We start from the raw sequence: 57,671 nt of genomic DNA on the forward strand, positions 1-57,671 counted from the left end.
CAAAAGAATGCCAAGCCGAACTCGCATTTCGACCATATATATCAATAGATAAGAATCTTAAGGCTGGGGCCTCTTCTTGGTGTGTGTATCTCTGCGTTTGTGGTTGGGAGTGGAATGTTTGTGAGGTGACCTGATTACGGACGGGTTAGGAGCGTGAACGGGGTGAGGATTCGGTATATTGGAGTTGGGTGTGGGGTTGTCTTTGCAGAGTCTATAGTTCGGACAGGAGATGTGAATTATGAGACCAATTGAGAATACTTTGCCTAAGCTTCAGTATGTTAAAAATCTTCAATGTGAGAAAAGTTTAGATCAATCTAAAAGGCGATCCTCTAAAAATTTAGATGAACCTCGTAAAGACTTAAGGGTTTTAGAAATTGGGACGATCAAAATGACCTTCACTTTAGAGCGTGGTCATCTGTTGTATGGCTTTTCGTGATGTGTAGCGGGTAAGCGTTCGATTTGTGATCGCTTACAGCTAGGTGATGGGGTGGTCAGCAGAAGAGGGACTTTTGTTTTATCCCCTGTATACGAATCTTATTGAATGCTTCTTAAGCGTAGACGAAGGCTTTTGGGTGTGATCTCGATCAGTTCGTCTTGATCAATCCACTCTAGAGCGCTTTCTATGCTGAGAGGCTTTACGCGGGTCAATTTGATGTTTTCATCAGAACCTGAAGCACGAATGTTTGTGAGTTTCTTTTCGCGACACACATTCACACTCAGCTCAGAACCTTTGTTATAGTCACCAATGATCATGCCTTTATAAACATCAGTGCCTGGAGTGACAAACATACTCCCACGGTCTTCAAGGTTAAAAAGAGCATAACCTGTGGCTTTGCCTTGACGATCTGAAACCATACGGCCGTTGAAGCGTTTTTGAATTTCCCCGCGGTATTCGTCGTAACCATCATACTGGGTGTTTAAAAGTCCTGTACCTCTGGTGTCTGTTAAAAATTCGGAACGATAACCAATCAAACCACGAGAGGGGATTCTAAATACGGCGGTGGTTCTGCCTGTGCCTTTGGTGTTCATCTCAACTAGAATGCCTTTACGTTGTTGTAATTTTTGGGTCACACTTCCCATATAGAGGTCTTCGGCATCAATGTAAGCCAGATCAAAAGGTTCTAGCTGCACTCCGTTTTCGGATCTCATGATCACTTGTGGTTGACTGACTAGCACCTCATAGCCTTCACGACGCATCTGTTCTAGCAAAACCGCAATTTGCAGTTCACCACGTGCGATCAATTTAAAGGTCTCTGGTGACCCCGTGTCTTCAAGACGAAGAGAGACGTTTGTAAGAAGCTCTCTTTCTAAACGCTCTTTAATTTTTCGAGATGTGACATGATCACCTTCTTTACCCGCAAAAGGACCATTGTTCACAGAAATAAAAATACCTACAGTAGGCTCATCTACATTGATGCGCGGAAGTGGGGTTTCCACTTCAAGGGCGGCAATGGTGTCCCCAATTTGTAAGTCTTCAAAGCCCGCCACAATGGCAATGTCCCCTGCGGTGAGCTTTTGGGTTTCTACCTGTTGGTTGCGGTTGTAAGTGAACAGGGCTGTGATTTTAAACGCCTTCTTGCCATCAGCTTGATGGATGTTGACGCGCGCACCTGTTTCAATAGTGCCTGATTGGATTCGGCCAATGGCTAGACGACCCACATAGGAGTTATAACCAATATTGGTGACTAGCATTCTAAAGGGCTGGCCGTCTTCTACTTTTGGAGGAGGGACTTCAGATAAGATCAGGTCAAACAGGACAGAAAGATCGGTTTGCTCTGTCACATCTTCAAGTTGCAGGGAGGCTTTGCCTTCTCTGGCAATGGCGTACACGGTTTTAAAATCGGCCTGCTCTTCTGTGGCATCTAACTCAATAAATAAGTCAAAAGCTTCGTTTAACACTTCGTCAGCGCGAGCGTCTTTACGGTCAATTTTATTGATGCACAAAATGATCTTTTTATTTTGCTCTAAGGCTTTTTTTAAAACGAAACGAGTTTGAGGCAGGGGGCCCTCACTGGAGTCGACTAGCAGAATGGCACCATCCACCATATCCAAGATACGCTCCACTTCGCCACCAAAGTCACTGTGCCCTGGGGTGTCGACAATGTTCACCTTCACACCTTTATATTCAAAGGAGGCATTTTTGGCAGCAATAGTGATCCCACGTTCTCTTTCAAGATCCATAGAGTCCATCATTCGTTCTTCGACGTGTTCGTTGTCTCTGAACATTCCGCTTTGTTTGAGTAAATGATCCACGAGTGTTGTCTTCCCGTGATCCACGTGGGCAATAATCGCAATATTTCTAATTTCCATTACTTATTTCTGCAGAGATTTCTTAAGGAAATCAATGGGTTTGCAATTTGCGTGGCGCATTATTTAGGGTCTTAACACAAAAAATATTTTAACATTTAAACATTGGGGTAAGTTTTTTTCGTAAACATACACGCATCGTATGAATACAACGAATGATAAACACATGGAGGGGTTATGGAGATGCAAGAGTGGTTGGAGAACTTTCGCGTCTATGCACAAGATCACGCATTAGGCATTGTAGTGGCACTCGGTGTGCTGATGGTGGGTTGGGTTGTTTTAAGACTCGTTACTCATTGGTTTAAGGTGCATGTCTTAAGATTCTTTCGTCTGAATGAACTCTTCGAGCATATTATTTTCAAATTCGACCTTGAAAGGCTGATTGCTCGAGTCTTCTTTTTTGTCATGCTCATCGTGCTGTTTAAAATCGCCTCTCAATTTGCAAAGCTTACAGAAGTTGATAACTTTTTAGATAGTGTGCTGACCCTAATAGGCAATTTAGGTCTTATTGCTCTTAAGGCTCTGATCCCTTTGTTTGCTGCTGTGTTGTGTGCTTGGATCACCAAAAGAGGCATTTTATTTTTTGGCCACAAAGTAGGCTTAGACAGTCGCATCGGTTCACGCTTAGATGCGGGGGAAGCGCTTTCGTTTAGTTTCACAAAATCTTTGGCTGAGATGGGTTATGGAGTAGTGTTCTTGTTATTCTTGCCCGCCATTCTTGCAGGTTTAGGTTTACGGGATTTAAGCGATCCGATGCAGAAGATGGTGGAGAACACTCTAGCCTTCTTACCACAGCTTTTTGCAGCCGTGGTGATTTTAGCTGTGGGTTGGTTTATTGCTAAGATCATCAGAGATGTGATTACGGGACTCTTAGTTTCATTAGGTGTAGACTCTGTCATCCAAAAGATGAGTGTGGATCAGGCTACTGGGGGAGTGCAGTTTTCAAGACTGGGTGGAACTTTAGCTTACGGTTTAATTTTAATTTTGGTTTTTATTCAAGCCCTAAAAAAATTAAGTCTGGATGCTTTAACAGATCCTATGGTGAAGATTCTAGACACCTTTTTCCAAGCGGTTCCGAATATCTTGTTTGCTTTAGGTTTAGTTCTTGTGACCTATTTTATCGCTAAGATGGTAGCTCAACTGGTGGCTCAAGTCTTAGAGGGAATGGGATTTAATAATATCTTAGAAAAATTAGGTCTGACCCATCGTCAATTTGGCACTCAAGCAGGTGGAGTGATCTCGCCGTCACAGATTGTAGGTCATATTGCTTTTTATGCTCTGATGTTCTTTGCTACGATCGAAGCTTTAGATAAAGTGGGACTGGTCTTTGTGGCTGAGATTGTGAAAGAGGTCACTGTCTTTGCTGGACGCGTGTTATTGGGCTTAGTCGTCTTTGGTTTAGGACTTTTTGTCGCGAATATTGTGACCAAAACAATTCGAAATTCAAATGTGACCAATGCTCATATTTTGGCTCATCTTGCTCGTGTCGGGATTTTGATTTTAGTAGGTGCTATGGCGCTGACTCGCATGGGTCTTGCCGATGAGATCGTCAATATTGCTTTCGGGTTGATTTTGGGTGCCCTGGCTTTAGGAACGGGATTGGCATTTGGATTAGGGGGGCGTGAACATGCCTCTGAGGTCATCAAAGAAATACGTTCTAAGTTTAAATAAAATAAAAAAGGAACCTTCTTTAGGGTTCCTTTTTTGATATGGAATTTTAAGTTATAAATTATTTTGCTAAAGCCGCAGATGTACGAACTTTACTATTTTCTTGCATCAGCTGTTTGATCCACTCTTTTTGTCTAACAAGGTGAGAGGGGAGTTCCATATTAGGTTTGCTGAGTTGATTTAAAACCACAGTAGCCTCTTTAAGTTTGTTTTTAGAAACCAACAGACGCACTAATTCTTCAACCACTGTGCGTGGGTAAGTGTCTTTATTCATGCTTACAATCTGTCTATAAACATGTTCCGCCTTATCAGGGCTTTCTGTGCTTTCTAATAGTTGAGCATAGTGGAAAAGAGGTAGAGGTTCTTCTCCGCCACGGGCAATGTAGTTTTCAAAAGCTACGATGGCTGGAAATGGAAGATCCATCTGTTTACGTAAAAGCGCAAGTTCTTGCCAAGCTTCAGGTGTGTCTGTGCGTTCTGCCCATTTTGTGGCAAAGCGTTCAGCGTCTGGCAAAAAGTTTCGCTTTAAATTGATCTTGGCAAACTCATGATAATGCTCAGGTGAAGCTGTGCTTAGCAAATTGTGAACTTGCAGTGGAATCACTTTTAACGACTCCTGTCCCCATTTTGCGGTGTGCACAAAAGTAAGAATCATAAGCAACCCTGCCGCGAGTATGCGACCGATGGCTGTTTTTTGCTGTTGATAGTTTTGCTCTTGGGTATTTTTTGAACCCATCCAACCACATTCACAAAGCACCCAAGTGTCATCATGACGATGCTCTGGGATGTGTGTCCCACAATCAGGACAAATTCCATATCTTGTAATCATTTTAGACCTCCAAACGTCCAAGTCGGAGTTATATAGGCAAGGTCTGGGCCAGAATTTTTGGTTTCAGGAAGTGTTATAGGTTGATATAATGGGTTTCAAGTGACAAAAATGGGCGTTATAGCCTAAATTTGTAGGCAAAAAAGACACTTAAGTAAGGTGAAGCAGACTTATGAAACAGCAACGCGTGTTATCGGGCATCAAGGCCACAGGGGTTCATTTAGGGAATTGGATGGGAGCCATTCAGCCTGCTTTAGACTTGGCTTGTGAGCCTAACTTTGAGAGCTACTTTTTTATTGCCAATTACCATGCACTGAATGCCGTTCAAGATGCCCATAAACTTAAAACGATCACCTATGAGGTCGCGGCCACATGGCTGGCTTTGGGTTTAGACCCTAAAAAGACGGTATTGTATAGACAGTCCGATATTCCAGAGATTTTTGAGCTGTCAGTGGTTTTAAGTGCGATCACTCCCAAAGGCTTAATGAACAGAGCCCATGCTTACAAAGCTAAGGTGCAGGAAAATGAATCTAAAAATATAGAAGATGTAGATGATGGTGTGAATATGGGGCTTTACACCTACCCCATACTTATGACCGCTGACATTTTGGCTTTGAATGCTCATCGTATTCCTGTGGGTCCTGATCAAGTTCAACATCTTGAAATCGCTAGAGACATTGCACAGAAGTTTAACCATATTTATGGCAAACAAAAGCAAGGTGATTTTTTATTTAATCTTCCCGAATTTCATTTGAACACACGCACACAAAAAAATCTTTTACCTGGATTGGATGGAAGAAAAATGAGTGCGAGTTACAACAATCATATTCCCGTATTTTTGCCAGAAAAACAGCTGCGCAAAATGATCATGAAGATTGTCTCAGACTCAACCCCTCCCGAAGCTCCTAAGAGCATTGAGAACAATGTCTTGTTTGATTTCTATAAGTTCTTTGCAACAGATGAACAGATTAAAGAGATGACACAAAGGTATGCTCAGGGCATTGCGTGGGGAACGGTCAAACAAGAGATCTTTGAAATTTTAAACGCCAGACTGCAAGAGCCCCGCAAAGTGTATGATCATTATATGAGTCACTTAGACGAATTAGAAAGTGTCTTACAAGATGGAGCACAAAGAGCCCGCGAGCAGGCTCGTGAAGTGTTAAAGGGTGTACGTCAAGCTATCGGAGTATAAAAACTAAGGCGAGGTTTTAGATTCTGCCGCAGAGTCTTTTGTGGCAGGAGGTGCCTCTTTTGGCTTTGTTATGGTCGTAGTTTCAGCGGCTTCTTTATTAGAGCGAGCTCCTCTTTGGGAAAGAGTGCCTTCGACAGGAAGGACCGTGGTTTGTGAGGGTGTATGGGCTTCCGCCGCAGTAAGAGTTTCTACGTCAGATTCTGTTTTTGCAGGTGAAGGCACAATCGGAGCAATAGGTTGTGATACATCTTCTTCTTGTGCTTTGGAGGACTGAGGTGCTGGTGCACTCGCATTCACAGTGGCAGTTTGTGGTGTCGTAGCAGATTGGGCTTGCTCAAGGCGCTGTTTGATGGAGTCTTCTTGATTTTTTTGTGCTAATTCATCTAGATAGGTTTTTTGAATTGTAAATAGTTTTTTATGAAAGGCCGTAGTGGGTAACATTAAAGCACCAAAGGGACGTTCTACGCCGCGTTCTTTGATATAGACCAACGTGTCCCAAGCAAATGTTTCCGTGCTCTCTTGCACCCAACGTAAACAATTGGATTCATCATCTTTGGCATTACTTGCGGGGTTACTTGAGATGTGCATCCCAATAAAAAGCCCTTCTTCGTTAAAGTAAATGCCTCCAGAAGATCCTTGTGCTGTTGAAGCATTGGTGCTAATCACTGCTGGGGCCATAAATTTAATCTCAGCACTTTCAACTGTCTGAGGTAAACCTCGCATAGAGCTGACAAAGTACAAACGATCATTGAGTTTTAAAATTTCTGCATTGTCGTTTACTCTTGCAGGTTCTATTCCTTTAACAGGACGATCCAATTTAATAATGGCATAATCCATGTGACCATCCATTTTTGAAGCCCCGTACTCTTGGCCCTGTGGGCGAAACTCAGGATTGACGTCATAACGGATGTATTCTCGTTTCACACAACTGTAAACATCTTCGTGAGGTATGATGTCAGTATGGCCTGTATAGTTGATCACCAATTTTCTTTCTTTACAGTCTGTCGAGCGTTTATATAAATGAGCAGGGACCAAAACATGATCAGGTGTGATCAGAATACCTGACCCTTTTAAAGATTCTGCGCGATAGTCCCTAGAGTAGAGTTCGGTCTCACACACCATGCGAAGAGCGTCAGTTTTGGGGGAGTTAGGGACGGCGTTCATTTGGAATTTTTTAACTAGGTAGTCCCCATTAGGTTGTTGAACAAACCCTGATGGAGAAAACACACTTACTACAGCACGTGAAGCCCACCTGATAGGCTCAGGGGCTTCGTTTACATTTGCACGCCTAGAACCATTATCAAAAATTAATGCACTAGCAGTGTGTGCAAGTAAAAACGCCGTTATAAAAATAGAAACATTAAGCACCTTCATCGTGAGTAAAGTATATACTGAATTTTAAAATTTTTCATCCTTAAAGAGTTCATATAAAGGTCCTAAAACAGGTCTAAGGTATGAATAAAATGTGTTTTAAAGTCTTGAATGTGTAAAAAACTACACTGTCTAGAATTAGGATTTTGAGTGTCTAAAGTTTTGACACATGTAATTTTAACTCTCTGTAAGTACGCATAAAACGTCCCTTATTTGGCCCTAAATTTGCTTCTTTATAATATCCACAAGTGATGCTTATTGGGGGGAAGTAAGTGTTTAAAGTCGTTCTATGCTCTTTATTGATGATGTTACCTGTAGTCTCGCAAGCCTACTTGTATGCTTCATTAAAAGGACATGAGAATGATCTGCTTGTGGATGGACGGAACGTACATGTGATCGTTGCTGGTTATGGTAATGAACTAGGTATGAGCACTTATCAGATGGCTGTATCTAGAGCCAAACGTATTAAAGAAAATTTTCCTAACGATCGCGTTCTTATTTTGGGTTCCACGTCTTTTCATGAAGGGACAGTTCATCATAAAACAACTCCAGAAAGACTGGAGCAAGACTATGACATTAGTATTCATAGAGACTTCAAAGACGGTGGACCTCAAGCTCACATGATCACCACTCCACTGACAGCAGATAATTTCACTACGGCCACATTGTATGCCATCGCTAAACCTTCAAGCTTAAGAGAGTTTTATCGCTCTTCAGGTCCCGTGACTCTGACAGATGTGGCAAGTGCCATTAAAAGTGGGAGAATTGAAGGGGCAGGTAAAATTCGATCTTTAGATTTTATCACACATTCAAGTCCACTTGATGGAATTTTTCTTCATAATAGCACTGAGTATTACAAGCCTATTTCTGCACAAGAGGCCACACGAGCCAAAGCGATGGGACGAGAAGTGATTCTTGAAGATGGTAAATATTATGTGCGTGAGAACATTGCAGGGACAGACAAAGAATCCAAAGCGCAACGTTCACTGACGGCTGCGTCTTCGCAGATATCGGCTTTAAATGGACTTTTTACTGATGATGCCTATGTCAATATGGCAGGATGTTCGGGCGGGTTTGGAGTTGTAGAAGATATGTCAAGAGCCTTAGGGGTTCCTGTTTCAGGAAGTGCTAATGGAGCGGAAGTGTATGTGATGGATCAAAACGGCGACTATTACTACAACTACCCTGAGACGAATCCCAATGAAGGTGATAGCAAACCTTTATCCGACAGTATGAACGCCATGCTAGGCCATGAGTTAGGGGCCAATGATGATACCGCACCACCCATGGGTTTTAAACCTGCGATCAATATGTACAATGGATATTGGGGAAATTTAAGCAGTGGTACTAACTTTACAATTACAGCTTGTGTGGTGCGTGAAGATCAACGCGCAAGTGATTTAGCCCGATGTGAAATGGGTATGGCAAGACGAATTGAAGATGCTCTGACAGCCAGCAACTCTAAAGGTGAAAGCTTTGAAATCAAAGAAGGGATGTCTAGAGAAGAGATCGTTGCGGTCTCTACGGCAAAATATAAAAACTTTTTAAATTCTTTAAAAGAAAACATGTGTCCAGATGGCCGAGGTCTGAATGCCTACAAAGAACGATACGCCGAAGTTCGCAATCAGTGTTTTGCGGCGATCAATTCTCTGGGTGTATTAAGTATCAATTGTAATGTGAAATCACAAGAGCTTGCGCAGGCTAAATCTGCAAGTGAATTAGAACAAAAATTTCCAAGTAAATACAAAGAAGTCTGTACCAAGCATGCTGAGGAGTACATTCAAAAGTATAAGAGCTTTGTGCCCCTTTTAGACAGAGAGGGAAAAACTTTGGTGTGTGACTTAAATGGATGTCGAGTAAGACTGATGGGTTGTGAAGTCACAAATCAAGAAAGATATCAGTGCTTAAGTGATTTGAGTAAAGATTATCCACAACTTAGCAGTGCGACGTCAGATGCCTCTTGTTATGCTACTGACGGTGCCCCTGAACAGTGCTTAAAAAGAATTCTGGGTTCTTCGGGTGAGGTGTACTCAGGCGCAAACGCCAAGCTTAAAAGATGTTTTAACTCCAAACGTTGTGAGATAGATCAGGATTACACTCAAGCCTCAAATAAAGACAACTATACGTTTATGAATTACATTCAACACTATTTAAGTGGTTATGTGAAATTGGAACAATACAGACGAGGGGATTTAAAAATTGAGGGTGATCATCCTCCAGTTTTACCTTTCACCAACGCGAGCCCCTCAACTCAAGATCATTTAAATGCGACTGGGGTCCGATAAACAAGTATTGTGGTTTAAAACGAAACACAACTTAGGTCTGTAAATCTATGGCTTAAGTCTATGTCCATCCATGTGTAAAAAAATGCACTTTTAAATTGAAACTGAATAAGGCACACTGAAGGAGTGAACTTCTTTATTAGAGTTGTTGTTTTAGTTGTTGTCCTGCTGTCTGGCGTGTTCGCGTCTGCGGCTCCACTTGTGTTAGGGAAACGTTACCCTTTAAATACAAAAGCTGAGCGCGGCACGCTGGTTTGGCAGTTTGTAACTTTTAACCGCTCTATTTCTGGTGGGATCAACATTCAGCTTGAAGTTTACAATTCTAGAGCCAAAAGTCTAAAGTACTTTGACGAGTATCGCGAGATTGTAGATAGCTCTATTCAAAAAAATACGGTATCAAAATTTGCTCTTGAAAACTCAAGTGTGAATTTCAGCAGTGACCGCTACGCCCTTTTAACCTTTCAAGTCAGTAAGCTTTCAAATCTTTATTATATCCCATTAAGGGTCGATTATTATGATGGCTTTGAAGACTATTTGGTAAGATTGTATTTTGCTAAAGGTAAGTTTTCAATGGCCTCTAGGTTATTGCAACAAGGTAAGTTTGTAAACGCTGATGAGACAGCAGAGTCTCAAGAAGATAACAAGAAGAGCAAAAAGAAATCTAAAAAAGATAAAAAGAAAAAGTCAGAGGAACAAGAACCGTCTGATCAAGGCATGACATTTTCTCCACAAGAAGCCCCTGCAGAATCTGTAGACACTGGTGCTGCTGCTGATAGCACTTCACCAAGTGAGCCGTCTGTAGATGAGGAACACACTATTTTAGTGGAACCTATAGAGCTTACTCCTGAAGAGCAAAAAGAGCAGGATAGAGTCAATGAAGAGCTAAGATCTTTTATCGAAACAGCTCCTGACGAGACACTTTTACAAGAACTCCCAGAATTTAAGTCAGACCTTTCAGATCCTAACTTTAAAGATGCCTCTGACATTTTATTTGGCGAGAAACCTGATGCACCCAAATCAGATGAGGCAAGTTCAGACGCCAACTCGGAGACCACTCCTAGCCAAGATGAGACAGAGGAAGTAGCTCCTTAAAAAGCGTCACACATCGTACGCAGTCAGCGGTACAGTATTTTTGGTGAGACTGATGAGGGAGGAGGGGATGGTCCTTTGCTGAAAAGTGCGAAGCGGTTCTCCCTTAAATGCCTTCTATAGACAAAAAAAGTCTCTTTAAGCCAAAAATGCCAAATATTGTAGGGGTTTAGGTGGCAAAAGTCCCTTTAAATCCCAGTGATCTGGTATAGGGCTCGCATTTAAAGACTTGTATAGGAAAAGTACAAGTGATGAAGCAAGCCTTAGGTTTTTTAGCTCTATGTGTGTTTTACACCCTGTTTGCGAATGCACAGGATGGGGTAGGAGCGTCTAAGCCTTCTGCTAAGACCGCCTATGTGGATGGATTCACGTTATGTTCTGCGGCTCTGACTCGTCAAACAGGTGGGTGGGTTCAAACAGGAACCTTCAAAGAGGAAGCTGTTTTTGTTTACACTCATTTTATCAATTCCTTTCAAGCAGAGCGTCCTACAATTTTATATTTTACAGGTGGCCCAGGTGGGCACTCTCATAATCTAGATCTACAAGGGCGAATTGCTACGCAATTGGGATATAATCTCTTGGCCTTTGATCATCGTGGAGTGGGGTGTTCAAAGCCTAGAACTGAAGCCATATATTTGGATTCAGATTTTTACAGTTCTGTGAATGTGGTGACAGATGCTAAGGCGATCATTGATCATTTTAATCTTAAAAAGGTGAGTGTATGGGGAGCCTCTTACGGGACAGTACCTGCTACTATCTTTGCCAGCTATTATCCACAGTCTGTGCAAGCGGTTCTATTAGAAGGTGTGTTTTATCAGTTTGTGACAACAGACCACATGAAGAAGCTTGTAGATCAGTTTTGGGCGTCGTTATCTGAAGATGCAAAAAAGAAGATCGAATCCTATCATGCTTACCCTGAAACAAAAAATATACCTAATCCTGTTTTTCAGGTTTTAAGAGACATCAGCTTAAATCATGGTCAATATGCTCAGAAAAAATTTGCCGCACATTTAAATTCTATGGGTTCAGAGTTGATCGTCAATCGTGATGTGCTCTTAAACTGGGTGAAGCAAAATTTTCCTAAAAAGATATCCATGTCTACGGTCTTTCCGCAAGGGGTGGCCCCCACGGATGTGGATGTCCATGTTTACAATACACTTCTGGCAAAAGAACTGGGACGTTGTACAAGAGATTTTAATGCCGTCTTTTATAAAGTTATGAACGGTATGATTGTGGAATTAAAACAAATCGAAGATGAAGATGCTACAATGGCCTGTGATGAATTAGCTGCCAGAAATTACATTTCCACATTTAATCTACAAGAAATTGAGAAAGAATATATAGATACAGAGAACTTTTTAATTCATTATGAAGAGGATATCAGCCTTTTGTACTTTAAGAACAAATATTATAGTTTTGGTGATGTGCCGTCATTATATAAACCAGAACAGTTTTCTATTAAGGCTCCTGTGTACTACTTTAATGGGACATACGATCTGGCAACTCCATTAGATTTAGCGCAAAAGCATTATCGTGACGTCAACACCATTCCAGAGCAGAGTTATTTTCTAGCCTTTGATAGTTTGGGCCATCATCCCATTTTAGAGTCTTACGATATGGGTTCACAACAAGAAATACAATGTATGGATATACTTATTAAGAGCGCTTTGATGGGTTTAAATATAAAAAATAAAATGTGTACTGCTCAGAGTTTAAGTTCGTTTAAAATCAATGTTGAGCAGTAGAACGAAGAGGTAAAAATGATTTTTCAATTCTTATTAAGTCTTTTTGTTTTTTCTGCAGGAGCCCAGAACGTGGCTCCAGAGGGTCAGTCTGCGGCTCAAAGTGTAGTTAGCTGTGAGGTTCGCTTTGGCCCCTTAGAGCTTAAAAAAAACCAATACGGATATTTTGTGGAGCTTGAAGGTAAAAAGTATTCTGCCACAAAAGCCACCCATTCCATTACTGATAAATATGAGCGCTTGGATTTTGGTTATATGGGTCTTGATAGGCAAAGATTAAATCGTGCTGAAGGTCATATTACCTTAGTTAAATATTTGATGGGTGATGAAGAAGGGATTGTGCCTTTAAGTTTTGATCTTACAAAAGCTCGTAGCGCAGATGTTTTTTCTTTTAATACACCAACCTATTACACTTCCAACACCTATGACATTGTGCTTTTATTCGATTCTAATGGTCATAAGCTTGGTGGCTTAAGTGCTCCCTTTGATATCGGTGAATGTCGCTAATTTCTAATATGCGGATGTTCTGCCTTATACTTCTTTTGCACTTCCCATTTTTGTCACATGCAAACAAAGCTTGCGTGGGTTTTCTTATGGCTTCAAAAATCAGACTCAGCGAAGCTTTGGTTAATGGGGACTTAAAAACGTCTAAAAATACTGGTGACTTAAGGCCGCAGGAAATATCAGCTATTCAGATATTGGTAAACTCATCAGGGCTCGATGTTTTTATTACAGGCTCAGCGGCAAAAGGACAGCGTCGAGCTATAGACTCTGATTTGCCTCTGGCCGTTTTTGGCGGCTCAAAAAAGGATACAAAGAGTGACATCGACTATGTGGTCAAAATAGGCCTGGGTGATAAGGCGAATAGATTGCCTTTTCCCGATGTAGACTCTTCGTGGGGTGTCAGGGAGGTTGATTATATAAATCTTTCTAGTGGCCCTACAATACTTTTTCGTCCATACGCGGATCCTATTTTGATCGAAGGATCTGGTCGCTTATATTTGGATGATACTACGAATTGATTTCGCGAAGCGGGTAAAACTACGCTGGGTTGAAGGTTTACCCCGTGCAAACAAAGTTTACCTTCTGATCTGATCTCAGAATACTGACCAGTATTCTGAATACCGTTAACTGTATTCTGGGTATTGCATTTTAGATGGTGCCCGAGGCCAGACTTGAACTGGCACGTCCGGTGAGGGACCCAGGATTTTAAGTCCTGTGCGTCTACCAATTTCGCCACTCGGGCACGTAAGGAATAAACATAGCGATTTTTTGATAAAAAACAATCTTTAAGTGTGAAGTAAGGCAAAAAAACCTGTGGATCTTCACGAAGTTACTGAGAAATTTCCCTTAGATTTTAAAAATGCTTAATTCATCGTCAATATTCTATTTGTGATGGGGCTTGCGAGAAGGAACAGAGTGTGTAAAAAAATAGCATGTCTAGGTTGAAATCAGGTGCGATCTTATTTTTACTTCTGGTTCTGGGTTATCTACTTTTAACCTATAAGTGTGTGGCGCCTCCTCCTGAAAATGAGGAGAGAATCAGGCCTCAGTCTACAAATCTTAAATTGCCAGAAGAATCAAAATCAACAACGCAAATTCAAACAGCTGTGAGTGTGAATTTTGATAGATCAAAACCTTCTACGGCGCCTCAAACTCAATTAAGTCTCCCCACAGAAAAAAAGAATCCAGAGCCTAAATCTTTGCTTGAAGTAGACTCTCGTCAAATTCGATTTACAGTGCATGGCAAGTACGCCCTTGCTGGAGAGGACATTCTTTTGGGGGAGCTAAGCCCCAAAGACCAAGAAAAGTGGAGTGGAGCCGCCGTCTATGGACGCCTGCCCTGGTCTAGAGGGGTGGAGTTGTGGCCAAGAGGAATAGTTCCCTTTGCCATCAGTACCCAGATTCCAGAACAGCAAGTGAAGCAGATTCGAGACGCCATGGAGGTCTTTCATCAAAAGACCAGCATTCGTTTTGTAGACTACAATGGCGAAAAAGATGCCCTGCATTTTATTTCTGACCCCGAAAGGTGTGCCAGCTATGTGGGAAGAGTCGGTGGGCATCAGCCTGTACTGGTGGGGCCAGAGTGTGGCATGAAAGAGATGATTCACGAGATGATGCACGTTCTGGGTTTCATTCACGAGCATCAAAGAGAAAGCAGAGACCGTTTTGTGCGTGTTCACCTGGATCAAATTGAGCCCGATAAACTCATCAATTTCGATATCTTACCCCAAGACTATCAAGCAATTTATAAAAGACTTAGTGTCGAATTTGACCATCAGTCTCTGATGCTCTATCCCACTCATTTTTTTGCCAAAGACCGTGAAAGGGGAGTGACCTTATCTAGTCGTGATCCACAAACTCCACTTGCTCCCAGTGCCACATTGAGCGCAGGAGACATTTTGAAACTGCAAGAAGTTTACGAGAGAAACTTCTAAGACCAAATGTTTTTTAGAAAACTTCACTAAAGATAAGTGGTTATCTTTAAAAGCTCATCCCAACTTAGAGCCTTCTGCTGGCCAGAAGCTAGATGTTTAAGCTGCACCTGTTTGTGCGTGACTTCATCTGGACCAAAGATCACCACATGAGTGCTGCCATTTTTTTCGCACTTTTTCATCTGTTTGGAAAAGTTCCCTGTCAGCGAATAATTCACACTATGACCTTGATGGCGCAAGACTTCTGCCACTTGCAACAGATAGGTACGGTACTCGTGATTCATATCTACAATGCCAAGACTTGTGACTTGAGGGCGTTGAAATTGAGTCAGCAGTAACAGGCGTTCAAGACCTGCGGCCCAACCAAAACTGGGACAGTCAGGTCCTCCCATGCTTGAGATCAGATGATCGTATCTGCCTCCTGCAAGCAGTGTTCCTTGGGCGCCAAGTTCTGAATGTTGAATTTCAAAGACGGTGTCGTTGTAGTAGTCCAGTCCGCGCACCAACTTGGATTCGTAGGTGTAAGGAATTTCAAGAGCTTTTAAATGAGTCTCGACCTCAGCAATATAGGCTAAACTTTCAGAACTTAAATACTGTTTAAGCTCTGGTCCGCCGATTAAGAGTTTCTGATCGTTTTCATCCTTGCTGTCTAAAATGCGTAGAGGATTCGTGCTGAGTCTATTTTGACTGTCTTCAGAGAGCTGAGTTTTTTTGCTGGTCAAAAACTTCACAAGGTCGTCTTTAAATTTTTTTCTTTCAGGGGCTTGGCCCAATGAATTCAGTAAAATCTGGGCGTGTGTGTGTAGGTTTAAGTCTTTTACTATGCGCCAACCCAGAGCAATGATCTCTGCGTCTACAATGGGGTCCCTTTGTCCAAGACATTCTACACCTAGCTGGGTGAACTGCCGCAGGCGTCCTTTTTGAGGGCGCTCGTGTCGGAACATAGGGCCTTGATAAAACACTTTATAAGGGAGTTCGCGAAAAAGTTTGTGACTGACAAAAAGCCTAGCGATACTGGCTGTGGCTTCAGGGCGAAGAACCATAAGGTCCCCACCTTTATCAGTAAAGGTGTACATCTCTTTGGTGACCACATCGGTGTCATCGCCTAAGCTTTTTAAAAAGACTTCGGCGTGTTCAAAAATAGGAGTTTCGTGCTCTAAAAACCCATACTGTTGCACGCATTTTCTGACCACAGCTAAAACCTGTTGTCTGTGGTAAATCTCATCAGGGAAAATATCAGGGCAGCCTTTGGGGGCTTGAAGACGACTCATAAACACTCCTAGGTTTCTAAATTACTGTATCTGTCTTGCGGATGGCAAGAGTTCTGGTATCTTTAGGGCTAAAGATTTTGAATTCCAGTATTAGGGGGCAAATATGGCAACTCAGAAAAAGAAAGCAGCTAAGAAAAACAAAAAAACCAGCAAAAAAGCACAGAAAAAAGCGAGCCGAAAGACAACTAAAAAGGCCCCTAAGAAAATCGCCAAAACAGCGAGCAAGAAAGCAAAAAAGACAAAGGCAAGTCAAACAGTCAGCAAGAAGGCCAGCGCAAAGTCCAAAGCCAGTAAGAAAAAAACGAATAAAGCTGCAAAGGCAAAAAAGACTTCATCTAAAAAAGCAGTAAAAACTGTGTCTGGGAGCAAAAAGAAAATAACATCTGCAAAAAAAACAAAATCGGCAGGAGCTAAATCTGCACCTAAGACTAAAACCAAGTCTGTGACTCAAAAATCTAAAACCACCACACCTGCTTCTGTGGTGTCGAAAACTTCTTTAAAGGTGGGGGACAGAGTTCCTCATTTTGTCGCTCAAGCCACAAAGGGGACTGTGAGTCTGGACGGTCTTAAAGGTAAAAAAGTAGTGATTTATTTTTACCCCAAGGATCACACACCAGGGTGCACCATTGAAGGGCATGACTTCTCCAAAGCCCTTCCTGAATTTACGTCTCACAACACACTTGTGTATGGAGTTTCAAGAGACTCTTTATCTTCCCATGCAAGCTTTATTGATAAACAGTGTTACACCATTGATCTGATCAGTGATCCCGAAGAAAAGTTGTGCCAGATTTTTGGAGTGATGGCCGAAAAAAGTCTTTATGGTCGTCAGTATATAGGTGTAGATCGCAGTACATTTTTGATTGATGAATCAGGTGTGGTGACCCACGTCTGGCGTAACGTCAAAGTTGATGGGCATGTGGACGAGGTATTAAAAGCCGCAAAGGGTGAGTCGTGAGTGATGTGCGTTTAGATTTTGCTCAAGAGATTTATGACATCTCACCTGTGATCAACTCTGAGCTTGCGGTGTTTCCAGGGGATGTGCCCTTTAGACAAGAGACCTCTTTAGATCAAAACAAAGGGGATCATTTGTATCTCTCAGCCATGACGACCACCTTACACATTGGGGCTCATGCTGATGCCCCCTTGCACTACGGAAAAAACGCACCCTCTATAGATGTGCGTTCACTTCGTCCCTATATGGGAGAGTGTCAGGTGGTGCGTGTTAAAACTCCAATGGGTCAGAGAATATCTTTAGCAGACTTTGATGTAGAAGTGATCAAAGCTCCGCGTGTACTTTTTAAAACAGAATCTTTTTACCCTTATCGTTGGACAGACACTTTTAATTCTCTTTCTTCTGAGGTGATTGAAGCTTTGGTAAAAATAAAATCTGTCACCTTGGTAGGAATCGACACACCTTCTGTGGACCCCCACGATTCAAAAGATTTAGAAAGCCACAGCAGTTTACTGCAAAATGATGTCTCTGTACTTGAGGGCCTAGACCTTGAGAAGGTGCCTGAGGGGATGTATCAGCTCATCGCCTTGCCTTTAAAGATTCAAGGTGCAGACGCTTCGCCCGTGCGGGCCATCCTGTTGCGCTAAGTTTAATCCTATCGGATTTTGTTTCCGTTATGAGCAGGGTTTCTGACCAAGTCCAAATTGCCTTCGCTCACCTTAGGAAAGGCTTGGGCTTTTCTGTAAGCCGCAGCCAGTTCGGGAGAGAGTTTGTAAAGTGTGACGGCCTCAGGAAGTTTTTCATCCTGATAGTCTAAGCACTGTCCCTTAAAAATTCTTTTGCATGTTCCTGCAAAGAAATCCAAGATGGGTTCGTTGCTGTATTCGATGAACTGGGACACGATGGCACATCCATCATGCTTTTGAGCGCCACATCTTTTGCCCTTAAGTTCTGGAACAAAAATCACATCGCCAATGTTTAAAGCTCGGCGGTCGCCAAATCGTTGTTCATCACGAAAGGTCTTTCCTACAGAAATGCTATGACAGGGGTCAAGACACACTTTTTGATCATTGTATTTTTGATGCCCAAAAAATCCTTTACTGACTTGTGGGGCATAACCAAAGGGACATAGTGCGCTAGATAAGGATTCCGTGCGGTCAGTGTGTCCAAAAAAAAGTTGGTTGTTGTCGGTGTCAATGCAGTTTGTAAAAACATTCAGAGTGTCACTGTCGCAGTCTTCTTTAACAGGAGTGAAATACTTTGAAGGACTTCCTACTTTACCCAAGAGCCATTCTTTGTCCATACTTGCAGGGCATGTGGCTGACGCACTCAAAGCGATGAGGGTGGTAGGGATCAAACTGATTAGAATTTTAGAGATACAATTTTTCATAAAGATCATCATAGCGCACTTCCCGAGGCTTTGAAACAGCCTTTGGGGAAGTCTTTAAAGAGATTGGAGCTTAAAAACACAATATCGACCATGGTCCTGTTAGGAGTTAAAAATATCTTGGGGTAAGTGGGGCAAGTTGGAGCTTGAGATGAAAAAAGTAGAAAGCTTAAAGAAGTCGTTAAACACCTTGTGCTTTTCTGTAGCACTTTTTAAATACTCCGCTCCCGAAGACCCACCTGTTCCTACCTTTTGACCCAACATACGAAGCACCATTTGTGCATGACGATAACGCCAAACGGTCCACTTTTCATCTAAAGTGAGAAGGTGAGTGATGAGTTGAAATGCAGGCTGTAAAGAAGGTTGTTCTCGGTAAAGCTGAATGAACAAGGCCGCCATTAAGGCTTTGTGAGACAGACGCCAGAATTTTTCTTTGCGGAACTCTTCATACTTGATGGGGTCGGTGATGATTTCAAAGTTGTCTCTTTCTTGTCCTAATTTTTTTAAAGCACTTTGCAGGTCCTCACCTTGTAAGAACTTTTGTAGCTGCAAGGCCTCATCTTCAAACATTCTATGAACGGCGTTCTTGTACTCTTGCCAGAAGTTGTAGTTGTCCACTTGCAGATAAGGGGTTCTTTCTAGCCATTTTTCAACAGCAGTAAAAAGGCTGGGCCCTTGTTCTGACTTTAGAACACTGTCTTTGGCTTCGGCGTTTAAATATTGATGGTAAGGACATCCTCCCATCATGGCGCGATCTGAGGCTCTTAAGCCCATACGGTTTTCAATGAGTCTAAATTGTGAACTTTGAAAACCTGAAGCTGAAAAAAGTAAGTTTCTAAACTCTAAAAATTCAAGAGGCGTCATAGTTTCTAGAACGTCTATCTGGTCGATCAAAATTTTTTGAATCTCAAGAATGCGCAGCATGCGGTGGTTGGCGGTGTAAAGATCCGAGTCAGGAACAAAGTCTTTAGATAAGATTTTAATGATAGAATCTAGTTCCCATATAATCTGTTTGAACCACAGTTCATAGGTTTGATGAATAATAATAAACAGCATCTCTTCGTGAGCGGGTTCACCCTTTTTCGCGCTCTCTAGGAATTGTAAACTTGTAATGTTCTCTACTTGTAGATAAGAATTGTAACTGAAGTTTTCATTTTTAATGCTCATAAGTCCCTCTTTTGCAAGCGCGCTATTTCCGTACATAGATCTATAAGATCTTGCTCTGTGGTGTCAAAGCTTGTCATCAGTCTGACTACACATTCTTCGGGACTAGAAGGGGACTCCTCTTCCCAGACGTAGAAAAAGACTTTTTCCCGCAAGGGCTTAATCCATTTTTTTTGCAGGGCGCAAAAGACGGCGTTAGACTCTACGGGGTAAAGAGGTTTAATGCCCAAGGAAGTGAGCCTCAAGCTTAGGTCTTGTGCCCTCTCGGTGCTGTGCTTTGCAATTTCAGTCCATAAATGATTTTCAAAATAAGTTAGAAATTGTTGGGATAAAAAGCGAGCCTTTGAGGGCAACTGCAAACTCTGTTTTCTTTCAAACTTAAAGGCGTGAGCCTCTTGGGGAGAGGTTTTACTGTTAATTAAAACCATCTCACATCCTAAAAGCCCATTTTTAGTGCCCCCTAAGCTGATGGCGTCAGCGTGTGAGGCGATGTCTTTAAATGTGCAGTTCAAATGAACTACGGCGTTGGCCAGACGTGCTCCATCAATGTGTAAGAAAAGTCCTAGCTCTTTACAAACAGCAGAGATGTCTTGAATCTCTTTAAGGCTGTACACGGTCCCAAGTTCAGTGGGCTGAGTGAGGCTGACGGCTTGCAGTTGGCTGTAATGCTGGTCTCCGCGACGAATAAAAAACTGACGGATGTCTTGGGCTGAAATCTTGCCTTGATGGGTGGGAGCTAAAAGCAACTTACAACCTATGTGCTTCTGTGGGGCCCCACATTCATCTAAATGCAAATGCGCCTGATCCGAGCAGAGGACCGTGTGCCAAGGTTTTACGAAGTGATTCAGAGCTAAAACATTAGCAGCACTGCCATTAAAAACCAAATAGGAGTGAAACTGGGGTCCAAATATTTTTTTGATGGTGTCTCTTAGACTCAGACTCCAAGGATCACCCTCATAACTGTGACAATGGTCTTTGTTTATAGATAGTAAAGACTCTAGAATTTGTGGATGTACACCTGAGTGATTGTCACTGGCTAAACTACGTGGGGGATGTTTGGGGGATGTGGTCACAATGTGTTCTCCTTATGGGACGAGATACGTAATTGATATTACATATCTGATTATAGGGCGAGATTTGTAATTGATATTATATATCTGAATTCAATGAAATAGCTATGTTGAAGATTGGGCTGCGTGATGAAGGTATCTGTAAGCAATCTGTGCGGCCAGTTTGGCGGTGCGATGATCCTGATCTAGTGGGGGTGAGACTTCATAAATTCCCAAAACCTGCACGTCAAAATGATCCAGTAAAAAGCAAAACATCTGCAAGAACCCAAGGGGCTCAAGGCCTGTAGCAAAGGATTGACTGCACCCCATGGCATAGGCGTTAGAAAAAGCATCAATGTCGACACTCACATAACAGGGGCGATGGGGATTGGTCTCTGATTCTAATATTTTTTTAAATCGCGTGAAGTTTAAAAAAGACTGAGGATAACGCTCACTGCTCGTATAGAGATCAGAAAATGAAATCACTTGTCCTCCTTGGGACTTAAGCCACTGCAAATGCTCTTTGGAGTTGCAGTGCTCTTGGATGCCGATCTCGTAAAAATCAAAACCTCCGTGCTCTAACAGTCGATAAAAGGGGGTGCCACTTGTAATGCCATTGCTCATGGGTCTAACATCTAAGTGGGCATCAAAGTTAAAAATAAGAGGACGCAGACTAGATCCTGCATTTCTTTTTAAGAAATATTTTCCATCCACATAGCCGTAGTCATGTCCTCCGCCAAAGCTGATCAGTTTTTGTTTACTGCCAAGATTTTTCTCTAAAGCAGCCACAGCGACCTCGTGTCGAGAGGCGAGATCGGGCTGAGTGCTGAGATTTCCCAAGTCGGAAATCAAAGGCAAGTCGGTGTCTTCACCTCTAAAAGCAGGAGGGGTCATCTTAAATAAGAACTCACGAATGGCATTGGGAGCAAGGCGGGCTCCTGGGCGACCCGAATTATTTTTGATCCCTTCGTCATCAGGATAACCTACAAGCACAAAATCACTGCTGGCGATGTTGGGAGATAAATAAGAAACAACACGTAAATCAGATTTGGTGGTTTGCAGGTGGAGGTCTTCGGGGTGAACGGGCTCAAACATACTTTATTCCTTTATGATCTCTCTTAGGATCAGTCATAAAGGAATATTAGCAGGGTCAATGTGAAGATAAAAGGGGCTCTGCTTACTTGATGCCCAGTAGAAGTCCCCAATGGTAATTGGAAAACTGACCTTGTTGGTTTTGTGGTGGAGAGACGGTGCGGTACTTTTCTGTTGTTAAAGCTAAAGGGATTTTAACCTGAGTGTTTAAGAGTTCACCCGTGGCATTGGTCTCTTGAATGGTTAAGGCCAAATGGTCTACAGTTTCCATCTTATCCTGAGCGCGCGGTTTAGCGTGCACCAGAGACACCCCAAGTAACGTGCCTTTCACTACAGAGGAACTTTGAATTTCTGCCCCACGCCCTTCCCAAAATACAAACTGTACTGTTTGCCCCTGACGGGTTGAAGGGAATGAAAGGCTTTTTAAATATCCTATAAGGCTTGGGGTGTTAATGCTGTAAAAAGAGCCTTCAAGCTTTAGAGCTTCAAAAATTGGATCTAAACTTTTCTCCCCATTCTGGTTCCATTTCGCGCGCGTTGATTCTGTACTTTTGAGAGGAATGGTATTGGTGGAAAGAGGCGTATCTATCTTATTGTTCCGAGAGATATAAAACCTCACACTGGGGTCTAAAAAGTCAGTAGTAGAACTTGGGTTAGGGACTGTAATCTCTTTTAAATACCCTAAACAAGCGGCATTAGCCCAAGACAGCGTAGGGGTGATAAGTGTCAATAAGATACACATGGAAAACACACTTTTTGTCATCTTTACCTCAGTAATTTCAATAAGTTAGAACTTATACCCTTTTCCTTACCAATAATCCAGCAATAAAAGTGCCATTCTATTGGGGGGGCTTGGGTTCGGGTTGGATTTGGAGATTATTTTATGTGCACTCAAAATGCTCAGACAGTGACGTTTGGCATGCTTTTGCGTTCGCAAAAGAATGCCAAGCCGAACTCGCATTTTGACCACACATAAAATAATCTCCAAATCCAACCCGAACGCCAGGCCGAGTGAGGGACTTTATCTGGGCTTACAGATGCTTGGGGTATGTGGTGAGGATTGGTTTTATGAGAAACAGACATGAGTGCCGTCTATTCTTACTGAGAGTTATCTTTTTTTAGTTCAGAGATAATAGTGGCTTTGAAAGGGTTTAATTTTTCTCCTAGGTCTAAAGTTTCTAGGGTGGGGATCAGTTCTGTGGCTTTTAAGTTAAGGGCCATGATAAGCGCATTGCGTTTTAGGCCGAAGCCTCGAGGGCGAGTCAGTGGGGTGCTTGCAAACTGTTTTTCTAGGCTTTTATGAGAGGAGTTTAAAATTTCAAGAATAGTTTTTAAACTGTGCGCTCGACTCCACTGTGCTGAGGGAGGCGAGGTGGGTTGATGTTTGTATTCAAAGACTTTTTGATTCCAGGGGCAAACATCTTGGCAGATGTCACAACCAAAAAACCAAGTACCAAATTTTTTAGCCAGTGCAAGCGGTGGGGTGGTTTTGGCTTCAATGGTCCAATAGGAAATGCACTTGCTGGCATCAAGTTTAGTTTTAGTGGGGGAGTCAGAATCTACACTTAGAGCTTCAGTGGGACAGGCTTCAATGCACTTGGTGCACTTTCCACAACGATCAGGGTGAACAGTGATGTCAGGCAAGGCGGAACTTAAGGGCAGACTGGTGATGATTTCGCCAATTAAAAAAAAGCTGCCTTTGTGAGAGTGAATGACACAGGTGTTTTTACCAAACCAACCAAGGCCCGCCTGGTAAGCAAAATCTCTTTCCATAATGGGTTGAGAGTCCGTGGCAGGCAAAAAATGGTGATGCGGGAAGGTTGATTTTAATTTCTCACAGGCCTGTTGCAGTTTATGTTTAAACCAATAATGGTAGTCTATCCCTTGAGCGTACTTGGCGATATGAAACGCTTGGTTCACATCATTAAGACTTTCATGGGGTTCAGGGTGATGAAAGTAAGACTCGGTGACAACAATGGTGCTCTGGGCATCAGGCAGAATGTGTTTAAGGTCTTTTTTGGTTTCAAGATGATCTCGGAGGTAGTGCATCTGTGCGTTTAGACCTTCATCGAGCCAATTTTGGTAAAAGGACATCGAAACAGGGGTGGTCAGAGGCAGGGCGCTCACCTGATCAAAAGAAAATTCAGTAAGTAAACTCTGGATTTGTTCTCTCACCAGATGACACTTATAATGAGAAGCATGGACGGTCAAAACATCTTACGTATTCTGCAAAAAGATCCAAGGTATAAAGACCTTCAAGGGATATTTTCTACTCTGCAAAGCGCAGGTCATGAAATTTATTTGGTCGGTGGATGTGTTCGTGACGCCTTATTAGGACGAGAGATTCACGATTATGATTTTGCAACTTCTGCAAAGCCTGATGAAACTAGGTCTCTATTTGCTAAAACTTTAAATCATGGCAAGGCTTTTGGGACGATCACTGTGGTCACTTCCAGTGCTCACTATGAAGTGACGACCTTTCGATTAGATATGAATTACAATGACCATCGTCGTCCAGAAAGCATCAATTACTCTGACTCTTATGTTGAAGATTCCAAACGTCGCGATTTCACCATCAATGCTTTGTACGCCAACTCAAAAGGTGAGGTGCTGGATCCCCAAGAGGGCCTTAGGGATTTAAAGGCCAAGATTTTAAAATGTGTGGGAGGGGATGACCTGCGTGGTGCTGAGGAGCGATTTCGCGAAGACGCCTTAAGAATGTACCGTGCTCTTCGATTTGCCTCACAGCTTGATTTTCAGATTGAAGCTCTGACTTTAGAGGCTTTGACCTCTTTATGGCCTTTGACTGCACATATTTCTAAAGAGCGTCGTTATCAGGAATTTAAAAAGATGGTCGACGCTCCTTATTTTGCACATCATTTACCGATGATCTTTGAAAAGAGGTTTTTGCCTTGGCCCACAGACCCAATAAATTCATCCTATTTATGCTTAAGGATGAAGCAAGCGTGGGGTTTTAATGTTCGATTTAAAATCTTCTTGCTGGAATGGATGCGTTTGCAATCAAAGACCAAGGATATGGCAGAAGAGATGTTTGCTGGATTAAAGCAGACTTTAAGTTTAACTAAGGAAGAGGGCAAGTGGTTGAGTGTGGCACTGGGGCTTCTCTATTCTGAAAAACTACGAACGGATGGGGAAGGACTTCTGCGCTCTGATCAAAAAAAACCAGCTCCCGCAACTCCCCACCTGCTCAGAACAGCTGTGAAAGAAATTTTACATTCTGATACATCTATAGCGGCAGTAGAACTATTTTTATCTTGGGGTTCTCTTTTAGATGTCAAAGAGATGAAACTATTTTTTATTTTAAATGTAAATTTACAAGAATACATCCAAGAGGACGTACTTGTGCAGCTCCGCGGACTTTTAGCAAAGCACACTGAAATGCCTAAGCCTTTGGTGAAAGCTCAAGACATTCTCAGTGACACATTAAAGGGACAAAAATTAGGAGAGGCCCTTTCTGAAATCTACAAACAGCAAATTCTTCTGGGCATTACAAAAAAAGAACCCCTCTTGCAGTGGTTCTTTAATCAGAAAGATTAGAATTTAACTTTTAGGGTCGTGGTGTAAAGATGGTCCAGTCTTTCGCGTGCAGGAGTCGCATCAGGTGGCACGTTGTCATAGCTTAGTCTGTAAGCTAGTCCTAAAGAAAAGTTACCAGAAAGAATGACATCTAAAGAAGGTTCAAAACGAATCTCGATGTCTTCAGTGTTTTCAACGTTAAGTTTGCTTTCTAACCACACTTTAGCAGAAAGAGTGTCTGAAAATTTATTAGAAAGTTCAAAATAAGATCTCCAAAAGCTAGTGTCAGATACGGGACCACTTGCAGGACCAGAAACATAAGCCGTCTCTTGTCTGAACGAGTAACCTTGTTCCGTAAAGAACTTAAGAGTGTCAGATTTGATGAAGTGGTAGCTTAAACCCAAACCGCCTTCAATTCGTTTCTCAAATCCTCTGAAGTTGTCTTTAGCCCATGATCCTAAAGCAAAGGCACCGAGCTTTTCGTTGAAAAGTCGCTCGCCTTTCAACTCCGCTAAAGAGTTTTCTGAAGTCAGTTCGGAAACGCCACCCACTTCCCCTTTAGTTTGAAAGTATTCACCGCGTAGAGAAAGGTTGTAGTTTTCTAGTAGTGTATATTTGTTTAAGGTTTTAAAAGTGACAGACTGAGACTCTGTGTTTCCTTGGTTTACAATCACACCTGCTTCGGATTCACTAGAAAAGCTATTGTCCTGAGCAAGTACGGCGGTTGAAAGTGCCATCACCACGCCAAAGATCAAAGACTTAAGAGCTAAGAACGTGAGACCCAGTGGGGTACGTGCTATACTGTGTTTAGAGCTATACATAAAGACCTCATTTGGTGTATATGGTTAATCAAATTTGTAATTTTACAATAGGTTGTATTTTGTAACCCACATTAAGTAGTATTTTCAAAGTAGAGTGGCAAGGGCAAAAGGTGAAATGATGAATCAAGATTCAAAAAAAAACCAAAATTTAGGTTCAATGATGTCTCAGACTTCCCCCCTAGAGGACACTCAAAGTGAATATGAAGGAGCGGTAAGAAGCATTCGCTTGGAGCGGCCAAGACGCTTAAGAAAGAACGCTCGAGTGCGGGCCTCTGTGGCAGAAACGGTGCTTTCGCCTGCACACCTGATTCAGCCTATTTTTATAGCAGAAAAAACTGAGGACATCGCCTCAATGCCTGGCCAAAGACGTTTAAGTCTTAAAGACTTAGAGTCCCAAGCCTTAGAACTTCAAGAGCTAGGACTTTTTGGAGTCGCCTTATTTTCCAAAGTGGATGAAAAGCATAAAAACCCACTAGGCAGTTATGCTCTAGAAGACCGTTTGTATTTTGAAGCAATACAGATGCTCAAAGAAAGAGTGCCTGCGCTACAAGTGGTGACCGACTTGGCTTTAGATCCCTATAGCAGCACGGGCCATGATGGGGTCTTAAATGAAGAAGGTCGGATTTTAAATGATGAGACATGTGAGATTCTTTCTCAAATGGCTTTAAAGCATGCTGAAATGGGGGCCGACTTTGTTGCGCCCTCGGATATGATGGATGGACGAGTGTATGACATCCGCTGTGCTTTAGAATTAGGGGGCTATGATGATGTGGGCATTATTAGTTATAGTGCTAAATATGCTTCGTGCATGTATGGCCCATTTCGAGACGCGCTAGATTCTGCTCCTAAATCTGGAGATAAGAAGACTTATCAAATGGACCCCGCTAATTCCAAAGAGGCTATTAAAGAGGCGTTGCTTGATGTCTCAGAAGGAGCCGATTATGTGATGGTCAAGCCCGCGGGATTTTATTTGGATATCATAAGCAAAATTGAACAAAAGGTAAGCATCCCTGTGGCAGCTTATCAAGTCAGTGGCGAATACAGCGCGTTGTGCGCTGCATTTGAAAGAGGATGGCTCAATAGAGAGCAGGCCATTGATGAAAGTCTGCTTGCTATTCGACGAGCAGGGGCTTCGCTAGTGTTCACTTACTTTGCTAAAGAGTGGGCGCAAAAAAAATCTTAATGACAAAATGATGACAATTCCAAATCAAAATTAGTCTAAGTTATAAGTATGACTGAAGCTATTAACGTTGTGCATATTCCTAAAAACACTCTAGGAATGCCTTTGGACCTTAAGGACCAAAGACAAAATGCTGACGAGCTTTTGGGTCTACACCGCGCAGCCCTATCTTATGCCCAGCTAGAAGACCAGTTGGATGCCGCACAAGCTAGAAATGAAGCCCTGCTTTTTGAAACCTGCTTAAGAAAAATTTGGATCGTAAAATCTACCGATCAACTTGTAGCCACCGATCTTATGGATCAAGGTGTGAGTAGCTTTAAATCTCAAGAGGCTTATAAGTTTTTATTAGAAGTGATCTGTGGACTTCATTCACCTGTGGTGGGTGAAACAGAAGTTTTTGGTCAATTTAAAGAACAAGTGGTTAAAAAGACTAACCCCAAACATTCTTTGTTTAAAGTGGTCAGTCAGCTTGTCACAGATGCTAAAGACATTCGTCGTCAGTACCTTACACACTTAGGCAGCCAGACTTACGGCAGCTTTTGTCGCCGCGTCGTTTTAGATCAAAACGCCGTGGACATGATTGGGTTTGGAAGTTTTGCACAAAGCATTTTGCCTTGGGTTTCTAAAGAGCACATTGAAGGTCGTATTTTTGTGCGTGATCTTCAAAAGCATTTAGGTCTTCAAAACGAAGAGCGTGATCCTTCTAAATCCAAAGCGGGTTCTTTTTCTAAGTTTAAACTTCAAGATATAAAAACTTGGGCGCAGTCAGAACCTATGCACCAATCAGTGCTCATTCTTTGTGCCCCGATAGCGGCACAAGAGGTAAAAGCCCAAGGCTATGAGGTGGTGATTGATCTTCGAGAAACCGCCAAGACCGATCCTATAGCTCACTCTCAAGTGATCACCTTACAAGATGTGTTTGCAGAAATCCAAAAGGGCTCTGAGCATGCGCTAAACCAAAAGACTTTAGCTCTTGCTGAAGCCAGGGCGCGTGCGAGTCGATTTAACAACAGTATGATGCTTCGTCCTTTTGGTTGGGACGATATATGTGCGTAAGCTTAGGTTATGATTATTGGTTCAAGGAAAAGTGATTTAGCTGTCATCCAAGCTCAAAGCATTGCTGAAGTTTTACAGTTGCAAAACCCCCATTTACAGATTCAATTTTTTCAACGCCCTTCCATGGGTGATCTTAATTTAGATATCGACTTAAATAAAACAGGGTCTAAAGGGGTCTTCACCGCTGATTTTGTAGAGCATCTGCAAAAAGGGGACTGTGATGTGGTGGTCCACTCTTGGAAGGATTTGCCTATAGACAGTCATCCAGAGTTTAAAGTTCTTTCAGGCCCTTATCGTGAAGATCAAAGAGACATTTTATTTTTAAAACGTGCGTCTGATAAAAAATCTCATCTTAAAATTTTAACTTCAAGTCCTCGCAGAGAATTTCAACTGCAAGAGAACTTAAAAGATCTCTTGCCCTTTCAGGCAGAGATTTCCTTTCAAAGCATTCGTGGCAATATTCCTACACGGTTTAAAAAGTATCTGGATTCAGATGCTGACGGGTTTGTGGTGGCTAAAGCTGCTGTGGATCGGCTGATGGGGGCAAGTTCAGAATCTTATGCCGAGATTCAAAAGCAAATTCAAAATGTATTTTCACAGTGTTTATGGATGGTCTTACCACTTTCAGAATTTCCAACAGCTGCAGCCCAAGGGGCATTGGCTTTAGAAGTGCCAGTGCAAAGTTCGATACTTCCCACTTTGAAAAAGATTTCTAATTTGCAAGTGGCCGAGTGTGTGGAGTTAGAAAGACAAACTCATAAGTCTTATGGGGGAGGATGCCATCAGGCCATGGGATTTTCGGCCTTGGCTTTAAGTGAGGGGATTTTGTTTTTCACTTCAGGGCAAGATGAGGGTCTAAATTTTAAAACTCAAGAGTGGCGACCGAAAAGAAATTTGCCTGCAAGATTTCAGCTGCAAGAGATATTTTTATCTTCAACTGTTAAAGTTCAAAGAACGACAACGCCACCTGTCTCCTTTAAGGCGGATCATTACTCTGAATGTGTTATTTCTCGTTTTGAAGCCTTCCCTAAAGATTTAGGGGCGAACCCAAATGCTGTGATCTGGGCTGCGGGGACAAAAACATGGAAGAAGTTAGCCGCTCAAGGCACCTGGGTGCATGGAAGTTTAGATGGGTTAGGTTTAGATCATAAACCTGAATTTTGGTTTTTAAAATCTTATTCCAAGTATTGGTTCACTCACGCAGAGGCCTCTTCAGAGCATCTGGGTGATTTTACAAAAGTTCCTATGTATAAAGTGAATTACACTTTAGAAGCGGGGGACCTTGAGAATAAAAAGATCTTTTTTTGGAGCAGCGCTGAGCTGTTTCATAAGGCTTGGAAGCTCAACTCTGCGGCTTTAAAGCCCGCCTTGCATGTGTGTGGACTGGGGCGAACATCTTGGGCGATCAAATCCCTAATTCCTGACGCACAAATGTACTATGCCCTAGATGAACAGGAGTTTTTGCAAAGAGCCCTGCTGTAGTGATAAGGCATGATGAGACAGAGATATAAAAGTGAAGACACAAAATAAAGAAACCCACAGAGACATAAAGCGAATGTGAGAATCTAAGTAAACTAAATAAAGAGGTCGCCGATGAAATCAGAAGAATTATTTAACCGTGCTTTAAAGATCGCCCCTGGTGGTGTGCACTCTCCAGTGCGTGGGTTTCAAAATGTGGGAGGTCATCCCGTGTTTTTTAAATCAGCCAAAGGAGCCACTCTGGTTTCTGTGGAAGGCGATGAGTATTTAGATTTTTGCCAAAGCTTTGGGCCTTTGATTTTGGGTCATCAAGATGAAGACGTAAAGCAAGCCGTACACGAAATGATTGATACGATTTGGACTTCGGGAACTTGTGAACCTTACTCTTTGGAGCTAGCCGAAACCATCAAGGAACTGGCCTCACCTGTGGTGGAAAAATTAAGATTTGTCAGCAGTGGGACAGAAGCTGTAATGAGTGCGTTGCGTGTAGCGCGTGGAGCGACCAAAAAAGATAAAGTGATTAAATTTGAAGGCTGTTATCATGGACATGTGGATTCGCTTTTAGTCAAAGCTGGCAGTGGACTGGCGGATGGGGCAGCGGCTTCAGATTCCGCAGGAGTGTCATTGCAAACAGCAGCCCAAACCTTAGTTTTACCCTTAGACGATGAAAAGGCCTTTAGAGATTGTGTGGATGCCCACAAAGATGAAGTAGCGGCTGTGATTTTAGAACCCTTGCCTGCTAACTTTGGCCTTTTAATACAACGCCAAGAATTTGTGGAGTATGTGGCGTCTTACGCTAAAAAAAATGGCATTCTTGTGATCTTTGATGAGGTGATCTCTGGCTTTAGAATGGGATTTGGGGGAATGGCAAGGATCTTAGGCATTCAGCCTGATCTTGTGACTTATGGTAAAGTCCTTGGCGGTGGATTTCCTGTGGGATGTTACGGGGGACGCGCAGAGCTGATGGACTTAGTGGCTCCTTCAGGGCCTGTGTATCAAGCAGGAACTTTAAGTGCGTCGCCTGTGGGTATGGCCGCAGGTCTTGCACAACTTAAAAAAATGCAAAGATTAAATATTCACGACACCTTAGAGGCACGTGGGGCCCAACTTGAAAGAGGTTTTAACTCTATAGCACAATCTAAAGGGTGGAACATGCGTATGTTACGCCAAGGCTCTTTATTTTGGTTTGCCGACACCTCTAAAGGGGCTTTACGTCGTGTGGATCAAATTCCAACGGATCATAAATCCTTTTATAAGTATTTTTTTAAAGGCTTAATGTCTAGAAGACTTTATATGGCCCCCAGTGGTTTTGAAGTGGGATTTATTGGTTATGCTCACACTCAAGATGTGATAGAACGTGCCATTGGTATTTTTGTCGACGCCATGGATGAAGCTTTAGGGAAGGCATGAGTAAGAAGTTTATCTTAAGTTTTTTATGGTTAGGGTTCACCACAGCTTTAGGAAGTTGGTGGGTGTACTTTAGCTATTTACAATATAACTCCCTTAAGCAATCCAGCTGGGAGCACTCCTCAGATGTCTTACGTTACCAACGTATGCTGATCTATGAGGGAGGATTCTTTTTAGTGCTAGTGATTCTTGGTGGTGGGGCTTTGGTGTACTTTACCCTAAAAGAAAATGAAAGGCTCAATGAAAAAGAGGCCTTCTTTTCGGCCTTCAGTCATGACTTAAAAACTACGATCACCAATCTTAAGATCACTCTAGAAAAGATATTACAAAAAAAATCAGGGATCTCTAGCCAAGACCTGCAACGCCTTTTTAATGAAAGTCATCGCTTAAGTTTACAACTTGAAAATTCGCTGCTTTTAGCACGACAAAAAGACATCAGAGCTGTCTTAAGTAAAGTCTCGTTGACCAACACCATTGCGTTTTTAAAACAAGCCTGGCCAGAACTTGAGGTCAGACTCAGTGGCAATGTGGAGCTGTATGCTGACTCTGTGCTTCTGACCAGTGTGGTGTCGAATATTTTGCAAAACGCCAAAGTGCATGGCGATGCTAAAACTATAGATATCCAAGTCGAAAGTTCAGAAGATAAACCTCAGGTGCAAATCCTAGTCAGTAATGATGGACATCCTTTTGAAGGAGACTATAGCAAACTGGGGGCAGAGTACTTTTCTCGTGGTCAGTACAGTGGGTCAGGCTTGGGCTTATTTATCAGTAAAAAGTTGATGAAAAAGATGCAAGGGGATTTAAGCTTTTGTGATTTTGAAGGTCAGTTTTGTGCGGTGTTAAATTTAAATCGGTTTAAGGCTTAAAAGGCAAAAAGATATGAAAAGTATTTGTTTACTCGAAGACAATCTTGAATTAGGTAGCTCCTTGGTGGAAAAGTTCCAAGAGACTAATTTTGTATGTCACTGGTTTAAAACACTTAAGGATGCGAAGACTCATTTAGATGTGCTCTTAAGTTCTGATCTTTTTATTTTGGATGTGGGCCTTCCTGATGGTTCGGGATTTGAATTTGCGCAGTGGTTACGTACCAATAAATACAATCAGCCTTTGATGTTCTTAACAGCCATGTCTTCAGCGGAAGATCGTTTAAGAGGTTATGAGTTAGGGGCTGAAGAGTACATCCCTAAGCCTTTTTTATTTAAAGAGCTTGAGATTCGAGTGCGCCACGTTTTAGACACTCATTTAAGCACAGATGAGTATGATCTTGGGGAACTTAAAATTGATTTTAAATCCATGTCTTTAATCTGGAGCAGTGGTGAAGTTTTATTTTTACAAAACAAAGACATGCAAATTTTAGAACTCATCATAAAAATGTCCCCCAAGGTGTTATCGCGCGATGAACTTTTAGATCGTGTCTGGGGAGAGGATCAATTTCCCACGGAACGTACCATTGACAACTGTATTGTGCGTTTAAGACAAAATTTAAAAGACTACGGCAAGTACCTGCGCTCTGTCAGAGGGGTAGGGTACCAGTGGATAGAAGTGGACGCGGCTGAACACAATAAATAACCGAAGAGGGCAACTTTTATGGTTGCCGCTTTTCACTGGAGATCAAAATGAACGTAAAATTTAAAAATGCTTTAAATCGTAGTCCTCAAGCGGTCCCCCCAATTTGGTTTATGCGACAGGCAGGAAGATACCATAAGCACTATCAAGGTTTGCGCTCCAAGTATTCGTTTATGGACTTGTGTAAAAAACCAGAGCTGGCCAGTGAAGTGGCCCTGGGTCCTATCCGCGATTTTGATTTTGATGTTTCTATTTTATTTTCAGACCTTTTATTTCCGCTTGAAGCTATGGGGATGGGTCTTGATTATAAACCAGGCCCAGTACTGGGTTGGCACTTAGATGCCACAAATATAAATCGTCTCACACCATGGGAAGATGCTGTGAGAGGAGTCGAGTTTCAAAAAGACGCTGTGCGGGCCACACGTGAACTTTTACCTCAAGACAAGAGTTTAATTGGATTTGTCGGTGGACCATGGACGCTGTTTTCTTATGCCGTAGAAGGCAGTCATAAGGATGGCCTTAAGAAGACCAAACAAAATTTATCTTTATTTAATACTTTTTGTGAAAACTTAGTTCCTCTACTTAAAGCCAATATTGCCTTACAGCTTGAAGCGGGATGTGAAGTGGTGATGATCTTTGACACCTCTTCTGGAGAGTTAAGCCCACAGGATTATCAAAGCTATGTGGTGCCTCAGATTTTAAAATTAGCGGAGACCTTCCCTAAAAGACTGGGTTACTATTCTAAAGGCACTACAGGGGATCACTACACTCAAGCACTTTATAGTGCCGCTTGGGCAGGTTTAGGCTTTGATCATCGTTGGGACATCAAGGCGGCTTTACAAAATTCTAAGCAACCTGGTTTTGTGCAAGGCAATTTTGATCAGTACTTTTTATTTCAAAACACAGAGGATTTTAAACGCAGCGTGGATCAGTACTTGTCACGTCTTCAGGAACTCAGTCCCAGTGAACGTGCAGGGTGGGTGTGTGGTTTAGGACATGGAGTTTTACCAGAAACTCCTGAGGATCATGTGAAATATTTTGTTCAAAGAGTCAGAGAGGTGTTAGGTGAGTAGTGAACTGTTAAATAAATATGATGTGCCCGCTCCTCGATACACCAGTTATCCTACGGTGCCCTATTGGAATGATGATCCCACATCAGAAGAATGGGTGACATCCCTAAGAAAGTATTTTTCTCAAGACCACACCACGTGGTCCATGTACATTCATATTCCTTTTTGTGAAACTCTATGTACATTTTGTGGATGTAATACCATTATCACCAGAGACCACAAAAGAGAAAACCCCTATCTTGAAAATTTAATCAAAGAGTGGAAGCTTTACGTAGAAAAAGTTCCAGAGATCAAAACCAAACCTTTAAAAGAGCTGCATCTAGGTGGCGGAACACCTACTTTTTTTTCGGCACAGAATCTTTCGCAGTTGATTTCAGAAATTCTTAAAGATGTCACCTTAGCTGAAGATTTTGAAGGAGGCATTGAAGTTGATCCTAGAAGAACCAAAGAAGATCAATTGCAAGCTCTTCGTGAACTTGGATTTTGTCGAGTCAGTATGGGCGTTCAAGATTTTGATCCTGAAGTGCAAAGACTGGTGAACCGCATTCAACCTGAATCCATGACCTATGATCTGACCCAAAAAGCGCGCGCACTAGGGTACTCTTCAGTCAATTATGATCTGATTTATGGCTTGCCCAAGCAGACCCCCGAAAGCATCGAGGTTTTAGCGCAAAAGACTTTGCAACATAAACCTGATCGTATCGCACTTTACTCTTTTGCTATGGTGCCTTGGATTAAACCTACTCATCGAATTTATAAAGATGAAGATTTACCTCAGGGTGCAGACAAGCGTCGACTGTATGAAATTGCTCGTAATATTTTAACTGAAGGTGGGTATGTTGAAATCGGTATGGATCACTTTGCCTTAAAGACGGACTCTTTGTACTCGGCAACTGAAAACCAAACCTTGCATCGTAATTTTATGGGTTACACTCCTTTTAGAACTAATATTTTATTGGGTTTAGGTGTGAGTTCTATTTCAGAAACTCCAGATTGCTTTCATCAAAACGAAAAGAAACTTCCCGTGTACGAAAGAATGTTAGAACAAGCTGAACTGACGACATTTCGAGGGCACAAGCTCACCGCTTTAGATCAAAGACGTCGAGAACAGATTTTAAATTTGATGACATTGTGGGAAGCGCAGTTAGATGATCAGGTTCATGAAGAACGTATTAAGGAGTATTTGACTGAGATGATTGCTGACGGTTTGGTGGAAGTGAAAGACCTTAAAATGCGCATCACAGATAAAGGGCAACCTTTTTTAAGAAATGCGTGCATGGCTCTTGATGAGCGTTTAAGAGAAGTGTATCCCGATAAAAAAATATTCTCTCAATCACTATAGGGTCAAGCTATGAAAAAAGTGGCCGTAATAGGTGGGGGATTTTCAGGACTTTCGGTGGCGTGGGCTCTATGTAAAGAAGCTCATCGTCAGAATTGGGATGTGCAGATCGACATCTACGAAAAGCACTCTTGTCTTGGGGGACTGCTGCAAACCCAAAGAGACACGTGGGGACTGGTTGAGCCTGCGGCGAACTCGATTTTAGTTTCTGAGGCCGTAGATGAAATGGCTAAAGACTTTGGTGTGACTTGGGCTAAGAAGAAAAAGACCTCGCGCAAACGTTGGGTGATGACGGCAAAGGGTCCATCAAGATGGCCTTTGAGTGCATTTCAAACTTTTAAAAATTTAGATCGTCTGTTGGGTGTAGCTAAAGGCAGCCCCAGATGGATATTTAAAGAACAAGAGACCATCAAGCAGTGGGGCGATCGGGTGTTTAGAACTCCGCAAGTGGTGGATGAGTTCATCGGTCCTGCTTTATCAGGAGTGTATTCCAATCGACCGCAAGAACTTTCAGCCAGTTTATGTTTAAGTTCGCTGTTTCAAAAACCCCAACCTAAATCTAAAGGCTCTATGGCTCCCGAAACAGGAATGCTTGAGTTTTTTGAAAAAGCAGAAGAGTTCTTTAAACATCAAGCTTCTGTCAGTGTGCATTTAGATACTGAGATTCAGGACGTGAAGTCTTTGGGGGCTGATATTGTGATAGACTGTAGGCCCAACGCTTTAGGGCTTAAGATCAACTACAATCACATGACTAGCGTTTCCGTCTTTTGGCCTGGGGAAGGTCGTCCTAATATTGAAGGATTTGGGTGTCTGTTTCCGCATTCAGACAAATATATTGGAGTGCTGTTTGACACCGATATTTTTGAGGGACGCGCTTCGCAAGATGTATTTTTAGAAAAGTGGATCATTAAAAATCCAGAACCTCAAACTCAGTGGACGGAAAAAGATACACAAGACCTTCTAGAATTTAGATTTAAGAATCTACAGCAAAATGCCAAATCTTTACAACGTTCAAATGTGGAACCCTTAAAAGTATGTGCCTTTAGTTTATCAAGAGCGTTGCCCAAGTATGATCTGAATTTAGAAGCCCAACTTAACGGTGCCACTAAAAAATACTTTATGGGTTCAAAGATCTATGTCGATCGTAATAATGACAAGCATATTTTTCATGGAAATTATTTGGGTGAGATAGGACTAAATAAGATTCTTCATAAGTCCATACTGATTGCAAAGTACGTGGGTGACATTACAGCTAGTGGAGCAGTATGAAAAAAGCAGTTTTAATGATCAATATCGGTTCTCCAAATAGTTTAGACCTTAAAGATGTTAAAGATTATTTAGAGCAGTTTTTAATGGACCCTCGTGTGATCAATTACCCGTATTGGTTAAGATACTTATTATTTAAAAAAGTGATCATTCCTAAGCGCACCCCTAACTCGGCAGAAGCTTATGAACAAATTTGGCAAAAAGAGGGTTCCCCACTTCTGATCTACACTCAAGAGCTTGTGGATAAGATGAATGAAAAAGATAAGGAGTATGATTGGTTCTGGGCCATGCGCTACTCTAAGCCTACGGTGGCTTCTCGGCTGCAAGAGATTATAAATAGGGGTTATGAAGAGATTGTGATTTTCCCTGCTTATCCCCAATTTGCCGACTCTTCGACAACGTCGTCTTTGGATGTGGTGCAAGATTTTTTTAAAGAACCCCAAATGTGCAAACTATGGCAGGGCAGAGTTAAGTACGTTGAAGACTTTTATAAGAATAAGGATTTTATTTCTAATATCGTAGATCAATGTCAGAATCAGACTAAAAAGTTCACAAGTGCAGATCATGTGCTGTTTTCTTTTCATGGTCTTCCAGAAAGTCATCTGCGTTTGATTCATAAAAGTTGCAAAAGTGCACAGTGTGAAACTCAAATCAGTTCTGAAAATCAAAAGTGTTACAAAGCCCAATGCTATCAAACCGCAAAGGCTGTTGCAGAAGGTTTAGGAATTCAAGATAAGTATTCTGTGTCTTTCCAAAGCCGCTTAGGCCCTAGCAAGTGGATTGAACCTTATACAGATGTTGTTGTAGAAGATTTAGCTCGTAAAGGCACAAAGTCTTTAGTGGTATTTTCTTTAGCCTTTGTCACAGACTGTTTAGAAACTCTAGAAGAGTTAGATATCCGCCTTAAAGACTCTTTTTTATCTTCGGGTGGTACAGATTTTTACCGAGTCCCTTGTTTGAATCAAAACTTTGATTCTGCGTTTGATATTATAAGAACGGAAGAGCTGAAGATATTAAATCTTTAGAATTAAGCTTTAAATTTTTCAAGTGCGATAATGCGCATGGTTATTGCGCCATACCTTAATTATTATGCGGACTCCACTGCTTACCCATAGATATAATTTTATTTATAAGTTCAATATAAGATATTCCTATAGACTTAGCACTCATAGCAAAGTCTTCAAATTCCGAAATATCGGGATTGGGGTTGGCTTCTAAAATGTAAATGTCTTCGTTTTCTGAGACTCTTAAATCCATGCGCGCATAACCACTAAGCCCTAAGATTTGATATGCTTTTTTTGAAATCTTTTGCAGTAGGGCGGCTTGAGCTTCTGAAATTTCGGCAGGTCCAGTTTGAATGCCGTTTCGTTTGCGATAACTTTCATTAAATTTAGCATTTGTAGTGTACCACTGGTTTTCTGGGTCCACATCTTTATTAAATTTCAATTGCCACACAGGCAAAGCTTGCAGGCGGTAGTTTCCCATAACCCCTACAAAAAACTCTTGGCCTTGAATGAACTCTTCAGCAATGGCATCAGTCTTAAAATTTTCGTGGATGAACTTCACGCGCTCTTTAAGCTTTTCATCATTTTTAACAATAGAAGCTTGGGAAAGTCCCAAAGAGGCCTCTTCGTTTAAACATTTTACGATCACAGGAAAACTATCTATTTTCACTTTAGTCTGAGGCGTATTTAAGGGAAAGACCTGAAACTCTGCCGACTTGATCTTGTGAAAGGCCAAGATCTTTTTAGATAAGGCCTTATCCCTAGCTAAAATCAGTCCCTTAGGATTGCACCCCGTATAAGGTATCCCTAAAAGTTCTAAGTGACTGACCACATTCTGATCCAGAGTGGCTTCACCATTAAACTCTTCAAGTAAATTAAAAACAATACTGGGTTTAAATTCAGAAATAGTATCAGTAATGATCTGTAGGTTCTCATACACCCCAAGAACATGCACATTATGACCCGCAGTAAGAAGAGCCTGCTTGACCTGATACTCTGTCACCCAAGGTGTATTATCCCAATCCACAATAGAAGGATCTTCAACCTCTGGCGGCACTAAATCCTGATGCACAAGCAATAACACCTTCATAAAAAAGCCACCCTTCTTAATATATTACACGACGAAGCTAAGAGTTTGTAAAGACTAGAATAAAAAGAAACCCCAAAACAACAAAAGAAATCAACAGATCGTTTTTAATTCAAAAATATTTAAAGATAACGAAAACACACAATATCAAGCGTTTGATAATTAAAAGCTTAACATTAAAAATTTAAAATTTCACTAAGACAAAGAAAACAACTTCACTCACTTTACCCGATTAACTGAGACTTTGGGTCTTGGGGTGGGGATTTTCTATATATGGTCGAAATGCGAGTTCGGCTTGGCGTGATTTTGCGAACGCAAAATCATGACAAACGTCACTGTCTGAGCATTTTATATATAGAAAATCCCCACCCCAAGACCCAAAGGGGCTACATTTTGATTCCCATTTTACCTGAGTAAATTAAATTCATATTATAGATACAAAGCATAGAAACAAGTTCAAGACTGGTCGTCTTTTCAGTTTTAATCAGAAAGGCTTTGTTCTCTTTGCAAAATTCAAGGATCTCGTCATACATCTGCCCAAGGGTGTAGGCGTCTTGCCCCGTCCACTTGGACAGAGTTTCAAGAATATGTGGCCGCTCTTTTTTTAAAAACACAGCAGCAGATTTGTTTTTCTTATAAGCTGTGGACGAAGAAAATAAATGAAACACAATAGGGGTCAGATCCATTTTTTCTTCAGAAGATAAATAAGACATTTGGTCATGATAAAAGGTCTTTAGTTTTTTTGTGCTTTTGACAATGTTTCCTGGACGTTTTCTGACAAACACCTTGGGGCTTTTGCCTTTAATGCCCTTCATGGTTTGATCCACGAACTTTAATTTTTCTAAAGCCAGAGGCCAATTTTTATATTTGCTCTTCCATTTAGACGAGGGGCTTAGCCAAGTGGCAAAGGTCTCGGCCCAATCCTCATCGGGATGAGCTTGGGCGTACCAAGGGTTAATGTGGCTAACAAAATTTTTATAGTTCAATCTTGGGTAATAGGATTCAGGGTATGGCGCCGAGGACAAACCAAAAAGTTTTTGTCGTTTGCGTGACATTCTTAAATGGAAGGCGTTGTCTATGGCATGTCCCGCTTCATGGCGCAAAACCCGCATACAGTCTTTGGGGTCAGCACCTTCGGGTGGAGCACCCATGATCGCCGCATGCAGGGCGATCAATCGAGGATGAACCAGATAAAAGGGCACGGCAATGCCAGGCACTCCATCAGTGGCGTACCACTCGCTAGCAATCCAAAAGTGAGGTTTAAATCTTAAATCTTTTTCAGAAAGTTCTTTATAAAGAGCCTTAATAAAAGGAGTCAGACGCGAGTGACGAAGAGACAAGTTCAGATCGCAAAAGCGTAACTCTAAAAGCTCTTTATCAGTAAGAGAGGTCCACCAGTCCGTCTTTTGTCTTTTTGCCATAAAGCTGATTTAGTCTTCGCAGAGTGTTTCTATCACGGACCATTTTCCTGCCCACAGTGTCCATTCGGTACTGCAGAGGTAGTACTCATAACCCTTGCAGGGATAAATGGGGCCGTAGACTTTAGTGATCACGCTGAAATTTTTTAAAGCATGGGTCAGAAGGTTATCGGTAGTTTCAAACCCCTCAAGATAAAAATGTTTAAGTCCACAAGTCATTCCATGAGCATCTTGAAACAAATAAGACTCTAAGGAGGCTTCTGTCTCTTGCACCACAGACGCAAGATCAAGTCCAGTGATGGTAAGCACCTCATTTTGACTTAAAGGTGTGACTGCGGCCTGGAGATTTTGTAGGTGTAAAAATAGGGGAATGGCAAACGCAAAAAATAGTGGGATTTGGTTTTTCATATCTATCCTTTGTAAGGGCATTAAGTCCAAATTCTACGTAATCGTTTATGCGGCCCAGAGCCTGGGATGTCAAACTCTGCACCATGAATTTTAAAGCCAAAACTAGTATAGAGATTAAGAGCCGATATTCTGGCATTACACCAGATCATCTCGGCCTTGGGTTCGTTGTCAATCAGATGGTTGAACATCATTTCCAGTAGAGTATGGCCAATGCCTGAGCCTTGAAATTCAGGCAGCACGGCCATACCTCGAATCCTAAAGATGCGCTCTGATAACACCTCGTCCTCGTCTTCAGGAATCAAAGTGCCAACGCCCACAAGTTTCGCTCCTTCAAAGGCGCCAATATGTAGAGTGCGAGGGTGGAGGTCTTGGGCATAAGTGACCCGCTGGGGGGGGCCGTGGGGATGAAGAACGGCTTGTCTTAAGCCTAAAATGTCTTCAAGCATACTGGGGTCTAAAACCTTAAAACTTCTAGGGGGAATGTCGTTTTGCCAAAAGACCATAGACTATAAATCTCTGAGTGGAACTTGAAGGCTGATGGGACAATGATCCGAGATGTAGTCCTTGTAATATTTGGGATTTTCATAGGACTTAGGCTCTTTAGAGGCATGTAATGAACAAGCCACAAACATCTCATAAGTGTTTAGCCAATTGGCTTTAGGCACAAGTAAGTAATCAAAAAAGCGATTTTTACCACTGCCTAAGTGGGTGGTCAGAGCAAACTCGGTGTGGAGCTCTAAAGAGCGACGGTCGGCTTGATCAAGATAAAGATAAATGTCGTCCTTTTTCATGCGGGTAGAGTCTTTGCTAAAAGCATTGAAGTCTCCACCAATCACAAGGCCTTTTTCTTTATGAAGACCTTGTTCAATGATTTGATCAAATAAAGAGGCCATTTGCTGTACGCGAAACTCGGAGTGCATGGGACTAGCGCGTAAGTGCACGTTGATGGTGTGAAGGAATTTGGTTTTGTTCTGCAGGGACTGAAATTGCAAATAGAGGGCATTTCTAAGACCAAAAATTTTAAAGCTGATATCAAAAGTACGATCGGTGTCGTGAACGTCTTTAGAAACCCCCACAGGAGCCACGGTCTTAGGATTGTAACAGGTCACCACATACTGGTAACTTGAACCTCTGTTGCGTGTGCTGAGGCACTTGTACCCACGGCCAATGGTCTTTTGCAGACGTAAAGGGTCGGTGATCTCTTGAAAGAGAAAAATATCAGTGTCTTTGTAATAGGTTTTAAAAAAGCGTGTGAGGTGTCCGTCTCTTTCTTCATCATTGTGGGGAGGGAACTTTTTTGACCCATACCAGCGCAAATTAAAAGACGCCACTTCAAGGGAGTTTGTGGTTTTGGCCAGTGAAGGTGAAGAGGTAAAAACCTGTAAGAGCGCAAAGACCAGTGTGCTCAAAAAAAGAGCGGGTAATTTCGATTTAAAGAGAGTGTGGGGCACAAACATGGGATGATTATCTATCACTCCTCTAAAGAGGCAAGGAATAACTCATGAAGACACCTTGTCATTCCGTGGGGCATTCCTTACACTTTAATTCTATGCATCTCAGAGTCATTGCACCTAGTTTTAAAATCAGCGATGAGGATTGGGCTCGTACCTACGAGCTATTAAACCAGTCTCAGTGCTCCTATGCGGTCAATCTCCCGTTATTTGAAGAAGGGCAGCTGTGTGCGGCTTCACTGGATAAGCGTATAAAGGACTTAAAAGAGTCGATTTTAGACCCTAAGGCTCAGATCATTTGGTGTCTGCGTGGGGGGTATGGGGCCTTGCACCTTTTGCCGCACTTGCAGAAACTTAAAAAACCAAAATCTATCAAGCTTTTGATTGGTTTTAGTGACATTACAATTTTGCATTACTTTATCAATCAAAAGTGGGGTTGGCCGTCTTTGCATTACAGACACTTAAATAGTTTTGTAAAGGATCAGTCTGTGGCCGAAGGGCTCAAGGTCTTTCGTCAAACGTGCAAAAATCTACACGCTTCAAGCCCCTTGGTGTTTAAAGGGCTTAAGCCTCTAAATACTAGGGCCAAAGAGTGTCTGAAAAAAGGGAAGTCCATGAAGGCCCCCATAGTGGGCGGCAATCTGATCACCATGCAGTCTTTGATAGGGTTAGATGTTCCCCCACCCCAAAAGCAGTGGCTGTTTTTAGAAGAGATTGACGAGCCTATTTATAAAATTGATCGCGCCTTAACTCAATTGCAGCAGTCAGGGTGGCTTAGGTCCGTTAAAGGAATTTTCTTAGGAAGCTTCACACATTATAAACCTGAAATAGAGCAAGACATTCGTAAATATTTAACATCTGGCTTAGAGCACTTACCTGTCCCAGTATTTGGATTTCTGCCTTGTGGGCACATGACTCCACAGCGTCCACTTTTTTTAAACACCTCCAGTGTACTGAGCTTTACAAAAACCTCAGCCACACTGACCAATCAGACCTTTTCAGTCTTGTAGGAAATTAAAGTATGGCTTTGTCTAAAACTGCAATCACCAAAACATTACAAGCCCAACTGCTAAAAGACGTCTTTGTGCCCTTACAAGAAAGCCATAAAGATTTAAGTTTACAAATGGCAGTCTTATATAAAAACGAGCAGTGGAAGTTTTCATTCGGAAAGTCCTTTAAGTTCTTTGATCTGGCGTCTCTGACCAAACCCATCTTTGCCATGAGTTTATGTATGTATTTAGAAGATCGCTCGCCTGGATTTGTATCGCAAACAGTGTCCAGTCATTTGCCATGGTTTAAGTTTCCGAAGGTGAAGATCAAAGACCTTTTGGCGCATCAAAGTGGCGCCCCCGCACTTTATCCTGTGTTTGAAGAACTTAAGCACGACACCTTAAGTGGGCTTGCCCCCTTAAACCTCTTAATCCGAGAGGTGGATTTTAATATGTCTGAACCCGTGTACTCTGATGTGGGATTTTTTATTTTAGGCGCAGTCTTAGAAGAGGTATTTAATAGACCTTTGATTGAAGTTTTTAAGGACGCACACCAAGGTCAAATGTCCTCAGCCCTGACAGAGGCGTGGGGCACCATGCACTTTCGAATGACGGGCCAAAAGAAAGAGGATTCTAAAAACTACGCCCCCACTGAAAATTGCCCCCTTCGTCACAAGGTGATCCAAGGTGAAGTCCATGACGAGAGCTGCTGGAAGATGGGTGGAGTGTCCACACACGCGGGTCTGTTTGGTAGTCTTGAGGATGTCTCGCAGTGGGTGAGGGTGCTCAATCAAGTGTTTCAGGGAAATAAATTTTATTCACGCAAAACGATCTCTACTTTTTATAAAAAACAAATCGGTGATTGGAGATTGGGGCTGATGGTGCCTTCGCGTCCACGCTCTACAGCAGGCGAAACTTTTTCCGAGGCCTCCTATGGTCATTTGGGATTTACGGGCACCTCAATTTGGGTGGACCCCAAACAAGATCTATCCGTGGTGGTACTGTCAAATAGGACTTACCCCGATCGCCGAATCAATATGTTAAATCAATTTAGACCTCACATTCATAACTTGGTGGCCAAAGTCATAAAGGACAACAAATGAAACATAATATTTCAGAACTGAAACCTGGAGCGCACATACATATCATGGGAATTTGTGGAACAGCGATGGGAAATTTTGCAGGACTCTTGCAAAGTATGGGTTACAAAGTGACAGGCAGTGATCAGAATGTATATCCCCCCATGTCTGATGTTCTAAAAAGTTTAGGCATTTCTATTTATCAGGGTTACAAAAAAGAAAATTTAAATCCAAAACCAGATTTTGTAGTTGTGGGCAATGTGATCACAAAAAGTATGGAAGAGGCCGAAGCTTTACTTGCATCAGACATTGCTTATGCCTCTTTTCCTGAAAGCATGGGGGATATGCTTTTAAAAAACAGTTACTCTATTGTGGTGTGTGGCACCCATGGCAAAACCACGACCACAGCCATGATGGCATGGATGGCCAGTGAATTACATCAACAACCTGGTTACTTGATAGGTGGAGTACCTAAAAATTTTGATGTGTCTTTTGCTAAAGGTGGTGGCAAATACTTTATCATCGAAGGGGATGAGTACGACACGGCTTTTTTTGATAAGGTGCCAAAGTTTAAACATTATTTTCCCAAGTCTGCCATATTGACCAGTGTCGAGTTTGATCACGCTGACATTTATAAAGATTTAAATGATGTACTAAGTGCATTTAAAATCCTAATGGAAAAACTGCCCGCCGATGGAAACCTAGTTTACCATTTTGATGATCAAAATATTGCAGGACTCTTGGAGTGGACACAGTGTCAAAACAAAGTGTCCTATGGTTTTAATAAAAAAGCGCAATTTAGAATAGAAGATGTCAAGTATACGGATCAGGGCACATCGTGGACGGTGGTGGAACGAAAAGCAGAGGGTAGAGAAGTATCAACTTTACTGACAAGCTCTATGAGTGGGGATCATAATATTTTAAACTTTACAGCCAACTTTGCTCTAGCCACCCAATTAGGATGGGATCACAAAGGGGTTGTAAAGGCCATTGCCACGTTTCAAGGTGTTAAACGTCGACAAGAGATTTTAGGCGAGTTTGGCGGCGTGCTTGTCATCGAAGATTTTGCCCATCATCCTACAGCTGTAAAGGTCACCTTAGAGGGTTTAAAAAAGAAGTACGCAGGTCGCAGGCTGTTAGCTGCCTTTGAACCCAGGTCTGCCACAAGCAGAAAGTCGATCTTTCAAAAAGATTATGTGGGGGCTTTTGATCATAAGGCTGATCACACTTTTATTATGCAAGCCTATGTGCCCCAAGGTAAGGCGGCTGAAGAGGATGGATTTTCGGCCGTGAAGTTAGTGGAAGATCTTAAGGTTCAAGGGAACTCTGTGTGTTTAGCCACAACTTACGAAGAGCTTGTAAGCGAAGTGCTGACACAGGCCAAACCTCACGATGTGTTAGTGCTTATGAGTAACGGAGGTTTTGGCGGCATCTATTCTCAGATTACTAAAGGACTAGGGACCTCACGCTGAGGGTTGGCCTGAACCTTCGGCAATCAGTTGGTTGGGTGTCGAGTAAGTTTCCACAAGGTCTACAATCATACACAGATAGTAGAGCAAGATGGCGTTAAGAATATGCCACATGAAGTGTGTTCCAAAGGGAATGAAGTGACACAGTGGAATGTCTACGCATCTGAAAAATAAAGCTAATGAAAATATGTTTAAGGCTTTTAAAAAGTGATGTCTTAAAAACACTGAAGGAAAAGTAAACCACACCTTCATGGTAAAGATGAATAAAAATAACCAAGCAGGTAAGTAGCTAAAGGTTCCTGCGGCAATATGTTTAAACTTCATATCCATCAGTAGGGTAAGAGAGACAAAAGCCACCACAATCAGCAGATTGAGCCACAAAGGTCGGTTTAAAATACGTTTATTGGCCCATATCAGATAAACAATAATAAAACTAAAAATAGGAACCACATCCAGCCACATGGCCAGAGGTGTGGCAAGCAAATGAAAACTGATACTGCCTAAACCAATCACTAAAACCCACGAGACGAAAAAATAATAGATGCGTGAGACTTTTTTGAATTGGCGAATTTGATAAACAAGGGCAAAGAAAGCCACGATAAAAGCAAAGTTACTGATGAGATTGATGGGCTCTTGCCATAATCCCCAATCTGTTCTTTCACAATAGGAGACAATAAAATCTGTCATATAAATCATTTTATACTTAAATAGATTCTAATTTAAAACAAAACTTTAATCCAGACGATGGTCCTAATGCGAGACGCATAAGCTTGGCAGTCCCTTAAACCCTGCTTGTAATGAAGGAGAGATCAATCTTTTAACAAGGAAGGTTATAAGGTGAAATATATCTTTTCACTCCTATTTCTGGTGGGTATGAGTGCTGTGGCAACGAACGCTCATGCAAATTGTTCATCGACTTTAGACTCTAAGACGGATGCAAATCTTAAACGTTTTATAGAAAAATTAGACCCATTTTGGGGGACATGGAGAGGCACCTACCAAGGGGAAAGAATTGTAGGGGAGCTGTATTTAGACAAACAGAACCGTTTTAATATCACGGGCTCTTACAAAAACCAAAATATCAGAGATGTAAAAGTGAAGTTGTGTTATCGCAATAATAAATTTCAAGCGGTCGTGTATGGCTTTACGGCAGATGTGGAAGTGCTTAGTTCACGTTCATTGCGCGCAAACCACTTTCTACTGAGCGAACCTGTTACAGTTAAAAGATAGTTAGAGAAACTTTGGCTGGTAAGCGGTGGGTGGGGTTACTGCCCTCTCATTATGCTGTCGCCCCTAGAGTTCAAATTTAAGAAGCCCTTAGTAGATGTTACTAGGGGTTAGATTTTTAAAGTGAAAGTTACAATTTTTAATTATCGCGATTGTGAGTTATTAAGGAACTGACTTTTTTGCAGTTGGTTTTCAAGCTCTGTGAGCTTTTGTAGGTCTTTGGGTTTGACGTCTCTTGAGCTTTTCATTTTACTTTTAAGGGACGAGATTTCGTCTTGCAATTTTTGATGTTCACTATTTGAGGACTGGGCCCAAACCCCGTGGTTAAGAGCGAGAACACTTATAAAGGTGAAAATCAGATATAGCTTTCTCATACCCCCTATTATCTCAACTCCTGAGCAATAAAAAAAGCGCAATTATAGTTTTTTTGTCTATCCTGTAAAAAAGAGACTTTAATGGCGTTAAAATGTCTCAAAGCGATACGGTTTTGACCTCAAATCCAAATTAACCCCTATTGACTGCCTGCTCTTTTCTTGAATTCACTTTCAGAAACTGCCAAATTATCGGGTATGACAAGTGCCGAAACATCTAAAAAGCTGACCCCTTTAATGCAACAGTATTGGGAGATCAAAGACCTCCACCCTGACGAAATTCTTTTATTTCGTATGGGAGATTTTTATGAAATCTTTTATGAGGATGCCATCAAGGCCGCCCCTATTGTGGGACTGACTTTGACCTCAAGAAATAAAAAATCAGGGGACGAAACTCCGATGTGTGGGTTCCCTCATCATAGCGTGGCGGGACCTTTACAAAAGCTTTTAGAGGCGGGGCATAGGGTAGCGATCTGTGATCAGGTGGAAGACCCTGCTTTGGCGAAGGGATTAGTAAAACGTGCAGTCACTCGTCGTCTAAGCCCAGGTATGGTCTTTGACCCCGACACTTTAGATCAAATGCAAGGCCATTATATGATGGCTGTGGATGAAGACCACTTGGCATTTTTAGATGCCACTACAGGAGAAGCTTTTTATTATAAAAACGACGGTGATTTAAATTACTATTTTGAAGCTTTAAACGTAGTGGAAGTGATTGTTAGCGACAAAGACATCTTTCAAAAGTTAGAGGCTCCTAAAAAAGTATGTCTGACTTTGTTTGATAAGGTGAAAAATCCTAAGCAGCCTGCAACCCAAACTCTTTTGGATTATGTCAGGTACACTCAAGGTGAGGAGGCGTTGCCTCAGTTTGAAAAGTTCAAGTACATTCAACGAAGTGCTTTCCTAAATATTTCAGGACGAGTTTTTAAACATCTAGAAGTGTTTAAAAATTACGAAGGGGACAATACAGGCAGCCTTTTTTCTGCCATTCAAAGAACCTGCACGCCTGCAGGAGCTAGAAAGCTCAAGCAGTGGTTGCGTACCCCCTTGGTCATGCAAGACGAGATTGAACGCCGTTTAGAGCAAGTCACCTTGTGGAAGCGAGATTATTTTAAACTTAAAAACTTAAGAGCCATCCTTTCTGAACTTGGAGACTTAGAACGTAGAGTGGTTAAGATCGCAAGTCCTAGTTGCAATCCCAAAGACCTTTTAAGACTGGCAGAAAGTTTAAACACAGTTCGTAGACTGTCTATGCTTGTGCCTTTAGATGCCACGCAAGTGCAAAAGGTCCTTGATGCCGAAGCTCTTATAGGCCAGGCGATTAAAGAAGATGTGCCTGCCTTGTTACAAGCAGGTGGTTTTATCCGCAAAGGGTATAAGCCTGAACTGGATGCGGTGTTAGAGCTTGCGGATGAAACCCAAAGTCTGATCTCTAAAATGGAACAGGCCGAAAAGCAGGCCACAGGCATTTCTAGTTTAAAGATCAGATACAACAGTGTATTTGGATTTTATATTGAGGTGACCAAAACCCATTCGGAAAAAGTGCCTTCGCATTACATTCGTAAACAGACATTAACCCAATCTGAAAGATACACCACAGAAGAACTGCAAGGTTTAGAAGAAAAAGTGTTATCAGCAAAATCTAAAAAGATTGAACTGGAACTGCAAGAGTTTGTGGATATAAAACAACGTTTGATTGCGGACTCCAAAGACTTTTTGAATTTATGTCACCACCTTTCAGAGTTAGATGTCTTGTCGTCTTTTGCGTGGCTTGCGGTAGAAAGAAATTACTGTCTGCCTCAATTTAATGATACGGGACGAATGGAGATCTACGAATCTAGGCATCCTGTGGTGGAACAAAGCAGTGAAGTGAGCTTTCGTCCTAATACCATCATGATTGACCCAGGTCATGGACTTTTAATCACGGGTCCCAATATGGCGGGGAAGTCGACCATCATGCGACAGGTGGCACTGACTGTGATTCTTGCACAAGTGGGGTCTTATGTTCCTGCAACTGAAGCGAGCCTTCCTGTTTTTGAACAGATATTTACGCGCATTGGGGCTTCAGACTCTTTAAGCCAAGGGCTATCTACCTTTATGGTGGAGATGACTGAAACTGCAGAGCTGTTAAAATTAGCTGATGCCAAAAGTCTTGTGATTTTAGATGAGATTGGACGTGGGACAAGTACCTATGATGGTTTAAGTTTGGCGCAAGCTATTCTTGAAAACCTACTTGTTAAAAAATGCACCTTTATGTTCTCTACCCATTACCAAGAGCTTGTGGCTTTGGATCAAGACTTTAAACATCTTAAGAATGTGCACATGGGAGCGATCAGGCAGGATGACAAGATCATCTTTCAGTATGTGCTTAAGTCTGGACCCGCCGAACAGTCTTACGGAATTGATGTGGCCAAGCTCGCGGGTGTTCCTGGAAGTGTCACACGAAGAGCGGGAACTCTACTTAAGCTTTATGAATCTCAACGAAAGAACTCTTTAGGTTCTCAAACCTCATTTAATATGGATACAATGGTAGAAGAAGGGAAAGATCAAAGTGAAGACCCCAGTCCCACTTTAGATCCCAAAGCCTTGGAAGTGTTAGAGGGTATAAGAAACTACCCCACACAACAAGTGACCCCTCTTGAGGCATTAAATGAGATCGCAAAGTGGCAAAAGAATTTATAGTTAAGAAAACTCAGTTTGATCACATCTGTCAGGGTCATGCTCCCTCACAGTGGCAAGAGCTGCTCAACGCACATGTGGAGCAAGTGATTCTTTGCGCTTTGGGGCAAGACGAGTTTACGCCTTTAAAAATCTTTGCTTTAGGATCTTTTGGTCTTAGAAAGCTATGTCCTTATTCAGACATTGATCTTTTAATTTTAGGGGACACAGAACGTGTGCGGCGGTTTTCAGAATTTTTAGAAAAGGATTTAAAGCACCTTAAAATTCGTCATATCCCCTATGAAAAAGACATAGATTACAGTTTATGGCTTAAGGATGTGAATATCTTTGATCATTATTCTTTACTGTATGCTCGTGCCTTTCGCAAAGAGGATGAGGGAGTGCTTGAGCGCTTCTGGCAAGAGGTTCAAAAACCCCATATTCAAGAGAATAAAGAACAGTTTTTAAAACAAGTTCTAGAAGAAAAGCAGCGGCGTTCTCAAAGATATGGAAATGTGGATGGCCTGCTACAGCCCAATATCAAATATGGTCGAGGCGGACTTAGAGACATCACTCAGGCTTTGGGGTGGCTCACATGGTGGGATCAGGGTGTGGTTTTACATACAACAGTAAGACAACGTCTTTTAATGCACTATGATCTGCTGTCACGGCTTCGGTTTACGGTGCACATGCTTCACGACAATGATTATATCTCTGCGGACATGTGGCCTGAGGTTCTAAAAGGGTTTGCTGAGTCTTATGCAGTCTTAGAGCTGCAAAAAAAGATTCATAAAACTTTTAATGCCGTAAAGGTGGCAGGAGAGTATATCTTTTTTTCTGATGAATTCTATAACAGCACTGAGCAAAGTGAGTTTGCATCGGGGTTAAACTTTTCGGTGTTAGATCAAAAACTGAAAGAGGACACCTTAAGTTTTCGTGACAGTTTGGAATTAAGACTGGGATTTCAGCCTCCCCATGTAAGAACCTTATCCGAGATAGAAAAATCCTTACTTTTTACAAGGCTGCACGAAAAATTCTTAGGACACGTAACTCCTCGTATGTGTGGGTTGCTGTTTGATTCATTTTTGATTCCGCAGTTGCTTCCACATTGGGACACTATCGCGGGGCGTCCACAGTCTGGGCATTATCATCAGTACACTGTGGATCAACACTTATTAAAGACCCTTGAGGCTGTCTGTCAGATTCAAAGTAAAGAGATCAATATGTTTGGACTGACTTCGATGACAGACACTTTTAAGCCTGAAGACTGGCAGATGCTCAAATGGGTGAGTCTGTTCCACGACCTGGCCAAGGGCTTACCTGGGGATCACTCCGAGGTGGGAGCCGACATTGTGACAAACGAAATCCACTGTGAGTTATGGAGTGAAAAGTTCAAGCAGGACATTTCTGATATGGTTCGCTATCATCTTGTGTTGTCTAAGTCTGCCTTTCGTTATGATCACAATGATGCCGAAAACTTGCAGCAGCTTTATAGCAAACTTAAAAGTTATAAGTTCTTTAAACTTCTAACAGTCTTTACAGCTGCCGATATCATGGCCTCTAACCCCGAGGCATGGAATGAATGGAAGTCAGATCAATTTTATCTTTTGTCAGAGTCTTTTCGAGCCTTCATCAACAATGGACAAGTCAGCACATGGCTGGACATTGAAGGCTTTCAAATCCTAGTCACCTTGTCCAAAAAACTAGGAGAGTCTTTGTTAAAAGAAGACCTCTTAAGTTTAGATAAAGATCCTCAGGGCCTAAACATCAAAGTGATTCAACATGAGTTTAATATTTGGATCAGAGCTTGCGATAGGGATGAGGGGCCAGGAGTCTTGGTCAAAATGCTCAATCTGTTTTTCCAAGCGGGCTTATCTATTGAACAGGCCTTTATTTGTGGTAATGAAAAAAGACAAGTGGCCTACAACTGGTTCCGCTTACCCTTAAAGACCTCTAAGTCCGCTCAGGAAATTGAAAGAACACTAAAGACCCTTATGAAAAGAGAACTTACCGCCAGCGAGATCAAGGTTTCCTTTGAAAGCATAAAATGTTTATCTGATGTAGACAATAAATGGGTGTTTTTATTTAAAGGAAGGGATCAAAAAGGACTTTTGTTGCGAGTGACCCAAGTTTTTGCCAAGATGAACTTAAATATTCTCAAAGCCCAAGTCAGCACCTGGGGCGAAAGTGTGGAAGACGTCTTTGTGGTAGAGCAAAGACAAGATTTAAGTTTAGAAGAGGCCTTAGAAAGTCTGCGACAAGAGTTGATGAACAATTATTGGCACTGACTTTTGAAAAATAGATAAAAGCTTTAGGATTTTAGTGCGAAGTATTAAAATTTAATCTTATTGCTCGAAAAAGCATATTTTTTAGGCACAAAAAATGAAATTGTCTTAATTTTTTGGAGATAAGTAGCTGGTTTTGTTGATTAAAGTGGCAAGACTTCGATGTAAAAAAATCTGTATTTGCCATGGTCCAGAAAAAGTAAAATACTTAACATAAAATACTTCTGTCTAGTTTTTGTCAAAACTTTTTTCCAGTGCTTGTGCGCATAATAAAAAGCTGCAAGACTTTATATATGGGCTAGGGGAAGGCCCACAAACAGACCATTAGGGGAGGAAGCAAGGATGCTTAAAGATGTATTAATTAAAGAAGGTCTTTCTAATAGAGAAGCTGAGGTTGCAGAATTAGTAACTCAAGGTTTATCAAACAAAGAAGTTGCAAATCGTTTATTTGTAACTGAGAAAACTGTTAAATTCCATTTAACAAACATCTATAAAAAAATGAATGTAAAGTCTCGTGCGCAATTGATCGTATGGTGCTTACCTAATATGTCTTTCACTGAGCAAGCTCCTGAAGGAACTGATAACAGAGACAGTGGAAAAACAATTTCTAACATTAACGTACCTGTTGCAGGAAATGGTGATATCAATACAAAGCCTTTTTCTGAGGACGATGGCGTAACGCCAGATATTATTCCTGGTCAAGCTAATAAGTCTGGTTACTCGTTCTAGTAATGCAATCGGTTCCCGCTTCTGTTTCAGAAGTAACCATGACGGAATTAGTGCTTCCGTCCCATACCAACGCCCTCTCGAGTATCTTCGGGGGGGTAATTATGTCTTGGATAGACATTGCCGCAGCCATCTCGGCCCAACGTTACTCTAAAACTACAGTAGTCACTGCAAGTATCGACGCTTTAAGTTTTGAAGCCCCTGTGTACGCAGGTTGGGTTGTCAATTTAAAGGCTAAGGTCAATTACGCAGGACGAACTTCAGTGGAAGTAGGTGTACGTGTCGATGCTGAAAACACCAAAACAGGTGAGAAGTTTAAAACTGCTAGTGCCTATCTCACTTTTGTGGCTATTGATGATGAAGGCAAACCTGTGTCTGTGCCGCAGTTGATCTTAGAGTCAGAAGAAGACAAACGCCGCCATAAAGAGGCAGAAATTCGCCGCAAAAATCGCCTCAAACACAAAGCCGAACTGCAAAAGTAAACAAGTAGCAGCAAAGATTATGCTGCTACGATTTTATTTACAATAGAACGTTTTATTCTGCGTCTACAGTTGCGGTAGAAGAGCCTGAAATAGAATTGTCTAGACTTTGTTGTTCTAGATGGATTTCAAACTCGGTCTCAGTATCGGGAAGATCAAGCTCGACACGAAAGTGCCCTTCATGCGCTTGTGTTGCAGTCGCATAACACTCAGTGCTGAGCGTGTGGTTGTAAGCATTATCCCCTGTCATTGTGATATTGACGTCACCCATTAAATGTCCATGAGTGCACTCACCAAAGAGTACGGCTTTAGTGGGTGAAACAGGCACTGTAGTGATTCCTGCGTCCAAAGAAATGTGCACCGACACGGGAAGCGAAGTGGCTAAAGACTCAAGTTCAATATCGTGCTGAGTGCGGTTGTCAGCCAGGTCATCATGCTCGTAGGACAGTTCTACAAGTGCGGCATCACTAAGAAAGATGACCGCAGAGTACTCGTTGTTTTCACAAGTCGTGGTCACAGTCGTTCCTGGAGGAGTGGCTTTTAACACCACGTCCTTACCATTATCAGAACAATCCCCTTGAATCAGTCTATACCCAGGATAGTATTCAAAGTTCATAGCATTAAAGGTATCCAGAGTGATCAAGATTTGACTGTCTAAAATGTAAGACAGACCTGTATCTATGCAGGCCGTGCTTTGACTATTAGCAGTCACAATCACAAAAAATTCATGTAGCCCATCATCGCTGCCGTCATTTTCAAAGTTTAAAGTGGCAGTGACTTCACCTGCTGCAATACTAGAAGAGACTCCAAGCTCTTGTGTGCAATTGCTGTCAGCATACACAGTCATAAGTCCTCCATCGGCATTAGTGACTGTACCTGATAGAACAGGACTTACAGATGACGACGTGGCGGGTGTGGTTTGTGGATAGAGAGGATTTCCATCAGCAATTTGTAGTGCTAATGCGGGCGCATTAGGTGGCGGAGCCACAACAGTCAGAGACATGCTGCCACTGGCATTAGTGTTGCCCGCTTTATCTGTTTGATGAAAGGTCACGGTCATGGTTTTTGGAGTCGCAGGGAAGGTGACCGCTTGACTATAAGCACCTGCCACACAACCTGTAGAATAGCTTGCGCCATCCACTGTCAGATCCACAGGCAGGCCGTTTTCGCAAGCCCCTTCTAAAGTTTGAGCGCTTCCTGTTAAATAAGTGTCCACACTATTGTGCGAAGTCAAAGTCACCACAGGAGCCCCAGTATCAAGAATAAAACTCAGACCCGTGTTATGACAACCGCTAGGGTTGGTATGAGAGGTGGACATAGTGACAAGCCCATAGAGTTCATAAAGTCCATCGGTATCTAAATTTAAAGTCACATTCACCACATCCCCAGCGCCCACAACAGTGTCAGTGAGCTTTGTAGAACATGTGTTATCTGTAAACAGTTCTAATGTTCCCCCAGCTCCTTTAACCACTGTGCCTGAAATCACAGGGTTGACTCCTGCAGTATGAGGAGGATTCTCAGATGGAAATGCAGGGTTGCCTGGTTGCAAAGTGATGGACAAGGTAGGATCAGACGGTGGGATCACGTAGGTCACACTGTCAGTGGCCGTTACAGGCGTCATATAGTTATTAGTTTGTGACGCTGTTAAATTGATAAGAGGCTGATCATTAAAGGTCACATTGGTAGAGAAAGTCCCTCCATAAGTTGAAACCCCATCGGTAATACAATTTACAGATACTGGAGAAGCAATATCACCTGTTAAAGTCACCTGACTCATTTCTGCGTGAACTGTGCAAGCACCGCTGACTGTTGTTGTGCTGGCACTGACACCGCTGTTATCCGCAGGACTAGTGATCGCAAGATTGATGCTAGGCGGAGGAGGTAAGGTCAAATTGATGGACCTATTGGTTGTGGCACTTTCATTTCCTGCGGCATCGGTGGACATAAATTGGTAAGAGATCGTAGCTACATCAGCAGGAAGAGTGATATTGATACTGAACTCATCGTCTACACAATTGGCCACTTCTTCTTGAGGCACTGCAGAACCAAAATTAAACTTCACAGGGGCTCCACTTTCACAAAATCCAGAAAAGGTCTGTGTTGATGTAGCATAAAAACTGGCATTATTAACCGGAGCGGTTAGTAAAGGTTCAGGGGCATGTGTATCTAAAGTATAAGTAAGTCCTGTGTCGACGCATCCTCCAGGATTTGGAACATTTCCAGGGGCAAGCACTTTGGCGTAGTAATGATGGACACCATCAAAATTTTGTCCAATTTCCATATACATCAAAATGACTTCTACATCGCCACTGGCATCGAGCATGATAGACTCAATAGGTGCGCCTGTGCAGGTGTTGTCATTGTCATAAATATAAAGCATGGCTCCATCCGCATTGCTTACTGTTCCTGTAATGGTCACGGCAGTTTGATTTGCTGTGATGGGAGTTGTGGGCAATTCAGGGTTTCCATGAACCACATCAAACTCAAGATCAGGGTCGCCAGGAGGAGGTAAAGTATCCACTGTTAAAGTTAAAGATTTAGAGGTCGTATTGTTAGCAGCATCGACTTGGGAGTAATTGATAAGAAGTGATCCAGGACTGCTAGGGAAGGTCACACTTTGGGCAAAGGTGCTGCTGGCACAGGTCACCGTGTAAGATGTGCCACCGACATCTAAAGCCACATTCAATCCAGATTCACAGCTTCAAGAAAGAGTTTGCATGGAAGACACAAGATACGTGCTAGCAGCAGAGTGAGAGGTGAGGTTCACATCAGGAGCTTGAGTGTCTAAGACATAAGACACTTCAAGGTCTAAACAGTCAGATTGAAAACTTCCTGAAGACACCTGTGCATAATAGCTGTGTAAGCCATCATCTGATCCATCATTATTATAGCTTGTACCCAAAACAATTTCACCACTTGGAGGCACAGTCTGTGTGGCTATGGCCGTACCAGTACACATGGCATCTTCAAAAAGTGAAAGTGTGAGACCTTCGGCCTCGGGTAAAGTTCCTGTCAAAGAAGGAGTTGTGTCGGCACTCACTGGAGGATCAGAAGGAATATTAGGATTTCCTGGGTCCAAATTCATGGTAAAGACCGCATCGAAATTCAACAACACATACGTCATTTGTAAAGAAGGGTAGAGTGTGCCGTCAGAAATCTTTTGTTGTCGGGCTCTAAGAGTCGGAGAAGCAACGGGATTAAAGACCACCTCTGCCTCAAAAGTTCCCCCATAATCACTGCCATCACTGATACAAGGCGTGAACACTGAATTGTTGATTTCACCAAAAATTTCAACTGTTGAAATGTCAGGATGGTAAGCACAAGTTCCAGAAATGGTGGTTTCCATTAAATGAGTCACAGTGCTTCCGCCGCTAGGAGATGTGATGGCTACGCTTACTGAAGTCGGAGGAGGAAGGGTGATATTGACCGTGATGCTATCTAGAGCGGTGTTTCCCGCAGCATCGGTTTGACCAAAACTAAGAGTTGTACTTCCTAAAGTCGAGGGGAATGTAAGGACTCTGTTATAGGTCCCTGATGCGCAAGTGGCTGTATGGCTTACACCACCCACATTCAGATCCACCTGAGCTCCATTTTCACACGCTCCTTGCAGAGTTTGGCTGGAGTTGGCGTAATAAGAATTCCCTTCCGTATGAGAAGTCAAAGTCACTGTAGGCGCTATAGTGTCTAAAGTGTAAGAGAGTCCTGTATCAAAACATCCCGAGGGATTTGTTTGTCCATTTTGTGCTGCCACTTGCGCGTAGTAATGATGAAGACCATCGTCAGTGCCATCATTATCATAAGTTAAACTTAAGTTGATCACTCCTGTGGAGGACACAGAGGACGTCTGCACCATGACCGCGCACATCGTATCTTCAAAAATCTGAATGGTGCCGTTGTTTGCTCTTTCTACTGTACCCGAAATGACAGGGGCGGTGTCTTTAGAAACAGCTCCTGCGGGAGTGACAGTCAAAGTCAGTGTAGGATCAGTCGGTGCTACGTAGTACTGTCTGCTGGCCGAGTTGCTTTCAGCATCAAAATTATTTGTTTGAGTGGCTGTGAGCGTAGGTGAAGAGACAGAGTTAAAAGTCACATACGTGGAATACATCCCCCCATAAGCACTTCCATCACTATTACAAGGTGCATTCACGGTTGCTGTAATATCTCCAGTCAGCACCACAGGACTCATGTCTGAATGATAAGTACACACTCCACTAACAGCAGTAGGCACAGTAGGATCTACGGTGCTATGTTGTGCAGGAGCACTAATGGTGATTGTAATAGAAGAGGCAGGGGCTAGAGTTAAAGAGTAAGTGTGATTGATCTGTGTGGTGTTGTTCGCGGCATCGGCTTGAACTAAAGTGAGGTTGATCGAACTTCCTGCACTAGGAAAAAGAACATTTTGTGTAAACGCACCAGAAGCACACGTAGGTGTGAAGGACTGTCCTCCCACTGTAAGCTGAATAGGGGCGTCAGAT

At 42.2% G+C, this 57,671-nt stretch carries 50 protein-coding genes and 1 tRNA gene (1 of these 51 running past the window's edge); 30 read left to right on the plus strand and 21 right to left on the minus strand.

Going from position 1 to position 57,671, the window contains the following annotated elements; genetic code table 11:
• Positions 1-238: 238 nt before the first annotated feature.
• Positions 239-436, plus strand: coding sequence for a hypothetical protein (locus tag M9899_09490; GenBank protein MCO5114393.1), 198 nt, complete (start codon positions 239-241; stop codon positions 434-436).
• A 98-nt stretch (positions 437-534) separates the two neighbouring features.
• Here M9899_09490 and typA read toward each other — a convergent pair whose 3' ends face one another.
• The gene (gene typA / locus M9899_09495) at positions 535-2,310 is read right to left on the minus strand and encodes a translational GTPase TypA (GenBank protein MCO5114394.1); all 1,776 of its coding nucleotides are present in this window, start codon (positions 2,308-2,310) and stop codon (positions 535-537) included.
• 180 nt (positions 2,311-2,490) lie between these two features.
• Between typA and M9899_09500 the strand changes: the two genes are divergently transcribed.
• Positions 2,491-3,978 carry a mechanosensitive ion channel gene (locus M9899_09500; GenBank protein ID MCO5114395.1) on the plus strand — a complete coding sequence of 496 codons (1,488 nt, stop codon included), beginning with the start codon at positions 2,491-2,493 and terminating at the stop codon, positions 3,976-3,978.
• Positions 3,979-4,036: 58 nt separating this feature from the next.
• On the opposite strand, the gene M9899_09505 is transcribed toward M9899_09500, so the two are convergent.
• Positions 4,037-4,804 carry a hypothetical protein gene (locus M9899_09505; protein ID MCO5114396.1) on the minus strand — a complete coding sequence of 256 codons (768 nt, stop codon included), beginning with the start codon at positions 4,802-4,804 and terminating at the stop codon, positions 4,037-4,039.
• A 169-nt stretch (positions 4,805-4,973) separates the two neighbouring features.
• Here M9899_09505 and trpS point away from each other — a divergent pair, with 169 nt between their 5' ends.
• On the plus strand, positions 4,974-5,993 hold the full coding sequence (gene trpS, locus M9899_09510; protein ID MCO5114397.1) for a tryptophan--tRNA ligase: 1,020 nt from the start codon (positions 4,974-4,976) through the stop codon (positions 5,991-5,993).
• 3 nt (positions 5,994-5,996) lie between these two features.
• Here trpS and M9899_09515 read toward each other — a convergent pair whose 3' ends face one another.
• Positions 5,997-7,367, minus strand: coding sequence for a trypsin-like peptidase domain-containing protein (locus M9899_09515; GenBank protein ID MCO5114398.1), 1,371 nt, complete (start codon positions 7,365-7,367; stop codon positions 5,997-5,999).
• A 269-nt stretch (positions 7,368-7,636) separates the two neighbouring features.
• On the opposite strand from M9899_09515, the gene M9899_09520 reads away from it, so the two are divergent.
• The 5 genes from M9899_09520 to M9899_09540 all read left to right on the plus strand — a co-directional run bounded on the left by M9899_09520 (position 7,637) and on the right by M9899_09540 (position 13,496).
• The gene (locus M9899_09520) at positions 7,637-9,649 is read left to right on the plus strand and encodes a hypothetical protein (protein ID MCO5114399.1); all 2,013 of its coding nucleotides are present in this window, start codon (positions 7,637-7,639) and stop codon (positions 9,647-9,649) included.
• A gap of 123 nt (positions 9,650-9,772) precedes the next feature.
• Positions 9,773-10,738, plus strand: a complete 966-nt coding sequence (locus M9899_09525; GenBank protein MCO5114400.1) for a hypothetical protein — start codon at positions 9,773-9,775, stop codon at positions 10,736-10,738.
• Positions 10,739-10,986: 248 nt separating this feature from the next.
• Positions 10,987-12,480 carry an alpha/beta hydrolase gene (locus M9899_09530; GenBank protein ID MCO5114401.1) on the plus strand — a complete coding sequence of 498 codons (1,494 nt, stop codon included), beginning with the start codon at positions 10,987-10,989 and terminating at the stop codon, positions 12,478-12,480.
• A gap of 15 nt (positions 12,481-12,495) precedes the next feature.
• Positions 12,496-12,981, plus strand: a complete 486-nt coding sequence (locus M9899_09535) for a hypothetical protein (GenBank protein MCO5114402.1) — start codon at positions 12,496-12,498, stop codon at positions 12,979-12,981.
• Between the two features lie 86 nt (positions 12,982-13,067).
• The gene (locus tag M9899_09540; GenBank protein ID MCO5114403.1) at positions 13,068-13,496 is read left to right on the plus strand and encodes a hypothetical protein; all 429 of its coding nucleotides are present in this window, start codon (positions 13,068-13,070) and stop codon (positions 13,494-13,496) included.
• A 135-nt stretch (positions 13,497-13,631) separates the two neighbouring features.
• Here the strand turns inward: M9899_09540 and M9899_09545 are convergent.
• Positions 13,632-13,720: transfer RNA gene (locus tag M9899_09545), tRNA-Leu, on the minus strand.
• Between the two features lie 190 nt (positions 13,721-13,910).
• Between M9899_09545 and M9899_09550 the strand changes: the two genes are divergently transcribed.
• Complete coding sequence (locus M9899_09550) at positions 13,911-14,912, plus strand: M12 family metallopeptidase (GenBank protein MCO5114404.1); 1,002 nt, start codon at positions 13,911-13,913, stop codon at positions 14,910-14,912.
• Between the two features lie 26 nt (positions 14,913-14,938).
• Here M9899_09550 and hisS read toward each other — a convergent pair whose 3' ends face one another.
• Positions 14,939-16,180, minus strand: a complete 1,242-nt coding sequence (hisS, locus tag M9899_09555) for a histidine--tRNA ligase (GenBank protein MCO5114405.1) — start codon at positions 16,178-16,180, stop codon at positions 14,939-14,941.
• 103 nt (positions 16,181-16,283) lie between these two features.
• Between hisS and M9899_09560 the strand changes: the two genes are divergently transcribed.
• Both M9899_09560 and M9899_09565 read left to right on the plus strand, forming a co-directional pair.
• Positions 16,284-17,135, plus strand: coding sequence for a peroxiredoxin (locus M9899_09560; GenBank protein ID MCO5114406.1), 852 nt, complete (start codon positions 16,284-16,286; stop codon positions 17,133-17,135).
• Positions 17,132-17,779, plus strand: a complete 648-nt coding sequence (locus tag M9899_09565) for a cyclase family protein (GenBank protein ID MCO5114407.1) — start codon at positions 17,132-17,134, stop codon at positions 17,777-17,779. The genes M9899_09560 and M9899_09565 overlap by 4 nt, the downstream gene beginning before the upstream one ends.
• A gap of 8 nt (positions 17,780-17,787) precedes the next feature.
• Here M9899_09565 and M9899_09570 read toward each other — a convergent pair whose 3' ends face one another.
• From M9899_09570 to queG, 6 genes are all read right to left on the minus strand, one after another.
• The gene (locus tag M9899_09570; protein MCO5114408.1) at positions 17,788-18,522 is read right to left on the minus strand and encodes a hypothetical protein; all 735 of its coding nucleotides are present in this window, start codon (positions 18,520-18,522) and stop codon (positions 17,788-17,790) included.
• Positions 18,523-18,621: 99 nt separating this feature from the next.
• Positions 18,622-19,686 (minus strand): tryptophan 2,3-dioxygenase, encoded by a 1,065-nt coding sequence (locus M9899_09575; GenBank protein MCO5114409.1) that lies wholly within the window; start codon positions 19,684-19,686, stop codon positions 18,622-18,624.
• The gene (locus M9899_09580) at positions 19,683-20,756 is read right to left on the minus strand and encodes a beta-eliminating lyase-related protein (protein MCO5114410.1); all 1,074 of its coding nucleotides are present in this window, start codon (positions 20,754-20,756) and stop codon (positions 19,683-19,685) included. Before M9899_09580 ends, M9899_09575 begins: the two co-directional genes overlap by 4 nt.
• A gap of 102 nt (positions 20,757-20,858) precedes the next feature.
• Positions 20,859-21,827: a formimidoylglutamase gene (locus M9899_09585; protein MCO5114411.1), complete on the minus strand. Its 969-nt coding sequence runs from the start codon at positions 21,825-21,827 to the stop codon at positions 20,859-20,861.
• Positions 21,828-21,909: 82 nt separating this feature from the next.
• Positions 21,910-22,566 (minus strand): hypothetical protein, encoded by a 657-nt coding sequence (locus M9899_09590; GenBank protein MCO5114412.1) that lies wholly within the window; start codon positions 22,564-22,566, stop codon positions 21,910-21,912.
• Between the two features lie 356 nt (positions 22,567-22,922).
• A complete protein-coding gene (gene queG, locus M9899_09595) occupies positions 22,923-23,999 on the minus strand; it encodes a tRNA epoxyqueuosine(34) reductase QueG (GenBank protein ID MCO5114413.1) in 1,077 nt (358 codons plus the stop codon).
• Positions 24,000-24,023: 24 nt separating this feature from the next.
• Here queG and M9899_09600 point away from each other — a divergent pair, with 24 nt between their 5' ends.
• A complete protein-coding gene (locus M9899_09600; GenBank protein MCO5114414.1) occupies positions 24,024-25,382 on the plus strand; it encodes a hypothetical protein in 1,359 nt (452 codons plus the stop codon).
• Here M9899_09600 and M9899_09605 read toward each other — a convergent pair.
• Positions 25,379-26,182 (minus strand): DUF481 domain-containing protein, encoded by an 804-nt coding sequence (locus M9899_09605; protein ID MCO5114415.1) that lies wholly within the window; start codon positions 26,180-26,182, stop codon positions 25,379-25,381. The genes M9899_09600 and M9899_09605 overlap by 4 nt on opposite strands.
• Positions 26,183-26,297: 115 nt before the next feature.
• Here M9899_09605 and hemB point away from each other — a divergent pair, with 115 nt between their 5' ends.
• The 10 genes from hemB to hemH all read left to right on the plus strand — a co-directional run bounded on the left by hemB (position 26,298) and on the right by hemH (position 37,570).
• Complete coding sequence (gene hemB, locus M9899_09610) at positions 26,298-27,365, plus strand: porphobilinogen synthase (GenBank protein ID MCO5114416.1); 1,068 nt, start codon at positions 26,298-26,300, stop codon at positions 27,363-27,365.
• A gap of 48 nt (positions 27,366-27,413) precedes the next feature.
• On the plus strand, positions 27,414-28,418 hold the full coding sequence (locus tag M9899_09615) for a hypothetical protein (GenBank protein MCO5114417.1): 1,005 nt from the start codon (positions 27,414-27,416) through the stop codon (positions 28,416-28,418).
• A 9-nt stretch (positions 28,419-28,427) separates the two neighbouring features.
• The gene (locus M9899_09620) at positions 28,428-29,900 is read left to right on the plus strand and encodes a hypothetical protein (GenBank protein MCO5114418.1); all 1,473 of its coding nucleotides are present in this window, start codon (positions 28,428-28,430) and stop codon (positions 29,898-29,900) included.
• A 111-nt stretch (positions 29,901-30,011) separates the two neighbouring features.
• Complete coding sequence (locus M9899_09625; GenBank protein MCO5114419.1) at positions 30,012-31,307, plus strand: glutamate-1-semialdehyde 2,1-aminomutase; 1,296 nt, start codon at positions 30,012-30,014, stop codon at positions 31,305-31,307.
• Positions 31,304-32,170 carry a HAMP domain-containing histidine kinase gene (locus M9899_09630; GenBank protein MCO5114420.1) on the plus strand — a complete coding sequence of 289 codons (867 nt, stop codon included), beginning with the start codon at positions 31,304-31,306 and terminating at the stop codon, positions 32,168-32,170. Before M9899_09625 ends, M9899_09630 begins: the two co-directional genes overlap by 4 nt.
• 13 nt (positions 32,171-32,183) lie before the next feature.
• Positions 32,184-32,873, plus strand: coding sequence for a response regulator transcription factor (locus M9899_09635; protein MCO5114421.1), 690 nt, complete (start codon positions 32,184-32,186; stop codon positions 32,871-32,873).
• Between the two features lie 47 nt (positions 32,874-32,920).
• Positions 32,921-33,943 (plus strand): uroporphyrinogen decarboxylase, encoded by a 1,023-nt coding sequence (locus M9899_09640; protein ID MCO5114422.1) that lies wholly within the window; start codon positions 32,921-32,923, stop codon positions 33,941-33,943.
• Complete coding sequence (gene hemN, locus M9899_09645) at positions 33,936-35,282, plus strand: oxygen-independent coproporphyrinogen III oxidase (protein MCO5114423.1); 1,347 nt, start codon at positions 33,936-33,938, stop codon at positions 35,280-35,282. The genes M9899_09640 and hemN overlap by 8 nt, the downstream gene beginning before the upstream one ends.
• A gap of 9 nt (positions 35,283-35,291) precedes the next feature.
• Positions 35,292-36,548: an NAD(P)-binding protein gene (locus M9899_09650; GenBank protein MCO5114424.1), complete on the plus strand. Its 1,257-nt coding sequence runs from the start codon at positions 35,292-35,294 to the stop codon at positions 36,546-36,548.
• Complete coding sequence (gene hemH, locus M9899_09655; GenBank protein MCO5114425.1) at positions 36,545-37,570, plus strand: ferrochelatase; 1,026 nt, start codon at positions 36,545-36,547, stop codon at positions 37,568-37,570. Before M9899_09650 ends, hemH begins: the two co-directional genes overlap by 4 nt.
• A gap of 55 nt (positions 37,571-37,625) precedes the next feature.
• On the opposite strand, the gene M9899_09660 is transcribed toward hemH, so the two are convergent.
• From M9899_09660 to M9899_09680, 5 genes are all read right to left on the minus strand, one after another.
• The gene (locus M9899_09660; GenBank protein ID MCO5114426.1) at positions 37,626-38,639 is read right to left on the minus strand and encodes an ATP-grasp domain-containing protein; all 1,014 of its coding nucleotides are present in this window, start codon (positions 38,637-38,639) and stop codon (positions 37,626-37,628) included.
• 383 nt (positions 38,640-39,022) lie between these two features.
• A complete protein-coding gene (locus M9899_09665; protein MCO5114427.1) occupies positions 39,023-40,057 on the minus strand; it encodes a putative zinc-binding metallopeptidase in 1,035 nt (344 codons plus the stop codon).
• 9 nt (positions 40,058-40,066) lie between these two features.
• The gene (locus tag M9899_09670; GenBank protein ID MCO5114428.1) at positions 40,067-40,462 is read right to left on the minus strand and encodes a hypothetical protein; all 396 of its coding nucleotides are present in this window, start codon (positions 40,460-40,462) and stop codon (positions 40,067-40,069) included.
• 20 nt (positions 40,463-40,482) lie between these two features.
• Positions 40,483-40,965: a GNAT family N-acetyltransferase gene (locus tag M9899_09675; GenBank protein ID MCO5114429.1), complete on the minus strand. Its 483-nt coding sequence runs from the start codon at positions 40,963-40,965 to the stop codon at positions 40,483-40,485.
• A gap of 3 nt (positions 40,966-40,968) precedes the next feature.
• Positions 40,969-41,937 carry an endonuclease/exonuclease/phosphatase family protein gene (locus M9899_09680; protein MCO5114430.1) on the minus strand — a complete coding sequence of 323 codons (969 nt, stop codon included), beginning with the start codon at positions 41,935-41,937 and terminating at the stop codon, positions 40,969-40,971.
• A gap of 26 nt (positions 41,938-41,963) precedes the next feature.
• On the opposite strand from M9899_09680, the gene M9899_09685 reads away from it, so the two are divergent.
• The 3 genes from M9899_09685 to mpl are packed head-to-tail and all read left to right on the plus strand — an operon-like array spanning position 41,964 to position 45,453.
• Positions 41,964-42,923 carry an LD-carboxypeptidase gene (locus tag M9899_09685; GenBank protein MCO5114431.1) on the plus strand — a complete coding sequence of 320 codons (960 nt, stop codon included), beginning with the start codon at positions 41,964-41,966 and terminating at the stop codon, positions 42,921-42,923.
• Positions 42,924-42,934: 11 nt separating this feature from the next.
• Positions 42,935-44,005, plus strand: a complete 1,071-nt coding sequence (locus M9899_09690) for a beta-lactamase family protein (GenBank protein MCO5114432.1) — start codon at positions 42,935-42,937, stop codon at positions 44,003-44,005.
• Positions 44,002-45,453, plus strand: coding sequence for a UDP-N-acetylmuramate:L-alanyl-gamma-D-glutamyl-meso-diaminopimelate ligase (gene mpl, locus M9899_09695; protein ID MCO5114433.1), 1,452 nt, complete (start codon positions 44,002-44,004; stop codon positions 45,451-45,453). Before M9899_09690 ends, mpl begins: the two co-directional genes overlap by 4 nt.
• Here the strand turns inward: mpl and M9899_09700 are convergent.
• Positions 45,445-46,137: a ceramidase gene (locus tag M9899_09700; protein MCO5114434.1), complete on the minus strand. Its 693-nt coding sequence runs from the start codon at positions 46,135-46,137 to the stop codon at positions 45,445-45,447. The genes mpl and M9899_09700 overlap by 9 nt on opposite strands.
• 150 nt (positions 46,138-46,287) lie before the next feature.
• On the opposite strand from M9899_09700, the gene M9899_09705 reads away from it, so the two are divergent.
• Positions 46,288-46,680 carry a hypothetical protein gene (locus M9899_09705; GenBank protein MCO5114435.1) on the plus strand — a complete coding sequence of 131 codons (393 nt, stop codon included), beginning with the start codon at positions 46,288-46,290 and terminating at the stop codon, positions 46,678-46,680.
• Between the two features lie 140 nt (positions 46,681-46,820).
• Here the strand turns inward: M9899_09705 and M9899_09710 are convergent, their stop codons facing one another.
• On the minus strand, positions 46,821-47,051 hold the full coding sequence (locus M9899_09710) for a hypothetical protein (protein ID MCO5114436.1): 231 nt from the start codon (positions 47,049-47,051) through the stop codon (positions 46,821-46,823).
• Between the two features lie 195 nt (positions 47,052-47,246).
• On the opposite strand from M9899_09710, the gene mutS reads away from it, so the two are divergent.
• From mutS to M9899_09730, 4 genes are all read left to right on the plus strand, one after another.
• Positions 47,247-49,730, plus strand: a complete 2,484-nt coding sequence (gene mutS / locus M9899_09715) for a DNA mismatch repair protein MutS (GenBank protein MCO5114437.1) — start codon at positions 47,247-47,249, stop codon at positions 49,728-49,730.
• Positions 49,712-51,994 carry an ACT domain-containing protein gene (locus M9899_09720; protein ID MCO5114438.1) on the plus strand — a complete coding sequence of 761 codons (2,283 nt, stop codon included), beginning with the start codon at positions 49,712-49,714 and terminating at the stop codon, positions 51,992-51,994. The genes mutS and M9899_09720 overlap by 19 nt, the downstream gene beginning before the upstream one ends.
• 339 nt (positions 51,995-52,333) lie before the next feature.
• Positions 52,334-52,720: a helix-turn-helix transcriptional regulator gene (locus tag M9899_09725; GenBank protein MCO5114439.1), complete on the plus strand. Its 387-nt coding sequence runs from the start codon at positions 52,334-52,336 to the stop codon at positions 52,718-52,720.
• A 101-nt stretch (positions 52,721-52,821) separates the two neighbouring features.
• Complete coding sequence (locus M9899_09730; protein ID MCO5114440.1) at positions 52,822-53,199, plus strand: acyl-CoA thioesterase; 378 nt, start codon at positions 52,822-52,824, stop codon at positions 53,197-53,199.
• 52 nt (positions 53,200-53,251) lie between these two features.
• Here M9899_09730 and M9899_09735 read toward each other — a convergent pair whose 3' ends face one another.
• Both M9899_09735 and M9899_09740 read right to left on the minus strand, forming a co-directional pair.
• Entirely contained in the window at positions 53,252-55,882 is a 2,631-nt protein-coding gene (locus M9899_09735; GenBank protein MCO5114441.1) for a hypothetical protein, read from the minus strand.
• A 15-nt stretch (positions 55,883-55,897) separates the two neighbouring features.
• On the minus strand, positions 55,898-57,671 hold the end of the coding sequence (locus M9899_09740; GenBank protein ID MCO5114442.1) for a hypothetical protein. 1,934 nt of this gene lie beyond the right edge of the window; 1,774 of the gene's 3,708 nt are visible here — the last part of the coding sequence; its start codon lies beyond the right edge, outside the window; the stop codon is at positions 55,898-55,900.

Source organism: Pseudobdellovibrionaceae bacterium, assembly GCA_023954155.1.
In the GTDB taxonomy this organism is placed as follows: domain Bacteria; phylum Bdellovibrionota; class Bdellovibrionia; order Bdellovibrionales; family UBA1609; genus JAMLIO01.

Excerpts from the sequence above, each read along its gene's own strand:
- M9899_09490 (MCO5114393.1), top strand. The coding sequence starts at position 239 with ATGAGACCAATTGAGAATACTTTGCCTAAGCTTCAGTATGTTAAAAAT.
- typA (MCO5114394.1), bottom strand. The coding sequence starts at position 2,310 with ATGGAAATTAGAAATATTGCGATTATTGCCCACGTGGATCACGGGAAG.
- M9899_09500 (MCO5114395.1), top strand. The coding sequence starts at position 2,491 with ATGCAAGAGTGGTTGGAGAACTTTCGCGTCTATGCACAAGATCACGCA.
- M9899_09505 (MCO5114396.1), bottom strand. The coding sequence starts at position 4,804 with ATGATTACAAGATATGGAATTTGTCCTGATTGTGGGACACACATCCCA.
- trpS (MCO5114397.1), top strand. The coding sequence starts at position 4,974 with ATGAAACAGCAACGCGTGTTATCGGGCATCAAGGCCACAGGGGTTCAT.
- M9899_09515 (MCO5114398.1), bottom strand. The coding sequence starts at position 7,367 with ATGAAGGTGCTTAATGTTTCTATTTTTATAACGGCGTTTTTACTTGCA.
- M9899_09530 (MCO5114401.1), top strand. The coding sequence starts at position 10,987 with ATGAAGCAAGCCTTAGGTTTTTTAGCTCTATGTGTGTTTTACACCCTG.
- M9899_09535 (MCO5114402.1), top strand. The coding sequence starts at position 12,496 with ATGATTTTTCAATTCTTATTAAGTCTTTTTGTTTTTTCTGCAGGAGCC.
- M9899_09540 (MCO5114403.1), top strand. The coding sequence starts at position 13,068 with ATGGCTTCAAAAATCAGACTCAGCGAAGCTTTGGTTAATGGGGACTTA.
- M9899_09550 (MCO5114404.1), top strand. The coding sequence starts at position 13,911 with ATGTCTAGGTTGAAATCAGGTGCGATCTTATTTTTACTTCTGGTTCTG.
- hisS (MCO5114405.1), bottom strand. The coding sequence starts at position 16,180 with ATGAGTCGTCTTCAAGCCCCCAAAGGCTGCCCTGATATTTTCCCTGAT.
- M9899_09560 (MCO5114406.1), top strand. The coding sequence starts at position 16,284 with ATGGCAACTCAGAAAAAGAAAGCAGCTAAGAAAAACAAAAAAACCAGC.
- M9899_09570 (MCO5114408.1), bottom strand. The coding sequence starts at position 18,522 with ATGAAAAATTGTATCTCTAAAATTCTAATCAGTTTGATCCCTACCACC.
- M9899_09575 (MCO5114409.1), bottom strand. The coding sequence starts at position 19,686 with ATGAGCATTAAAAATGAAAACTTCAGTTACAATTCTTATCTACAAGTA.
- M9899_09585 (MCO5114411.1), bottom strand. The coding sequence starts at position 21,827 with ATGTTTGAGCCCGTTCACCCCGAAGACCTCCACCTGCAAACCACCAAA.
- M9899_09590 (MCO5114412.1), bottom strand. The coding sequence starts at position 22,566 with ATGTGTATCTTATTGACACTTATCACCCCTACGCTGTCTTGGGCTAAT.
- M9899_09600 (MCO5114414.1), top strand. The coding sequence starts at position 24,024 with ATGGACGGTCAAAACATCTTACGTATTCTGCAAAAAGATCCAAGGTAT.
- M9899_09605 (MCO5114415.1), bottom strand. The coding sequence starts at position 26,182 with ATGTATAGCTCTAAACACAGTATAGCACGTACCCCACTGGGTCTCACG.
- hemB (MCO5114416.1), top strand. The coding sequence starts at position 26,298 with ATGATGAATCAAGATTCAAAAAAAAACCAAAATTTAGGTTCAATGATG.
- M9899_09615 (MCO5114417.1), top strand. The coding sequence starts at position 27,414 with ATGACTGAAGCTATTAACGTTGTGCATATTCCTAAAAACACTCTAGGA.
- M9899_09620 (MCO5114418.1), top strand. The coding sequence starts at position 28,428 with ATGATTATTGGTTCAAGGAAAAGTGATTTAGCTGTCATCCAAGCTCAA.
- M9899_09625 (MCO5114419.1), top strand. The coding sequence starts at position 30,012 with ATGAAATCAGAAGAATTATTTAACCGTGCTTTAAAGATCGCCCCTGGT.
- M9899_09630 (MCO5114420.1), top strand. The coding sequence starts at position 31,304 with ATGAGTAAGAAGTTTATCTTAAGTTTTTTATGGTTAGGGTTCACCACA.
- M9899_09635 (MCO5114421.1), top strand. The coding sequence starts at position 32,184 with ATGAAAAGTATTTGTTTACTCGAAGACAATCTTGAATTAGGTAGCTCC.
- M9899_09640 (MCO5114422.1), top strand. The coding sequence starts at position 32,921 with ATGAACGTAAAATTTAAAAATGCTTTAAATCGTAGTCCTCAAGCGGTC.
- M9899_09650 (MCO5114424.1), top strand. The coding sequence starts at position 35,292 with ATGAAAAAAGTGGCCGTAATAGGTGGGGGATTTTCAGGACTTTCGGTG.
- hemH (MCO5114425.1), top strand. The coding sequence starts at position 36,545 with ATGAAAAAAGCAGTTTTAATGATCAATATCGGTTCTCCAAATAGTTTA.
- M9899_09660 (MCO5114426.1), bottom strand. The coding sequence starts at position 38,639 with ATGAAGGTGTTATTGCTTGTGCATCAGGATTTAGTGCCGCCAGAGGTT.
- M9899_09665 (MCO5114427.1), bottom strand. The coding sequence starts at position 40,057 with ATGGCAAAAAGACAAAAGACGGACTGGTGGACCTCTCTTACTGATAAA.
- M9899_09670 (MCO5114428.1), bottom strand. The coding sequence starts at position 40,462 with ATGAAAAACCAAATCCCACTATTTTTTGCGTTTGCCATTCCCCTATTT.
- M9899_09675 (MCO5114429.1), bottom strand. The coding sequence starts at position 40,965 with ATGGTCTTTTGGCAAAACGACATTCCCCCTAGAAGTTTTAAGGTTTTA.
- M9899_09685 (MCO5114431.1), top strand. The coding sequence starts at position 41,964 with ATGAAGACACCTTGTCATTCCGTGGGGCATTCCTTACACTTTAATTCT.
- M9899_09690 (MCO5114432.1), top strand. The coding sequence starts at position 42,935 with ATGGCTTTGTCTAAAACTGCAATCACCAAAACATTACAAGCCCAACTG.
- mpl (MCO5114433.1), top strand. The coding sequence starts at position 44,002 with ATGAAACATAATATTTCAGAACTGAAACCTGGAGCGCACATACATATC.
- M9899_09700 (MCO5114434.1), bottom strand. The coding sequence starts at position 46,137 with ATGACAGATTTTATTGTCTCCTATTGTGAAAGAACAGATTGGGGATTA.
- M9899_09710 (MCO5114436.1), bottom strand. The coding sequence starts at position 47,051 with ATGAGAAAGCTATATCTGATTTTCACCTTTATAAGTGTTCTCGCTCTT.
- mutS (MCO5114437.1), top strand. The coding sequence starts at position 47,247 with ATGACAAGTGCCGAAACATCTAAAAAGCTGACCCCTTTAATGCAACAG.
- M9899_09725 (MCO5114439.1), top strand. The coding sequence starts at position 52,334 with ATGCTTAAAGATGTATTAATTAAAGAAGGTCTTTCTAATAGAGAAGCT.
- M9899_09730 (MCO5114440.1), top strand. The coding sequence starts at position 52,822 with ATGTCTTGGATAGACATTGCCGCAGCCATCTCGGCCCAACGTTACTCT.